The organism is Enterobacter sp. RCC_40 (genome assembly GCF_041360735.1).
Taxonomy (GTDB): domain Bacteria; phylum Pseudomonadota; class Gammaproteobacteria; order Enterobacterales; family Enterobacteriaceae; genus Enterobacter; species Enterobacter ludwigii.
The window spans coordinates 796081-853751 of sequence record NZ_JBFUPR010000002.1; the positions used below are offsets into that span (position 1 = coordinate 796081).

The 57671-nt window shown below is 54.5% G+C and carries 46 protein-coding genes (1 of these 46 running past the window's edge); 29 read left to right on the plus strand and 17 right to left on the minus strand.

Translation table 11 applies throughout. The features are described from left to right. The first annotated feature begins 91 nt into the window (after positions 1–91). The 10 genes from cmk to AB6731_RS11935 all read left to right on the plus strand — a co-directional run bounded on the left by cmk (position 92) and on the right by AB6731_RS11935 (position 11537). Positions 92–775 carry a (d)CMP kinase gene (gene cmk / locus AB6731_RS11890; RefSeq protein ID WP_014169386.1) on the plus strand — a complete coding sequence of 228 codons (684 nt, stop codon included), beginning with the start codon at positions 92–94 and terminating at the stop codon, positions 773–775. A 110-nt stretch (positions 776–885) separates the two neighbouring features. After that, complete coding sequence (gene rpsA, locus AB6731_RS11895) at positions 886–2559, plus strand: 30S ribosomal protein S1 (protein ID WP_014169387.1); 1674 nt, start codon at positions 886–888, stop codon at positions 2557–2559. A gap of 171 nt (positions 2560–2730) precedes the next feature. Further along, on the plus strand, positions 2731–3018 hold the full coding sequence (ihfB, locus tag AB6731_RS11900; RefSeq protein ID WP_008499965.1) for an integration host factor subunit beta: 288 nt from the start codon (positions 2731–2733) through the stop codon (positions 3016–3018). Between the two features lie 215 nt (positions 3019–3233). After that, positions 3234–5498 carry a ComEC family protein gene (locus AB6731_RS11905; protein WP_371006398.1) on the plus strand — a complete coding sequence of 755 codons (2265 nt, stop codon included), beginning with the start codon at positions 3234–3236 and terminating at the stop codon, positions 5496–5498. A 36-nt stretch (positions 5499–5534) separates the two neighbouring features. After that, positions 5535–7283: a lipid A ABC transporter ATP-binding protein/permease MsbA gene (msbA, locus tag AB6731_RS11910; RefSeq protein ID WP_020884816.1), complete on the plus strand. Its 1749-nt coding sequence runs from the start codon at positions 5535–5537 to the stop codon at positions 7281–7283. Beyond that, positions 7280–8257 (plus strand): tetraacyldisaccharide 4'-kinase, encoded by a 978-nt coding sequence (gene lpxK, locus AB6731_RS11915; protein WP_371006399.1) that lies wholly within the window; start codon positions 7280–7282, stop codon positions 8255–8257. Before msbA ends, lpxK begins: the two co-directional genes overlap by 4 nt. Before the next feature lie 44 nt (positions 8258–8301). After that, positions 8302–9531 (plus strand): winged helix-turn-helix domain-containing protein, encoded by a 1230-nt coding sequence (locus AB6731_RS11920; RefSeq protein WP_040017058.1) that lies wholly within the window; start codon positions 8302–8304, stop codon positions 9529–9531. A 45-nt stretch (positions 9532–9576) separates the two neighbouring features. Further along, positions 9577–9759, plus strand: a complete 183-nt coding sequence (ycaR, locus tag AB6731_RS11925; RefSeq protein WP_006174474.1) for a protein YcaR — start codon at positions 9577–9579, stop codon at positions 9757–9759. Then, complete coding sequence (gene kdsB, locus AB6731_RS11930) at positions 9756–10502, plus strand: 3-deoxy-manno-octulosonate cytidylyltransferase (RefSeq protein ID WP_032677803.1); 747 nt, start codon at positions 9756–9758, stop codon at positions 10500–10502. Before ycaR ends, kdsB begins: the two co-directional genes overlap by 4 nt. A gap of 141 nt (positions 10503–10643) precedes the next feature. Beyond that, complete coding sequence (locus AB6731_RS11935) at positions 10644–11537, plus strand: YcbJ family phosphotransferase (protein ID WP_014169395.1); 894 nt, start codon at positions 10644–10646, stop codon at positions 11535–11537. On the opposite strand, the gene elyC is transcribed toward AB6731_RS11935, so the two are convergent. After that, the gene (gene elyC / locus AB6731_RS11940; RefSeq protein ID WP_020884813.1) at positions 11514–12293 is read right to left on the minus strand and encodes an envelope biogenesis factor ElyC; all 780 of its coding nucleotides are present in this window, start codon (positions 12291–12293) and stop codon (positions 11514–11516) included. The two genes, AB6731_RS11935 and elyC, sit on opposite strands and share 24 nt — an antisense overlap. Before the next feature lie 124 nt (positions 12294–12417). On the opposite strand from elyC, the gene cmoM reads away from it, so the two are divergent. The 7 genes from cmoM (at position 12418) to AB6731_RS11975 (ending at position 23055) form a co-directional block, all read left to right on the plus strand. Beyond that, complete coding sequence (gene cmoM / locus AB6731_RS11945) at positions 12418–13197, plus strand: tRNA uridine 5-oxyacetic acid(34) methyltransferase CmoM (protein ID WP_032677804.1); 780 nt, start codon at positions 12418–12420, stop codon at positions 13195–13197. 3 nt (positions 13198–13200) lie between these two features. Next, positions 13201–14523, plus strand: coding sequence for a chromosome partition protein MukF (gene mukF / locus AB6731_RS11950; RefSeq protein WP_371006400.1), 1323 nt, complete (start codon positions 13201–13203; stop codon positions 14521–14523). Then, positions 14504–15208 (plus strand): chromosome partition protein MukE, encoded by a 705-nt coding sequence (gene mukE, locus AB6731_RS11955; RefSeq protein WP_014169400.1) that lies wholly within the window; start codon positions 14504–14506, stop codon positions 15206–15208. Before mukF ends, mukE begins: the two co-directional genes overlap by 20 nt. After that, positions 15208–19659: a chromosome partition protein MukB gene (gene mukB / locus AB6731_RS11960; RefSeq protein WP_014169401.1), complete on the plus strand. Its 4452-nt coding sequence runs from the start codon at positions 15208–15210 to the stop codon at positions 19657–19659. The genes mukE and mukB overlap by 1 nt, the downstream gene beginning before the upstream one ends. Before the next feature lie 176 nt (positions 19660–19835). Continuing rightward, a complete protein-coding gene (ldtD, locus tag AB6731_RS11965; protein WP_014169402.1) occupies positions 19836–21659 on the plus strand; it encodes a L,D-transpeptidase in 1824 nt (607 codons plus the stop codon). A gap of 176 nt (positions 21660–21835) precedes the next feature. Next, a complete protein-coding gene (locus tag AB6731_RS11970; RefSeq protein ID WP_014169403.1) occupies positions 21836–22387 on the plus strand; it encodes a YcbK family protein in 552 nt (183 codons plus the stop codon). A gap of 20 nt (positions 22388–22407) precedes the next feature. Beyond that, a complete protein-coding gene (locus tag AB6731_RS11975) occupies positions 22408–23055 on the plus strand; it encodes an MBL fold metallo-hydrolase (RefSeq protein WP_020884810.1) in 648 nt (215 codons plus the stop codon). 50 nt (positions 23056–23105) lie between these two features. Here the strand turns inward: AB6731_RS11975 and aspC are convergent, their stop codons facing one another. The 4 genes from aspC to pncB all read right to left on the minus strand — a co-directional run bounded on the left by aspC (position 23106) and on the right by pncB (position 28947). Then, the gene (gene aspC, locus AB6731_RS11980; protein ID WP_371006401.1) at positions 23106–24296 is read right to left on the minus strand and encodes an aspartate transaminase; all 1191 of its coding nucleotides are present in this window, start codon (positions 24294–24296) and stop codon (positions 23106–23108) included. 184 nt (positions 24297–24480) lie between these two features. Then, positions 24481–25569, minus strand: a complete 1089-nt coding sequence (locus tag AB6731_RS11985; protein WP_020884808.1) for a porin — start codon at positions 25567–25569, stop codon at positions 24481–24483. 605 nt (positions 25570–26174) lie between these two features. After that, complete coding sequence (asnS, locus tag AB6731_RS11990) at positions 26175–27575, minus strand: asparagine--tRNA ligase (RefSeq protein WP_020884807.1); 1401 nt, start codon at positions 27573–27575, stop codon at positions 26175–26177. 169 nt (positions 27576–27744) lie between these two features. Then, positions 27745–28947, minus strand: coding sequence for a nicotinate phosphoribosyltransferase (gene pncB / locus AB6731_RS11995; protein WP_025204545.1), 1203 nt, complete (start codon positions 28945–28947; stop codon positions 27745–27747). 255 nt (positions 28948–29202) lie between these two features. Here pncB and pepN point away from each other — a divergent pair, with 255 nt between their 5' ends. Next, entirely contained in the window at positions 29203–31815 is a 2613-nt protein-coding gene (gene pepN / locus AB6731_RS12000) for an aminopeptidase N (RefSeq protein WP_014169413.1), read from the plus strand. 43 nt (positions 31816–31858) lie between these two features. Here the strand turns inward: pepN and ssuB are convergent, their stop codons facing one another. From ssuB to ssuE, 5 genes are read right to left on the minus strand one after another with little or no spacing between them, the layout of a single operon-like run. Next, positions 31859–32629, minus strand: a complete 771-nt coding sequence (gene ssuB / locus AB6731_RS12005; protein WP_032681326.1) for an aliphatic sulfonates ABC transporter ATP-binding protein — start codon at positions 32627–32629, stop codon at positions 31859–31861. Between the two features lie 14 nt (positions 32630–32643). After that, complete coding sequence (gene ssuC, locus AB6731_RS12010) at positions 32644–33417, minus strand: aliphatic sulfonate ABC transporter permease SsuC (protein ID WP_371006403.1); 774 nt, start codon at positions 33415–33417, stop codon at positions 32644–32646. A 9-nt stretch (positions 33418–33426) separates the two neighbouring features. Next, positions 33427–34572 (minus strand): FMNH2-dependent alkanesulfonate monooxygenase, encoded by a 1146-nt coding sequence (ssuD, locus tag AB6731_RS12015; RefSeq protein WP_073395861.1) that lies wholly within the window; start codon positions 34570–34572, stop codon positions 33427–33429. After that, entirely contained in the window at positions 34569–35531 is a 963-nt protein-coding gene (locus AB6731_RS12020) for a sulfonate ABC transporter substrate-binding protein (RefSeq protein ID WP_371006404.1), read from the minus strand. Before AB6731_RS12020 ends, ssuD begins: the two co-directional genes overlap by 4 nt. Next, the gene (gene ssuE / locus AB6731_RS12025; RefSeq protein WP_014169418.1) at positions 35524–36099 is read right to left on the minus strand and encodes an NADPH-dependent FMN reductase; all 576 of its coding nucleotides are present in this window, start codon (positions 36097–36099) and stop codon (positions 35524–35526) included. The genes AB6731_RS12020 and ssuE overlap by 8 nt, the downstream gene beginning before the upstream one ends. A 249-nt stretch (positions 36100–36348) precedes the next feature. On the opposite strand from ssuE, the gene pyrD reads away from it, so the two are divergent. Together pyrD and zapC are read left to right on the plus strand one after the other, a co-directional pair. Further along, positions 36349–37359 carry a quinone-dependent dihydroorotate dehydrogenase gene (gene pyrD, locus AB6731_RS12030; protein ID WP_020884800.1) on the plus strand — a complete coding sequence of 337 codons (1011 nt, stop codon included), beginning with the start codon at positions 36349–36351 and terminating at the stop codon, positions 37357–37359. 165 nt (positions 37360–37524) lie between these two features. Further along, entirely contained in the window at positions 37525–38067 is a 543-nt protein-coding gene (gene zapC / locus AB6731_RS12035; protein ID WP_014169420.1) for a cell division protein ZapC, read from the plus strand. Here zapC and AB6731_RS12040 read toward each other — a convergent pair. Continuing rightward, complete coding sequence (locus AB6731_RS12040; protein WP_025204540.1) at positions 38064–39173, minus strand: YcbX family protein; 1110 nt, start codon at positions 39171–39173, stop codon at positions 38064–38066. The two genes, zapC and AB6731_RS12040, sit on opposite strands and share 4 nt — an antisense overlap. A 98-nt stretch (positions 39174–39271) precedes the next feature. On the opposite strand from AB6731_RS12040, the gene rlmKL reads away from it, so the two are divergent. The 6 genes from rlmKL (at position 39272) to rmf (ending at position 47200) form a co-directional block, all read left to right on the plus strand. Continuing rightward, a complete protein-coding gene (rlmKL, locus tag AB6731_RS12045; RefSeq protein ID WP_032677814.1) occupies positions 39272–41380 on the plus strand; it encodes a bifunctional 23S rRNA (guanine(2069)-N(7))-methyltransferase RlmK/23S rRNA (guanine(2445)-N(2))-methyltransferase RlmL in 2109 nt (702 codons plus the stop codon). A gap of 12 nt (positions 41381–41392) precedes the next feature. Continuing rightward, complete coding sequence (locus tag AB6731_RS12050) at positions 41393–43300, plus strand: ABC transporter ATP-binding protein (protein WP_014169423.1); 1908 nt, start codon at positions 41393–41395, stop codon at positions 43298–43300. 13 nt (positions 43301–43313) lie between these two features. After that, positions 43314–44567: a membrane integrity-associated transporter subunit PqiA gene (gene pqiA / locus AB6731_RS12055; RefSeq protein WP_047742497.1), complete on the plus strand. Its 1254-nt coding sequence runs from the start codon at positions 43314–43316 to the stop codon at positions 44565–44567. Positions 44568–44571: 4 nt separating this feature from the next. Further along, complete coding sequence (gene pqiB, locus AB6731_RS12060; protein ID WP_020884796.1) at positions 44572–46212, plus strand: intermembrane transport protein PqiB; 1641 nt, start codon at positions 44572–44574, stop codon at positions 46210–46212. Continuing rightward, on the plus strand, positions 46209–46775 hold the full coding sequence (gene pqiC, locus AB6731_RS12065) for a membrane integrity-associated transporter subunit PqiC (RefSeq protein WP_025204538.1): 567 nt from the start codon (positions 46209–46211) through the stop codon (positions 46773–46775). The genes pqiB and pqiC overlap by 4 nt, the downstream gene beginning before the upstream one ends. Positions 46776–47032: 257 nt before the next feature. Then, positions 47033–47200, plus strand: coding sequence for a ribosome modulation factor (gene rmf, locus AB6731_RS12070; protein WP_013097261.1), 168 nt, complete (start codon positions 47033–47035; stop codon positions 47198–47200). A gap of 72 nt (positions 47201–47272) precedes the next feature. Here rmf and fabA read toward each other — a convergent pair whose 3' ends face one another. Both fabA and AB6731_RS12080 read right to left on the minus strand, forming a co-directional pair. Then, positions 47273–47791, minus strand: a complete 519-nt coding sequence (gene fabA / locus AB6731_RS12075; RefSeq protein ID WP_014169427.1) for a bifunctional 3-hydroxydecanoyl-ACP dehydratase/trans-2-decenoyl-ACP isomerase — start codon at positions 47789–47791, stop codon at positions 47273–47275. 68 nt (positions 47792–47859) lie between these two features. After that, positions 47860–49620, minus strand: coding sequence for a Lon protease family protein (locus AB6731_RS12080; RefSeq protein WP_333177131.1), 1761 nt, complete (start codon positions 49618–49620; stop codon positions 47860–47862). A 186-nt stretch (positions 49621–49806) separates the two neighbouring features. On the opposite strand from AB6731_RS12080, the gene matP reads away from it, so the two are divergent. Beyond that, positions 49807–50259 (plus strand): macrodomain Ter protein MatP, encoded by a 453-nt coding sequence (gene matP, locus AB6731_RS12085; RefSeq protein ID WP_014169429.1) that lies wholly within the window; start codon positions 49807–49809, stop codon positions 50257–50259. Positions 50260–50328: 69 nt separating this feature from the next. Here matP and ompA read toward each other — a convergent pair whose 3' ends face one another. Further along, positions 50329–51384, minus strand: coding sequence for a porin OmpA (gene ompA, locus AB6731_RS12090; RefSeq protein WP_020884794.1), 1056 nt, complete (start codon positions 51382–51384; stop codon positions 50329–50331). Positions 51385–51738: 354 nt separating this feature from the next. Continuing rightward, complete coding sequence (sulA, locus tag AB6731_RS12095) at positions 51739–52248, minus strand: SOS-induced cell division inhibitor SulA (RefSeq protein WP_032677816.1); 510 nt, start codon at positions 52246–52248, stop codon at positions 51739–51741. Between the two features lie 217 nt (positions 52249–52465). On the opposite strand from sulA, the gene AB6731_RS12100 reads away from it, so the two are divergent. Beyond that, the gene (locus AB6731_RS12100) at positions 52466–53092 is read left to right on the plus strand and encodes a TfoX/Sxy family DNA transformation protein (RefSeq protein WP_020884792.1); all 627 of its coding nucleotides are present in this window, start codon (positions 52466–52468) and stop codon (positions 53090–53092) included. Here the strand turns inward: AB6731_RS12100 and yccS are convergent. Next, positions 53049–55211: a YccS family putative transporter gene (gene yccS, locus AB6731_RS12105; RefSeq protein WP_020884791.1), complete on the minus strand. Its 2163-nt coding sequence runs from the start codon at positions 55209–55211 to the stop codon at positions 53049–53051. The two genes, AB6731_RS12100 and yccS, sit on opposite strands and share 44 nt — an antisense overlap. A 19-nt stretch (positions 55212–55230) precedes the next feature. Beyond that, positions 55231–55677, minus strand: coding sequence for a YccF domain-containing protein (locus tag AB6731_RS12110; RefSeq protein WP_371006405.1), 447 nt, complete (start codon positions 55675–55677; stop codon positions 55231–55233). A gap of 122 nt (positions 55678–55799) precedes the next feature. On the opposite strand from AB6731_RS12110, the gene helD reads away from it, so the two are divergent. After that, positions 55800–57671 carry the 5' portion of a DNA helicase IV gene (helD, locus tag AB6731_RS12115; RefSeq protein WP_020884789.1) on the plus strand. 183 nt of this gene lie beyond the right edge of the window, so 1872 of the gene's 2055 nt are visible here — the first part of the coding sequence; its start codon is at positions 55800–55802; the stop codon falls past the right edge of the window.

The window sequence follows — 57671 nt, forward strand, 5'->3', positions numbered from 1 at the left end:
CGTTTTTGCACACAACGTTAACGATTGTGGGCATTGGCGCGTATAATGCGCGGCGTTTACGTTAACGGTATGCCTGTTTAAGGAGATAAAGATGACGGCAATTGCCCCGGTCATAACCATTGATGGCCCAAGCGGTGCAGGAAAGGGCACCTTGTGCAAGGCAATGGCGGAAGCATTGCAATGGCATCTGCTGGACTCTGGTGCTATTTACCGCGTGTTAGCGCTTGCGGCGCTGCATCACCATGTTGATGTGGCCTCCGAAGACGCGCTGGTTCCGCTGGCTACCCATCTTGATGTTCGCTTTATCTCAACCAACGGAAATCTGGAAGTGATTCTCGAAGGTGAAGATGTCAGCGGTGAAATTCGTACTCAGGACGTGGCGAATGCCGCTTCACAGGTTGCCGCTTTCCCGCGCGTGCGTGAAGCACTGCTGCGCCGTCAACGCGCCTTCCGCGAACTGCCTGGCCTGATCGCTGACGGGCGTGACATGGGAACCGTTGTCTTCCCTGATGCGCCAGTGAAAATTTTCCTCGACGCCTCCTCGGAAGAACGGGCTCAACGCCGCATGCTTCAGTTGCAGGAAAAGGGGTTTAGTGTTAACTTTGATCGCCTTTTGTCCGAGATAAAAGAGCGCGATGACCGCGATCGTAACCGCGCCGTCGCCCCACTTGTTCCTGCAGAAGATGCATTAGTTCTGGATTCAACCAGTTTAACTATTGAGCAAGTGATTGAAAAAGCGCTACAATATGCGCGCCAAAAACTGGCACTCGCGTAATTGCGACCGATTTAGCAGTACCCCCGCTGCAATGGATTGACGGCGGGTATGTGAAACAACCCCATCCGGCACGGAGCCAGGTGGACGTTATATTAACCTGAAGATTAAACATGACTGAATCTTTTGCTCAACTATTTGAAGAATCCTTAAAAACAATCGAAACCCGTCCGGGTTCCATCGTTCGTGGTGTTGTTGTTGCTATCGACAAAGACGTAGTACTGGTTGACGCCGGTCTGAAATCTGAGTCCGCCATTCCGGCAGAGCAGTTCAAAAACGCCCAGGGCGAGCTGGAAATCCAGGTTGGTGACGAAGTTGACGTTGCTCTGGATGCAGTAGAAGACGGCTTCGGCGAAACCCTGCTTTCCCGTGAAAAAGCTAAACGTCACGAAGCTTGGATCACGCTGGAAAAAGCTTACGAAGAAGCTGAAACTGTGGTCGGTGTTATCAACGGCAAAGTTAAAGGTGGCTTCACTGTTGAGCTGAATGGTATTCGTGCGTTCCTGCCAGGTTCTCTGGTAGACGTTCGTCCAGTCCGTGACACCCTGCACCTCGAAGGCAAAGAGCTTGAGTTCAAAGTAATCAAGCTGGACCAGAAGCGTAACAACGTTGTTGTATCCCGTCGTGCCGTTATCGAATCCGAAAACAGCGCAGAACGCGATCAGCTGCTGGAAAACCTGCAGGAAGGCATGGAAGTCAAAGGTATCGTTAAGAACCTCACTGACTACGGCGCATTCGTTGACCTGGGCGGCGTTGATGGCCTGCTGCACATCACCGACATGGCGTGGAAACGCGTTAAGCACCCAAGCGAAATCGTGAACGTGGGCGACGAAATCACTGTTAAAGTGCTGAAGTTCGACCGCGAGCGTACTCGTGTATCCCTCGGCCTGAAACAGCTGGGCGAAGATCCATGGGTAGCTATCGCTAAGCGTTACCCAGAAGGTACTAAACTGACTGGTCGCGTTACCAACCTGACTGACTACGGCTGCTTCGTTGAAATCGAAGAAGGCGTTGAAGGCCTGGTGCACGTTTCCGAAATGGACTGGACCAACAAAAACATCCACCCATCCAAAGTTGTTAACGTTGGTGATGTAGTGGAAGTTATGGTTCTGGATATCGACGAAGAACGTCGTCGTATCTCCCTGGGCCTGAAACAGTGCAAAAACAACCCATGGCAGCAGTTCGCGGAAACCCACAACAAGGGTGACCGTGTTGAAGGTAAAATCAAGTCTATCACTGACTTCGGTATCTTCATCGGCCTGGACGGCGGCATCGATGGCCTGGTTCACCTGTCTGACATCTCCTGGAACGTTGCAGGCGAAGAAGCAGTTCGTGAATACAAAAAAGGCGACGAAATCGCTGCAGTTGTTCTGCAGGTTGACGCAGAGCGTGAACGTATCTCCCTGGGCGTTAAACAGCTCGCAGAAGATCCGTTCAACAACTGGGTTGCACTGAACAAGAAAGGCGCAATCGTAAACGGTAAAGTCACTGCAGTTGACGCTAAAGGCGCAACCGTAGAACTGGCTGACGGCGTTGAAGGTTACCTGCGCGCTTCTGAAGCTTCACGTGACCGCGTTGAAGATGCCACTCTGGTTCTGAACGTTGGTGACGACGTTGAAGCTAAGTTCACCGGTGTTGACCGTAAGAACCGTGCAATCAGCCTGTCTGTTCGTGCTAAAGACGAAGCTGATGAGAAAGATGCAATCGCCACTGTTAACAAACAGGAAGATGCAAACTTCTCTAACAACGCAATGGCTGAAGCTTTCAAAGCAGCTAAAGGCGAGTAATATCAGGTTGTCCGCATCATTTTGAGCTGTAACGCATTTACAGCGAGAAGGATGAGGAGCAAACTTGACAGATTAGAGGATTCGTCCTGTAATCAATAACAAAGGGCGGCTACGGCCGCCCTTGTTTAATGAGCTGTTCAGCTAATTGGTTTGAAAGGAACCGGAGGAATCATGACCAAGTCAGAATTGATTGAAAGACTTGCCAGTCAGCAACCGCATATCCCTGCGAAAGCAGTGGAGGATGCCGTAAAAGAGATGCTGGAGCATATGGCCTCCACTCTTGCCCAGGGCGAGCGCATTGAAATCCGCGGTTTCGGTAGTTTTTCTCTGCACTATCGTGCTCCACGTACCGGGCGTAACCCGAAAACTGGCGATAAAGTCGAACTGGAAGGTAAGTACGTTCCACACTTTAAGCCGGGTAAAGAACTGCGCGATCGCGCCAACATTTACGGCAACTGAGTTTAGCCATCAGCGCTAAACTGGGTTCGAAAGAAAGCACCTGCGGGTGCTTTTTTTGTGCCTGTCGCTTTTATTCTGAAGATGCCGCGCAATTTTCCTTTTGTTTTCTGCAAACGGATAAAAATGCTTCAGCGCCCGCTGTAAACCGCGTTTCTTCTGGCTGACGACTCACCCTGCCTGCTTCCATACTGTCACCCTCAAACAGGGAGGTAGTAATGGGCATTCCCGCGATAAGTCTTTGCGCCATTCTGGCGATCGTGCCGTTACTCTGGTTACCCGTCCTGCCTGAACGTCATACCGTGTGGGTAATGATAGCCGGTGGGATAGCGCTGGCCGCCCAGCGACACAACGTCCTGAAGTATATGGGGATCATGGTGTTATTTTGTGTCTGGGGTCTTCTTGCTGCGCAGGAAAGCGTCTGGCCGATGCAACATTTAACGACGGGAGCAGTGCAGGCAGAGATAGAAATCACGGCCACCGATGGTGCAACAATGCATCAGGGCAACATTCTGCGTGTCGATGGTCAACGCTGGTGGGCATCCACGGGCGTGACGCTGTATGGCAATTACCTGCCGCAAAAGGTGTGTGCCGGTCAGCGCTGGGCTATGACGCTCAGGCTCCGGCCTGTGCATGGCGAGCTAAACGACGGGGGATATGATCCCCAGCGAAGCGCCTTTGCCCGACACCAGACGCTCAGCGGACGTTTCACGCAGGCGAAAATCGTCGATGAAAACTGCAGCTTGCGTGCTCAGTACCTGATGTCACTGCAACAGCGGCTTTCTGCTTTTCACTGGGGCGCGGTTATGCTTGGGCTGGGGATGGGAGAACGTCTGGAGGTGCCCCGGGAAATTAAAGATCTGATGCGCGACACCGGCACGCTGCACCTGATGGCAATTTCGGGTCTGCATATTGCGCTGGCCGCATCCATCGTCTGGTTACTTGCGCGTGGGCTTCAGTTCTTGATGCCGGGCCACTGGATCCACTGGCAGATTCCTCTCCTGGCCGGGTTGTTCTTTGCCGCTTTCTACGCCTGGCTTACCGGGCTGCAACCGCCCGCATTGCGAACGGTTATCGCACTTGCCGTGCTGGCGGCATTGCGCATTGGCGCCCGTCAGTGGTCTCCCTGGCAGGTGTGGTGTTGCTGTATCGCGGCAATCCTGATAAGCGATCCCTTAGCCGTGCTTTCTCAAAGTCTGGCCCTTTCAGCTTTTGCCGTCGCCGCGCTGATTTTCTGGTTTCAGTGGCTGCCTCTTCCTCGCGGGCACCGGGTTCGCTGGTTACAGCCTCTGGTGAATCTTCTTTATCTGCAAACCGGCATGTTGCTTCTGCTCATGCCATTACAGGTGCTGATTTTTCATGGGTTTAGCCTCTCTTCCCTGGTGGCTAATCTCTTTGCCGTCCCCCTGGTCACTTTTGTCTGCGTACCGCTGATCCTGGCCGGAATGTTGCTTCATCTGTTGCCGCTGACGGCGCTGGAAAGTGCCCTCTGGTTTGCAGCCGATAAATCCCTGGGGGGGTTGTTCTGGATGCTGATGCGCCTGCCGGATGGCTGGCAGAATGTAGATGAACGATGGCAATACCTGACGTTATTGCCCTGGCTTGCCATTATCGGCTGGCGCTTTCATGCCTGGAAATCCGTTCCTGCAGTTTGTCTGGCAGGGAGTATCTTACTGGCATTTCCGCTTTGGCGAACGGTGAGGAGTGAGGGCTGGACACTGCATATGCTGGATGTGGGGCAGGGACTGGCAATGGTCATTGAACGCCATGGCAAAGCCCTTCTTTATGATACCGGGCTCGCCTGGCCGGGTGGTGATAGCGCCCGGCAGTTAATCATTCCGTGGCTACGCTGGCACCATTTGCAACCAGAAGGCGTCATCCTCAGTCATGAGCATCTCGACCATGCGGGCGGCCTGGCGACGCTGCAAAAAACATGGCCCACGTTATGGATAAGAAGCCCGTTAGGCCGGGTGGAGCATCGGCCTTGTTTTCGCGGGCAGAGATGGATATGGGAGGGGTTAACCTTCACCGTCCACTGGCCACCTGCGGGCTATTCCGAAAGGGGGAACAATCGCTCCTGCGTGGTAAAAATCGACGATGGTGAGCAGAGTGCATTGCTTACGGGGGATATTGAAGCGCCAGCGGAACAGACTATGCTTAGCCATTACTGGCGTCATCTGGCGTCCACTGTGATACAGGTATCCCATCATGGCAGCAATACGTCTTCATCATTGCCACTGGTGCAGCGGGTAGAGGGGAGTATCGCGCTCGATTCTGCGGCCCGCTATAACGCATGGCATTTTCCGTCGGCAAAAGTTATCAGACGTTATCGAAAAGAGGGCTATATCTGGCACGATACCCCCCATTCTGGACAAATATCGGTGACATTCTCGCAACATCGATGGCAAATACAGCGCGTACGTGATGAATATTTACCGCGTTGGTATCATCAGTGGTTTGGCGCGCCCGGAGATAACGGGTAGAATATGCGGCTATTTCAACAGATGCTGGTTTTTTGAATGCATAACGACAAAGATCTCTCCACGTGGCAAACCTTCCGCCGACTCTGGCCGATGATTGCACCTTTTAAAGCAGGCTTGATCGTGGCGGGTGTAGCGTTAGTCCTCAACGCAGCCAGCGATACGTTTATGTTATCGCTTCTCAAACCGTTACTGGATGACGGTTTTGGTAAAACAGATCGCTCAGTGCTGATATGGATGCCACTGGTGGTTATTGGACTGATGATCTTACGCGGTATCACCAGCTACATTTCGAGCTACTGTATCTCCTGGGTTTCCGGGAAAGTCGTTATGACCATGCGCCGTCGGCTGTTTGGCCACATGATGGGCATGCCAGTAGCGTTCTTTGATAAGCAGTCTACCGGTACCTTGCTCTCACGTATTACCTACGACTCCGAGCAGGTGGCATCATCGTCGTCCAACGCGCTGATTACCGTGGTGCGTGAAGGTGCATCGATTATCGGTCTGTTCATCATGATGTTTTATTACAGCTGGCAGCTGTCACTGATCCTTATCGTGCTGGCACCGGTTGTCTCTATTGCTATTCGCGTCGTTTCAAAGCGTTTTCGCAACATCAGTAAGAATATGCAGAACACGATGGGCCAGGTTACGACCAGCGCAGAGCAGATGCTGAAAGGGCATAAAGAAGTGTTGATTTTCGGCGGGCAGGAAGTCGAAACCAAACGCTTTGATAAAGTCAGCAACAAAATGCGTCTGCAGGGGATGAAAATGGTTTCGGCCTCTTCAATTTCTGACCCTATCATTCAGCTGATCGCTTCTCTGGCGCTGGCCTTTGTTCTGTATGCGGCCAGCTTCCCGAGCGTGATGGAGACGCTGACGGCAGGTACCATCACCGTGGTCTTCTCATCGATGATTGCCCTGATGCGTCCGCTGAAATCACTGACGAACGTCAACGCTCAGTTCCAGCGCGGGATGGCTGCCTGCCAGACCCTGTTCAGCATTCTGGATACCGAACAGGAGAAAGATGAAGGTAAACGCGAGATTGAACGCGCCCACGGCGATGTTGAATTCCGCAATGTGACTTTCACCTATCCTGGCCGCGAAACGCCGGCTTTGCGTAATATCAACCTGTCCATTCCCGCGGGTAAAACCGTTGCGCTGGTAGGCCGCTCTGGCTCAGGTAAATCCACCATCGCCAGCCTGATCACCCGTTTCTATGATATCGACGAGGGTGAAATCCTGTTGGATGGCCATGACCTGCGGGAGTATACCCTGCAGTCCCTGCGTAACCAGGTGGCGCTGGTCTCCCAGAATGTGCATCTCTTCAACGATACTGTGGCAAACAACATTGCCTATGCGCGTACAGAAGAGTACAGCCGTGCGGAGATTGAAAAGGCGGCTCGTATGGCCTATGCGATGGACTTTATCAACAAGATGGATAACGGTCTGGATACCATTATCGGTGAGAACGGTGTACTGCTCTCCGGTGGCCAGCGCCAGCGTATCGCCATTGCTCGTGCGCTGTTGCGTGATAGCCCGATTCTGATTCTGGATGAAGCAACCTCTGCGCTGGATACGGAATCTGAACGTGCCATTCAGTCTGCGCTGGATGAGCTGCAAAAGAACCGTACGTCGCTGGTGATTGCGCACCGTCTGTCGACTATCGAGCAGGCTGACGAAATCGTCGTTGTTGAAGATGGCGTGATTGTCGAACGCGGAAGCCACTCTGATTTGCTGGCGCACCGCGGCGTTTACGCCCAACTGCATAAGATGCAATTCGGCGAATGATTGCACGCATCTGGTCCGGTGAATCACCGCTGTGGCTGCTGCTTCTGCCGCTTTCCTGGCTTTATGGCCTGGTGAGCGGCGTCATTCGTCTGCTTTACCGCCTGGGGTTAAAGCAAGCATGGCGCGCGCCGGTGCCGGTTGTCGTGGTGGGTAACCTGACGGCTGGCGGCAACGGTAAAACACCGGTGGTGATCTGGCTGGTGGAGCAACTGCAAAATCGCGGTATACGCCCAGGCGTGGTATCGCGTGGGTATGGCGGAAACGCGGCGCAGTATCCCCTGTTGCTGACGGCGGAAACTACGACCGCTGAAGCGGGTGATGAGCCAGTATTGATTTACCAGCGTACAGGTGCACCTGTTGCGGTTTCCCCGGTACGCAGTGATGCCGTTCAGGCACTTCTTGCCGAACATGCGGTAGACATTATTATTACTGACGATGGTCTGCAGCATTACGCGCTGGCGCGTGATAAAGAGATTGTGGTCATTGACGGGGTTCGCCGGTTCGGTAACGGCTGGTGGCTACCCGCCGGACCAATGCGCGAACGCGCTTCGCGTCTCAGGTCCGTTGATGCGGTGATTGTTAACGGTGGAGAGGCCAAACCGGATGAGATCCCTATGCATCTCAGGCCGGGAATGGCGGTGAATCTGTTGACCGGAGAGCGCCGTGCTGTCTCGTTGTTACCCGCGCTGGTGGCCATGGCGGGTATCGGTCATCCTCCGCGTTTCTTCGCGACGCTGGAACAGTGTGGTGCCCGGCTTGAAAAACGCGTTCCGCTGGCCGATCATCAGGCGCTGGTGCCAGATCAGGTCGCGGCCCTGACAGCGCCGGGGCAGACGCTAATCATGACTGAAAAAGATGCGGTGAAATGCCGTGCCTTTGCGAAGGATAACTGGTGGTATCTGCCGGTTGACGCTGAACTCAGCGGTGAGCAACCGGAACAATTGCTCAAGGAACTGATTGCGTTAGTGCAGTAATGGCTTACGCGGTTCTGGTGGCGCTTTGACTGACAGGAAAACGCATGTCTTTACCGCAACTCTCGCTTTCAGCCGCACGTCATTTGCACCTTGCCGCACAGGGGCTACTCAAAAAGCCCCGCCGCCGCGCGCAGCCCGCCGATATTCTCTCTACCGTTCAGCGCATGTCGCTCCTTCAAATTGACACCATTAATATCGTGGCCCGTAGCCCTTACCTTGTGCTGTTTAGTCGGCTGGGGAATTATCCGCCTCAGTGGCTGGATGACGCGCTCAGTAAGGGGGACTTAATGGAGTACTGGGCGCACGAGGCCTGTTTCCTGCCGCGCAGCGATTTTGCCCTGGTTCGCCATCGCATGCTGGCCCCCGAAAAGATGGGCTGGAAATACCGACAGGAATGGATGCAGGAGCACGCGACTGAAATAGCACAGCTTATCGAGCATATTCAGCAAAACGGCCCTGTACGTTCCGCCGATTTTGAACATCCGAGAAAAGGGACCAGCGGCTGGTGGGAGTGGAAGCCGCACAAACGCCACCTTGAAGGACTGTTTACGTCCGGCAAAGTCATGGTGATTGAACGGCGTAATTTTCAGCGCGTGTATGACCTGACGCACCGCGTGATGCCCCACTGGGACGATGAGCGTGACTTACTCACCCAGGAGGCAGCGGAAGCCATAATGCTGGAAAACAGCGCCCGCAGTCTGGGCATTTTCCGGCCGCAGTGGCTGGCGGATTACTATCGCCTTCGCCAGCCGGCCCTGAAACCGCTGCTGGAAATGTGGCAGCGTGAACATCGTGTTATCCCCGTCACGGTAGAAACCCTCGGGGACATGTGGCTGCATTCGGATCTCCTCCCGCTTTTACCCCAGGCTCTGGAAAGTAAGCTTCAGGCAACCCACAGCGCGGTGTTATCGCCTTTCGATCCGGTCGTGTGGGACAGAAAACGGGCCGAACAGCTGTTTAATTTCAGCTATCGGCTTGAGTGTTACACCCCCGCGCCAAAGCGTCAGTACGGCTACTTTGTGTTGCCTCTGCTGCACAAAGGGCAACTGGTCGGTCGAATGGACGCCAAAATGCACCGCAAAACCGGCACGCTGGAGATTATCGCGCTCTATCTTGAAGAGGGGATCAAGACCACAGCGGCGCTGGAAAAAGGATTAACCTCCGCCATTAGCGAATTCGCACGCTGGCAGGGGGCCCACGACGTGGCGCTGGGTCGGGTGCCTGACGGGTTGTTTAGCACCTGTCGACGTGGCTGGGAAACAGACACTCCCTGAAAAAGGAATGTGTTAAGCTTTAGCGATTACCCATACGGAGGAACTATGGATCACCGTTTACTTGAAATTATTGCCTGCCCGGTGTGCAACGGCAAACTTTACTACAGCCAGGACAAACAAGAGCTGATTTGCAAGCTGGACAGTCTGGCATTCCCGCTGCGCGACGGTATTCCGGTATTGCTGGAAAACGAAGCCCGCTCCCTGGTGGCAGAAGAGAGCAAACCATGAGTTTTGTTGTCATTATTCCTGCGCGTTATGCATCAACCCGTCTGCCGGGTAAACCGCTGGTGGATATCAACGGCAAACCGATGATTGTGCATGTCCTTGAACGTGCGCGTGAGTCCGGTGCTGAGCGCGTTATCGTGGCAACCGATCATCCGGACGTTGCCCGTGCGGTTGAGGCGGCTGGTGGAGAAGTGTGCATGACCCGCGCCGATCACCAGTCCGGCACAGAGCGGCTGGCAGAAGTGGTTGAGAAATGCGGTTTTAATGATGATACGGTCATCGTTAACGTGCAGGGCGACGAGCCGATGATCCCGGCGGTCATTATTCGCCAGGTGGCGGAAAACCTGGCGCAGCGCCAGGTCGGTATGGCTACGCTCGCGGTACCTGTGCTCCACGCTGAAGAGGCGTTTAATCCGAACGCGGTGAAAGTGGTGATGGATGCCGAGGGCTATGCGCTCTACTTCTCTCGCGCCACTATTCCCTGGGATCGTGACCGTTTTGCGGTTTCAAAAGAGACCATTGGTGATTCATTCCTGCGTCATCTGGGGATCTACGGCTACCGCGCTGGCTTTATTCGTCGTTATGTCACCTGGGCACCCAGCCCGCTGGAGCATATCGAAATGCTGGAGCAGCTCCGCGTGCTCTGGTACGGGGAAAAAATCCACGTTGCCGTTGCGCAGGAAGTGCCAGGTACGGGTGTTGACACCCCGGAAGATCTTGAGCGCGTCCGCGCCGAATTGCGTTAATAGCGCCCGCATCCCTCCTTACGGGGGGATGTTCTCTCCCGGTTATTTTCCCTTTCTTTTCCATAATTGATCTCTGTCGGGTGACATCTTCTATCCGCGCGCTCATTATAAAAGCAGTAGTCTTAATGGGGGTAATCTCATATGGAACAGCTGCGTGCTGAACTGAGCCATCTGCTGGGTGAGAAGTTAAGCAGGGTTGAGTGTGTGAACGAAAAAGCAGATACCGCACTCTGGTCGTTATATGACAGCCAGGGAAACCCAATGCCGCTGATGGCCCGAAGTTTTACCTCGCCGGGCGTTGCAAGGCAGCTGGCCTGGAAAATGTCGATGCTTGCGCGACAAGGGACCGTCCGCATGCCGACGGTGTATGGCGTGATGACGCATGAAGAACACCCCGGCCCTGATGTCCTGCTGATTGAGCGGTTACGTGGCGTGCCTGTGGAAGCGCCTGCTCGTTCACCGGAACGCTGGGAACAGCTGAAAGATCAGATTGTCGAGGCGCTGCTGGGCTGGCACAGACAAGACAGCGGTGGGCTCGTCGGGCCGGTAGACAGCACCCAGGAAAACCTGTGGCCACTGTGGTACCGCCAGCGGGTCGAAGTGTTGTGGGGCACCCTTAACCAGTTTAATAACACCGGTTTGACCATGCAGGACAAACGTATTTTGTTCCGCACCCGGGAGTGTTTGCCCGCGCTGTTTGACGGCTTTAACGACAACTGCGTGCTGGTTCACGGCAATTTTACCCTGCGCAGTATGCTGAAAGACCCTCGCAGCGACCAGCTTCTGGCAATGGTAGGGCCGGGGATCATGCTCTGGGCACCGCGCGAGTACGAGTTGTTCAGGCTCAGCGACAGCGGGGCCGCAGAGGGGTTACTCTGGCATTATCTCCAGCGGGCGCCGGTTGCAGAAGCGTTTCTCTGGCGCCGCTGGCTCTATCTGCTCTGGGATGAAGTGGCGCAACTGGTCAATACTGGCCGTTTTAATCGCGCCAACTTCGATCTCGCCACGAAATCACTCCTGCCCTGGCTCGCCTGACGCGCCTTTTAGCCATTGCCAGAGGCGTCCAAGCGTTTCGTAACCGACACGATCGCTGTGCATCAGCCACACCGGGGACGGGATCGCCCGTTCCCACGGGTTAAGCGGCGCGTCGATGGCCATCTGGTTAGCCGGCGCGGGGAGGGGATGCAGGCCAACTCTTTCGAAGAAAATCATCGCCCGCGGCAGGTGCGAGGCGGACGTAACCAGCAGGAACGGGGCATCGCCAATCGCCTGCTTCACGGCGGCAGCTTCTTCTTCAGTGTCTTTTGGGCTGTCCAGCGTGATGATAGCGGAACGCGGTACACCCAGCGATTCAGCCACTCTGGCTCCGGCTTCGGCCGTGCTGACCGGGTTTGTTTTTGCCGCCGCACCGGTAAAGATCATTTTCGATCCCGGATTCGCCAGCCACAGGCGAATGCCTTCGTTCAGTCGAGGCAGGCTGTTGTTAATCAGGTTTGAACTGGGCGCCCAGTTCGGATCCCAGGTGTAACCCCCACCCAGCACCACGATATACTTTACCTCCTGATGACCCTGCCATGTCGGGTACCTGTTTTCGACAGGGCGTAACAGGCTATCCGCGACCGGTTGCAGACTCAGCAGCAGGAGGACCAGCCAGCCGACGGTAATAAGCGTTTTGCCACTCTTCTGAAAGCGACTAAACCACACCAGCGCCAGCCCCAGCGCAATGATGATAAGCAGCAGTGGAAGGGGAAGCATCATCCCCCCAATGTATTTCTTCAGGGTAAAAAGCATCCTTTTTGGTTCCTTTTTTAACCATATAGCAGGTGATTACTCGTGATATTACACCAGAGAGGTTCATTCTCCGCGCGGGTGTGACAAAATAGCGGTTTTGCAGTTAGCGAGTGGAACTCTCCCAATGCGGGATCGCAATTTTGATGACATCGCGGAAAAGTTTTCGCGCAACATTTATGGCACCACGAAAGGGCAGTTGCGTCAGACGATCCTCTGGCAGGATCTGGACAACATCCTGGCCTCGTTTGAGGGGCAAACGTTGCGCGTGCTGGACGCTGGCGGCGGTGAAGGGCAGACGGCTATTAAAATGGCCCAGCGCGGTCATCACGTAACGCTTTGCGATCTTTCTGCTGAGATGATCGCGCGTGCGACGCGTGCCGCAGAAGAGAAAGGTGTGAGCGACAACATGCATTTTATACAATGCGCCGCTCAGGACATCGCACAGCATTTGGAAACCCAGGTTGATCTGATATTGTTTCATGCAGTGCTGGAGTGGGTTGCGGATCCGCAAAGCGTGTTACGCACCCTGTGGTCGATGTTGCGCCCGGGCGGTACGCTGTCACTGATGTTCTACAATGCTAACGGCTTCCTGATGCACAACATGGTTGCGGGTAACTTCGACTATGTTCAGGTCGGGATGCCAAAAAAGAAAAAACGCACGCTTTCCCCTGATTATCCGCGCGATCCGCAGCAGGTGTATGGCTGGCTGGAAGAGATTGGCTGGCAGATAACCGGGAAAACGGGCGTCAGGGTGTTTCATGATTATCTGCGTGAAAAACACAAACAGCGTGACTGTTTTGACACCTTAACAGAATTAGAAACGCGGTATTGCCGTCAGGAACCTTTTGTCAGTCTTGGCCGCTATATTCACGTCACCGCGCACAAGCCGCAGATGCAAGGATAACCTATGAGTGAATTTTCCCAGACAGTCCCCGAACTGGTTGCCTGGGCCAGGAAAAACGATTTCTCCATCTCGCTGCCGGTAGACAGACTCTCTTTCCTGCTGGCGGTTGCCACGCTGAACGGCGAACGGCTGGATGGCGAAATGAGCGAGGGTGAACTGGTGGATGCGTTCCGCCATGTCAGTGATGCGTTTGAGCAAACCAGCGAAACCATTAGCGTGCGTGCCAACAACGCAATCAACGATATGGTGCGTCAACGTCTGCTGAACCGCTTTACCAGCGAGCAGGCGGAAGGAAACGCCATCTATCGTCTGACGCCACTGGGTATCGGCATCACCGATTACTACATCCGCCAGCGTGAATTTTCCACGCTGCGTCTTTCCATGCAGCTCTCGATTGTGGCGGGTGAGCTTAAGCGCGCCGCCGATGCAGCGGATGAAAACGGTGACGAATTCCACTGGCACCGTAACGTCTATGCGCCGCTGAAATATTCGGTGGCAGAGATTTTCGACAGCATCGATCTGACCCAGCGTCTGATGGATGAACAGCAGCAACAGGTAAAAGACGATATCGCGCAGTTGCTGAATAAAGACTGGCGTGCGGCCATCTCCAGCTGTGAAATGTTGCTGTCGGAAACCTCGGGTACGCTGCGTGAACTGCAGGATACGCTGGAAGCCGCAGGGGATAAGCTTCAGGCGAACCTGCTGCGCATCCAGGATGCGACCATGGCCCATGACGATCTGCATTTTATTGACCGTCTGGTGTTCGATCTGCAGAGCAAACTCGATCGTATTATCAGTTGGGGTCAGCAGTCGATTGACCTGTGGATCGGTTATGACCGTCACGTGCATAAATTTATCCGTACCGCGATCGATATGGATAAAAACCGCGTCTTTGCTCAGCGTCTGCGCCAGTCGGTACAGACCTATTTCGATGCGCCATGGGCGCTGACTTACGCCAGTGCCGATCGTCTGCTGGATATGCGCGACGAAGAGATGGCCCTGCGCGATGAAGAAGTGACCGGTGAACTGCCACCGGATCTGGAATATGAAGAGTTCAACGAAATTCGTGAGCAACTTGCGGCGATGATCGAAAAACAGCTCGCTGTCTACAAAACCAGACAAGTGCCGCTGGATCTTGGGCTCGTGGTGCGCGACTATCTGGCGCAATATCCTCGCGCGCGCCACTTCGACATCGCCCGCATCGTGGTAGACCAGGCCGTGCGTCTGGGCGTCGCGCAAGCAGATTTCACCGGGCTGCCGCCGAAGTGGCAGCCGATTAACGATTACGGAGCCAAGGTACAGGCGCATGTCATTGACAAATATTGAACAAGTGATGCCAGTTAAGCTGGCACAGGCGCTGGCGAATCCGTTGTTTCCGGCGCTGGACAGCCAACTGCGTGCCGGTCGTCACATTGGCTTAGACGAGCTGGACAATCACGCCTTTTTGATGGACTTCCAGGAGTACCTGGAGGAGTTTTACGCCCGCTATAACGTGGAGCTTATCCGCGCACCGGAAGGGTTTTTCTACCTGCGTCCACGTTCCACAACCCTGATTCCGCGTTCCGTGCTCTCTGAGCTGGATATGATGGTCGGCAAAATTCTTTGCTACCTCTATCTCAGCCCGGAGCGTCTGGCAAATGAAGGCATCTTCACCCAGCAGGAGCTTTACGACGAGCTGCTGGCGTTGGCGGATGAGAGCAAGCTGCTCAAGCTGGTGAACAACCGCTCCACGGGCTCGGATCTTGACCGCCAGAAATTGCAGGAAAAAGTTCGCTCTTCCCTTAACCGTCTGCGTCGTCTGGGCATGGTCTGGTTTATGGGCCATGACAGCAGCAAATTCCGCATCACGGAATCTGTCTTCCGCTTCGGCGCCGATGTGCGTGCGGGCGACGATGCGCGTGAAGCGCAGCTTCGCATGATCCGCGACGGTGAAGCGATGCCGGTGGAAAACCATTTGCAGCTCGATGATGAGCATGAAGAGAATCTGCCGGATAGCGGGGAGGAAGAGTAATGATTGAACGCGGTAAATTTCGCTCACTAACGCTGATTAACTGGAACGGCTTCTTTGCCCGGACGTTCGATCTGGATGAGCTGGTTACGACGCTCTCCGGTGGTAACGGTGCGGGTAAATCCACCACCATGGCGGCGTTTGTTACGGCACTGATCCCCGATCTGACGCTGCTCCATTTCCGTAACACCACCGAAGCGGGGGCGACCAGCGGCTCTCGCGATAAAGGCCTGCACGGTAAGCTCAAAGCAGGCGTCTGTTATTCGGTTCTGGACGTGATTAACTCCCGACATCAGCGTGTGGTGGTGGGGGTACGTCTGCAGCAGGTCGCAGGCCGTGACCGTAAAGTGGACATTAAACCGTTTGCCATCCAGGGTTTGCCAACCTCCATGCAGCCCACAGCGCTGCTGACGGAAACCCTGAATGAGCGCCAGGCGCGCGTGCTGACGCTGCAGGAGCTGAAAGATAAGCTCGAAACCATCGAAGGCGTGCAGTTCAAGCAGTTCAACTCCATTACGGATTACCACTCCCTGATGTTCGATCTGGGCGTTGTGGCGCGTCGTCTGCGCAGCGCGTCTGACCGTAGCAAATACTACCGTTTGATCGAAGCATCGCTGTACGGTGGTATCTCCAGCGCCATTACCCGCTCCCTGCGCGACTACCTGTTACCGGAAAACAGCGGCGTGCGTAAGGCCTTCCAGGATATGGAAGCTGCGCTGCGTGAAAACCGCATGACGCTCGAAGCCATTCGCGTGACGCAGTCTGACCGTGACCTGTTTAAGCACCTGATTAGCGAGGCCACCAACTACGTGGCGGCGGACTATATGCGTCACGCCAATGAACGTCGTGTCCATCTCGATCAGGCGTTAGAGTACCGCCGCGAGCTGTTTACCTCCCGTAAACAGCTGGTGGCTGAGCAGTATAAGCACGTCGAAATGGCGCGTGAACTGGGCGAGCACAACGGTGCCGAAGGCGATCTGGAAGCCGATTACCAGGCTGCCAGCGATCACCTGAACCTGGTGCAGACCGCCCTGCGTCAGCAGGAGAAGATCGAGCGCTACGAAGCGGATCTCGATGAGCTGCAAATTCGTCTCGAAGAGCAAAATGAAGTGGTGGCGGAAGCTGCCGACATGCAGGAAGAGAACGAAGCACGTGCCGAGGCCGCCGAGCTGGAAGTGGATGAGCTGAAAAATCAGCTGGCCGATTACCAGCAGGCGCTGGACGTGCAGCAGACGCGTGCAATTCAGTATACCCAGGCACTTCAGGCGTTACAGCGTGCAAAAGAGCTGTGTCATCTGCCTGACCTCACCCCGGAAAGCGCTGACCAGTGGCTGGATACCTTCCAGGCCAAAGAGCAGGAAGCGACCGAGAAACTGCTCTCGCTTGAACAGAAGATGAGCGTCGCGCAAACGGCGCACAGTCAGTTTGAGCAAGCGTACCAGCTGGTTGTGGCAATTAACGGCCCGCTTGCGCGTAACGAAGCGTGGGAAGTTGCCCGTGAACTGCTGCGCGACGGTGTGAACCAGCGCCATCTGGCCGAGCAGGTTCAGCCGCTGCGTATGCGCCTGAACGAACTGGAACAGCGTCTTCGCGAACAGCAGGAAGCCGAGCGTATGTTGGCGGAGTTCTGTAAGCGCCAGGGCAAAAATTACGATTTCGACGATCTTGAAGCTCTGCATCAGGAGCTCGAAGCGCGTATTGCTGCGCTTTCCGATTCCGTATCCAACGCCAGTGAACAGCGCATGACGCTGCGCCAGGAGATGGAACAGCTGCAGTCCCGTTCTAAGGTGCTGCTGCAGCGTGCACCAGTCTGGCTGGCTGCCCAAAGCAGCCTGAATCAGCTCAGTGAACAGTGCGGCGAACAGTTTGAGTCCAGCCAGGATGTGACCGAATATCTGCAACAGCTGCTGGAGCGCGAGCGCGAGGCGATTGTTGAGCGCGATGAAGTCGGCGCCCGTAAACGTGAGATCGATGAAGAGATTGAGCGTTTAAGCCAGCCTGGTGGTTCGGAAGACTCACGTCTGAACGCCCTGGCTGAACGTTTTGGCGGCGTGCTGTTGTCCGAAATCTATGACGATGTCGGTCTGGACGATGCGCCGTACTTCTCAGCCCTGTATGGCCCATCACGTAATGCGATTGTGGTCCCGGATCTGTCGCTGATTGCTGACCAGCTGGCAGGACTGGAAGATTGCCCGGAAGACCTCTATTTAATCGAAGGGGACCCGCAGTCGTTCGATGACAGCGTATTCAGCGTCGATGAGCTGGAAAAAGCGGTTGTCGTCAAAATCGCCGATCGTCAGTGGCGTTATTCTCGCTTCCCTGAGCTTCCGCTGTTTGGTCGCGCAGCGCGTGAAAACCGGATTGAAAGTCTGCACGCCGAGCGTGAGACGCTGTCTGAACGTTTTGCGACCCTGTCGTTTGACGTGCAGAAAACCCAGCGTCTTCATCAGGCGTTCAGCCGCTTTATCGGCAGCCATCTGGGCGTGGCGTTTGAAGCTGACCCGGAAGCCGAAATTCGCAAGCTCAACACTCGTCGCGGCGAGCTTGAGCGTGCGATCTCAAACCATGAAAATGACAACCAGCAAAGCCGCGTTCAGTTCGAACAGGCGAAAGAAGGCGTTGCGGCCCTTAACCGCATCCTGCCTCGCCTGAATCTGCTGGCAGATGACACGCTGGCTGACCGCGTGGATGAGATTCAGGAACGTCTGGATGAAGCTCAGGAAGCGGCACGTTTTGTTCAGCAGTACGGTAATCAGCTGGCGAAGCTCGAACCAATGGTCTCCGTGTTGCAGAGCGATCCGGAGCAGTTCGAGCAGTTAAAAGAAGATTACGCCTGGTCGCAGCAGGTGCAGCGCGAAGCGCGCCAGCAGGCGTTTGCCCTGACGGAAGTGGTGCAGCGCCGGGCTCACTTCGGCTACTCCGATTCCGCGGAGATGCTGAGCGGTAACAGCGATCTCAATGAGAAGCTGCGTCAGCGCCTTGAACAGGCTGAAGCGGAACGTACTCGCGCCCGTGATGCGATGCGTAGCCACTCGGCACAGCTGAACCAGTACAATCAGGTCCTGGCCTCGCTGAAAAGCTCCTTCGACACCAAGAAAGAGCTGTTAAACGATCTTCAAAAAGAGTTGCAGGACATTGGCGTCCGTGCTGACAGCGGAGCAGAAGAGCGGGCGCGTATCCGCCGTGATGAACTGCATGCGCAGCTCAGTAATAACCGCGCACGTCGTAATCAGCTGGAAAAAGCGCTGACCTTCTGTGAAGCGGAAATGGATAACCTGACTCGTCGCCTGCGCAAGCTGGAGCGCGATTATCACGAAATGCGTGAGCAGGTCGTGACCGCGAAGGCGGGCTGGTGCGCCGTCATGCGGATGGTGAAAGACAATAACGTTGAACGCCGTCTGCATCGTCGCGAGCTGGCCTATCTCTCTGCGGATGAACTGCGCTCTATGTCGGATAAGGCGCTGGGTGCCTTGCGTCTGGCGGTGGCGGATAACGAACACCTGCGCGATGTGCTGCGTATGTCCGAAGATCCGAAACGCCCTGAGCGTAAGATCCAGTTCTTCGTAGCCGTTTATCAGCACCTGCGTGAGCGTATTCGTCAGGACATCATTCGTACCGACGATCCGGTCGAAGCCATTGAGCAGATGGAAATCGAACTGGGCCGCCTGACGGAAGAGTTGACCTCCCGCGAGCAGAAGCTGGCTATCAGTTCCCGCAGCGTGGCGAATATCATCCGTAAAACCATCCAGCGCGAGCAGAACCGAATTCGCCAGCTGAACCAGGGCTTGCAGAGCGTATCGTTTGGTCAGGTGAACAGCGTGCGTCTGAACGTGAACGTGCGTGAAGCGCACTCGACGCTGCTGGAAGTGTTGTCTGAACAGCATGAACAGCATCAGGATCTGTTCAACAGCAACCGTCTTACCTTCTCCGAAGCGCTGGCGAAACTGTATCAGCGCCTTAATCCGCAGATTGACATGGGGCAACGCACGCCACAAACCATTGGTGAAGAGCTCCTGGATTACCGTAACTACCTGGAAATGGAAGTGGAGGTTAACCGTGGTTCAGACGGCTGGCTCCGTGCGGAGTCCGGTGCACTCTCTACCGGTGAAGCTATCGGTACCGGGATGTCGATTCTGGTGATGGTGGTCCAGAGCTGGGAAGATGAAGCGCGTCGTCTGCGCGGCAAAGATATCTCCCCATGTCGACTGCTGTTCCTGGATGAAGCGGCGCGCCTTGACGCCCGCTCAATTGCCACGCTGTTTGAACTCTGTGAGCGTCTTGATATGCAGCTCATTATCGCAGCGCCGGAGAACATCAGTCCTGAGAAAGGCACCACGTATAAACTGGTGCGTAAGGTATTTCAGAATACCGAACACGTTCACGTGGTCGGGTTACGCGGTTTTGCCCCACAGCCGCCAGAATCCTTACCGGAAACAACGGCAGACGCGTCCTGAGGCGTTTTCTAACCGTGAGCGGCGCACCAGCGCCGCTTTTTTTTCGCTTAACTTGTGTTTAAGGCTGCGTTATCTTTAAACTTCTTTACATAAGGTAAGGCAACAGGTTTGCCGTCACCCTATAATAAAAGAAAGCCCCAACGTGATGGGCATGTCGTGAAAACAGGGGGCAAGGGATGTTGCTAAAGAAAAAATGTGGTCGTCAGCTGTCTGCGCTAAGTTTATGCCTGGCAGTGACGTTTGCTCCACTGTTAACCGCTCAGGCCGACGAGCCTGAAATTGTGCCGACTGACAGCACAGCAACGACTGGCACACAGCCAACGTCGCTGTCTCAACCGCTGGAGCAGTCTCCTGCGACGGCCATCATGGCCGGTATTAAACCGTTGCCAGAAGGCATCGACGCGGAATCGCTTCGCCAGCAGCTGCTGTCTGGGCTGCCAGCAGGCTACACGCCTGTCTATACCAGCCAGCTCACGCTGCTCTATGCGGCGCGTGACATGAAACCCATGTGGGAAAACCGTGATGCCGTGCGCGCCTTCCAGCAACAGCTGGCAGAAGTCGCCATTGCAGGGTTCCAGCCGCAGTTCACAAAATGGGTTGAGCTCTTAACCGATCCTGCTGTCACCGGGCAGGCGCGGGACGTGGTGCTTTCCGATGCCATGATGGGGTATCTCCAGTTTGTGGCCGGTATTCCGGTCAATGGTAACCGTTGGTTGTACAGCGATAAGCCTTACAAGCTGGCGACTCCGGCACTGTCGGTAATTAACCAGTGGCAACTGGCGCTGGATAGTGGCGATCTGCCGCGCTTTATTGCGAGCCTCGCGCCGGCACATCCGCAATACGCGACCATGCATCAGTCGCTTCTGGAACTGGTCGGGGATTCACGTCCATGGCCGCAGATGCGTGGTACCGCGACGCTGCGTCCTGGACAGTGGAGCAGCGATGTGCCTGCCCTGCGCGAGATCCTCAAACGCTCCGGTATTCTGGATAGCGGGCCTAAAATTGCCCTGCCGGGTGACGATGCGCAAAGCGTCGTTGTCAGCCCGTCAGCCCCGGTGAAAGAGAAAAAAGCCGCCGTTCTGAGTGATAAGCCCGCGGCCTACGATCGGGAGCTGGTTGCAGCGGTTAAGCAGTTTCAGGCTGCTCAGGGGCTGGGTGCTGATGGCGTGATTGGCCAGTCAACGCGCGACTGGCTGAACGTCTCACCTGCGCAGCGGGCAGGGGTGCTGGCGCTCAATATCCAGCGTTTACGCTTGCTGCCAGGGACCCTCTCTACCGGCATCATGGTGAATATTCCGGCGTATTCGCTGGTCTATTACCAGAACGGCAGTGAAGTGCTGGCGTCACGCGTGATTGTGGGACGTCCCGATCGCAAAACGCCTATGATGAGCAGTGCACTGAACAACGTGGTGGTTAACCCGCCGTGGAACGTACCGCCGACGCTGGCACGTAAAGACATTCTGCCCAAGGTCTGGAACGATCCGGGTTACCTGGAACGCCATGGCTATACGGTGATGCGCGGCTGGAACAGCAAAGAGGCGATAGACCCCTATATGGTCGACTGGTCAACCATTACCGCGTCTAATCTGCCATTCCGGTTCCAGCAGGCACCCGGTGCACATAACTCGCTCGGACGCTACAAGTTCAATATGCCGAGTTCAGATGCTATCTATCTGCACGATACGCCGAACCACAATCTGTTCCAGAAAGATACCCGCGCGCTGAGCTCAGGCTGTGTGCGTGTCAATAAAGCCTCGGAGCTGGCTAATATGCTGTTGCAGGATGCAGGCTGGAACGATACGCGCATCTCTGACGCCCTGAAGCAGGGGGATACGCGTTACGTTAATATTCGCCATAATATTCCGGTCAATCTTTATTATCTGACGGCGTTTGTGGGTGAGGACGGGCGGACGCAGTATCGTACAGATATTTACAATTATGATCTCACGGCGCGATCCGGCGCACAAATTTTGCCAAAAGCTGAACAATTAATCAGGTAAATGAAGCAGTTCGGGAAAATAGGTTGTCGTAAGTAATGGTGAATACGGGGCTATATGGCTGGAGGCCGCGTATTTACTGGGGTGGGGTGCCTTGACGTAGTCGGCTTTGCCAGTTAAGGTGCCCTTCGTGCGCTAAGCATATTTACGATAAACATTGACCTGTAGACCTGATTATCATGGACAAATTTGACGCTAATCGCCGCAAACTGCTGGCGTTAGGTGGGGTTGCGCTCGGCGCAGCGGCCATCTTGCCGACGCCAGCATTTGCCACCCTCTCGACACCTCGTCCGCGAGTTTTAACGCTCAACAATCTCCACACCGGTGAGTCGTTAAAAGCGGAGTTCTTCGATGGCAGAGGCTATATTCAGGATGAATTAGCAAGACTTAACCATTTTTTCCGTGATTTCCGCGCGAATAAAATAAAAGCCATCGACCCAGGACTGTTTGATCAGTTATTCCGCCTTCAGGGCCTGCTGGGTACCAGCAAGCCAGTGCAACTTATTTCTGGTTATCGCTCTGTTGATACCAATAATGAACTGCGCGCCCACAGCCGTGGGGTAGCGAAAAAAAGCTATCACACGAAGGGACAGGCAATGGATTTCCATATTGAAGGCGTTTCGTTAGCCAATATTCGCAAAGCTGCGTTATCTATGCGCGCAGGTGGTGTAGGATATTACCCAAGTAGCAACTTTGTGCATATTGATACCGGTCCGGTCCGGCACTGGTAATAACGAAACACAGGAGCAGTATGAACTATCGTATTATTCCGGTTACTGCATTCTCCCAGAATTGTTCATTAATCTGGTGTGAGCAAACCAAACTGGCCGCGCTTGTCGATCCCGGCGGTGACGCTGAGAAAATCAAGCAGGAAGTCGCGGATAGCGGTGTCACGCTGATGCAGATTTTACTGACGCATGGTCATCTTGATCATGTTGGTGCGGCGGCGGAGCTGGCACAGCACTTCGGTGTGCCTGTGATCGGTCCGGAAAAAGAAGATGAGTTCTGGCTGCAGGGTTTACCAGCCCAGAGCCGCATGTTTGGCCTTGATGAGTGTCTGCCCCTGACGCCCGATCGCTGGCTAAATGAAGGAGAGCGCGTTAACGTAGGGAATGTGACTTTACAGGTGTTGCATTGTCCTGGGCATACGCCAGGCCATATTGTCTTCTTTGATGACCAGTCCCGTCTGCTGATTTCCGGCGATGTGATTTTCAAAGGTGGCGTAGGACGCAGCGATTTTCCACGTGGCGACCACGGACAGCTGATTCAGTCGATTAAACAGAAGTTGTTGCCGCTGGGCGATGATGTGACGTTTATCCCTGGACACGGTCCGATGTCGACGCTGGGTTATGAACGACTCCATAACCCGTTCCTTCAGGACGAAATGCCTGTCTGGTAACCAGAATAAAAAAAAGCCTGCATTACGCAGGCTTTTTTTATGGGTGCAATTTACAGCACGGCGACGATGGCTTCGCACAGCGGCGCCATATTGTCTGGGGTCATGCCTGCAACGTTGACGCGGCCAGACGCCACGGCGTAGACGCCAAACTCTTCACGCAGACGCAGAACCTGTTCTTTGGTCAGACCGCTGAAAGAGAACATACCGTTCTGCTTAATAATAAAGCTGAAGTCACGGTCAGCGCCTTTCTCCGCAAGGGTGTTCACAAACAGCAGACGCATGCGCTGAATACGCTGACGCATATCGTTCAGCTCTTGTTCCCAGATAGCGCGCAGTGCATCGTTGCTCAGGATAGTCGCAACGACAGAGGCACCGTGTGCAGGCGGGTTAGAGTAATTAGCGCGGATCACGGATTTCATCTGGCTGAATGCACGATCAACGGTTTCAGTGTTCGCCGCAACCAGCGTACAGGCACCGACACGCTCATTGTACAGACCGAAGTTCTTGGAGTAAGAGCTTGCCACGATCAGTTCCTGATGCACGGCAGCAAAAGCGCGCAGGCCTTCCGCATCTTCTTCCAGACCACGGGCGAAGCCCTGGTATGCAAAGTCAAACAGCGGCAGCCAGCCTTTTTCTACGGAGAGCTTCGCCAGCTGTTCCCACTGTTCCAGCGTTGGATCAATACCGGTTGGGTTGTGGCAGCAGCCGTGGAACAGCACCACATCACCCTCCTGAGCCTCGTTCAGGCTGGCCAGCAGACCGTCGAAGTCCAGAGAGTGGTTAGCCGCATCGTAGTAAGCATATTCGCGTACTTCCAGGCCTGCAGAGTTGAATACGCTCTTGTGGTTTGGCCAGCTTGGGTTGCTCACCCAGACACGCTTAACAGAGGTGTTTTTCGCAAGGAAATCCGCCGCGACGCGCAGCGCGCCGGTACCGCCAGGGGTCTGTGCTGTACGCGCACGCTTGTCGCTCACAATTGCACTGCCTTTGCCGAACAGCAGTTCCTGAGTGCAACGACCAAATTCAGGGATACCATCAATACCGAGGTAATTTTTGGTGGTTTCATTTTCCAGCAGATACTGCTCAGCTTTTTTAACGCTGGTCAGCACCGGGGTTTTGCCGGTTTCATCTTTATATACACCAATACCCAGGTTGATTTTACCAGGGCGGTCGTCGGCACGAAACAGATCGGCCAGGCCCAGAATAGGGTCGGCAGGAGCGGCGGTAATGTTCTCAAACATGACGAAGTTCCATTGTGATTACAGAAGTGAAATCCGCTATCAGGTTAACGGTAGATTTACAAAATGCCAACCGTTTGCGACAAAAAGCGTGCGGCTTTTCAAAAGTCGCCATTTTTTGCTATCAGACATAAAAAAACAGGGCCGAAGCCCTGTTCATTAAGCATATAACAAAGTGGTGTACTGATTAGAACTGGTAGGTCACAGCCATTGCAACCTGGTCGTCTTTACCGTTCACGATACCTACGCTACGAGAGTAGTCGGTGTCGTCGATCAGGTTCAGCTGGTAATCAACATAGATGTTGAAGTTTTTGTTGAAGTAGTAAGTTGCACCCAGTTCAACGAATTTCTGCAGGTCAGCATCGCCGCCAGCGAAGGTGCCACGTTGTGCAAGGTTTTTACCTTTAGACTGCACGTATGACACGGATGGGCGCAGACCGAAGTCGAACTGGTACTGAGCGATAACTTCGAAGTTCTGCGTTTTGTTTGCGAAAGAACCGTCGTCTTCACGGGTCATGTTACGCGTTTCAGCATAGGTGGTTGCCAGGTAGATGTTGTTCGCATCGTATTTAGCACCAACAGCCCATGCTTCCGCTTTCTCGCCTTTGCCGTCTGCGGATTGCCCGTCAGTACGGTCAGAGTTGCTGTATGCGCCGATCAGGCCGAAACCTTCACCGAACTCATAACCTACAGAGGTACCGAAACCGTCACCGTTAGCGGTTCTCACGTCAGTACGCTCGTTTTTGCCCTGATACTGCAGGCCCAGGCTCAGACCGTCAACCAGACCGAAGAAGTCTGAGTTGCGGTAAGTCAGGAGACCAGAGTTACGGCCAGTCATGAAGTTGTCAGAGTAGTTTGCCCAGGTCATACCTGAGAAAGATGGCGCCATATCGGTGTAAGATTCTACGTCGTATACGATACCGTAGTTACGGCCGTAGTCGATGGAACCTGCATCACCCGCTTTCAGACCGGCGAACGCCAGACGGGTACGCTGAGTCTGGTTGCTTTCTGCCTGGCTTGCCAGAGCACGGTATTCCCACTGACCGAAACCAGTCAGTTGGTCGTTAATTTGAGTCTCGCCTTTGAAACCGATCTGAGCATAGGTAGCGTCGTTGCTGTCAGTGTTGTCACCAGAGGTAACGAAGTCGTGCTCACCAACCACTTTCCCGTACAGATCCAGTTTGTTGCCGCTTTTGTTATAGATTTCTGCAGCGTTAGCTGCACCGGCTACCAGCAGGGCAGGGATTACCACTGCCAGAATATTGCGCTTCATCATTATTTATTACCCTCATTGGTTTTTTTATGACACTCGCCACTGCCGCCAATAAATTCTGTCAATAAATATTTCCGGAACTATTGATGAGAGTTAGGTGTCTTTATGTATCTGACAGGCATCTTTCCATTCATAGAACCGTTTCGCTAGCCTGAAAGTGCTACAATTCTCAAGATTAAGTTACAAAAAGAAATCATGTGTAACCAAATGTGTATTTTTAGGAACTTTGTGAACCACCTCAAATTTCAGCGTCCACTGGCGAATTAAACGGCAGATACTTTGATATCTATATGAAAAGCTTATAATTAATTTAGATAAAGGCAATTCCTATAAACAGAAGCCAAACGGCTCATTTTTTCTTATGACCCGAAAAAGACTTCTGGATGGCTGTAAAACTGGTTGAATTTTGTGCTATTGCTTCAGATTGCAATAAGCGCAATAAGAATAGGGTTTATTTTTTGTGCGTAGATGTTTCGTGGAAACAAAACGTAACAGGTAGTGGTTGTAACGGGGTTGTGGTTTAAAAATGCTGACTTTGCGCTGACGAAAACTGACAATGCAGAATAAAATAATGGCCAGCAATTGCTGGCCATTTGTTATTCAGTCGATTAGAAACTGGCGTTACGCGGTGTGCGTGGGAATGGAATAACGTCACGGACGTTCTGAACACCGGTGACATAGGCGATCAGACGCTCAAAGCCCAGACCAAAACCGGCATGCGGGACGGTACCGTAACGGCGTAAATCGCGATACCAGCTGTAATCCGCAGGATTAAGGCCCATCTCTTCCATGCGTGCGTCCAGTACGTCAAGACGCTCTTCACGCTGAGAACCACCGATGATTTCACCAATGCCCGGTGCCAGGACGTCCATCGCCGCAACGGTTTTACCGTCTTCGTTAAGGCGCATATAGAAGGCCTTAATGTCTTTCGGGTAGTTTTTCACCACAACCGGTGCTTTGAAGTGCTTCTCGGCCAGGTAACGCTCGTGCTCAGACGCCAGGTCAACGCCCCAGTAAACCGGGTTCTCAAACTTCTCACCGCATTTCTCGAGGATGGCCACCGCGTCGGTGTAGTCCACCTGCGCGAAATCTGCTGAGACGAAACGCTCCAGACGTGCGACTGCATCGCTGTCGACACGCTCTGCGAAGAATTTCATGTCGTCAGGACGCTCTTCCAGCACCGCTTTGAAGACATATTTCAGCATCGCTTCTGCCAGACCCGCGACATCATCCAGATCTGCGAACGCCACTTCAGGCTCCAGCATCCAGAATTCCGCCAGGTGACGGCTGGTGTTGGAGTTTTCTGCACGGAAGGTAGGACCAAAGGTGTAGATTTTGGACAGCGCGCAGGCGTAAGTTTCACCGTTGAGCTGACCAGAAACCGTCAGGAAGGCCTCTTTACCGAAGAAGTCTTTGTCATAGTCCACTTTACCTTCTGACGTACGCGGCAGGTTTTCCATGTCCAGCGTAGAGACGCGGAACATTTCACCCGCGCCTTCCGTATCGGACGCGGTGATCAGTGGGGTAGACACCCAGAAATAACCCTGCTCGTCGAAGAAACGATGCAGCGCCTGCGCCAGCGTATGACGCACGCGGGCAACCGCACCAATCAGGTTGGTGCGTGGACGCAGGTGCGCCACTTCACGCAGGTATTCGATGCTGTGACGTTTTGCCGCCATTGGGTAGGTGTCGGGATCTTCAACCCAGCCAGTGACTTCAATGGCTGAGGCCTGAATTTCGAAACTCTGACCCTGACCAGGTGATGCCACAACAACACCGGTTACGATAACGGAACAACCCGTTGTCAGGCGCAGAACGTCATCATTGTAATTGGGCAGAGAATTATTAATGACGGCCTGTACAGGATCAAAGCAGGAACCGTCATAGACGGCAAGGAAGGAGATGCCAGCTTTAGAATCTCGGCGAGTACGCACCCATCCGCGCACGGTGACTTCTTGGTCAACGGCGACACGGCCCTGGAGTACGTCGGCTACAGGCACAACGCTCATAATATTCTCTCTGTTAATAGTCGGAAAAAATAAACACTTGTCCACCCTTACTGGGGGGGATATCTATGTTACCTGGCATCCGCCATCAGACAAGCAGATTTCGCAGTCAAAAGAGAAGAATTAAGAAATAAATTGAGGAGAGGGGAGCCTGAAAGGCTCCCGAAAGCAGTTAACTGGCTTTTTTGATCTGCGGCAGATCGAATGCTTTGCGTAATGCGCGCACAAAGGCTTTGTCATGGCAGATGGTTTTACCGGGGCTATCGGAGAGCTTCGCTACCGGCTTACCGTTACATTCCACCAGTTTTATCACGATGTTCAGAGGTTTTACCTGAGGGATGTCGCAGGTCAGGCGGGTGCCAATCCCAAAGCTCAGGTTAATTCTGGAGGTGAAATGACGATAGAGATCGACCGCTTTCGCCAGATCGAGGTTATCAGAGAAGACCAGCACCTTGCTCATCGGGTCAATGCCCAGTTTTTCGTAATGGGCAATGGCCTTTTCACCCCATTCAACCGGATCCCCGGAATCATGGCGTAATCCCTGATACCGTTCGGCAAATTCAGGGCCAAAATCACGCAGGAACGCGTCCATCGTAATACAGTCGGTAAGCGCGATGCCCAGTTGATTGGGATACTCTTCCAGCCACGCGGCCAGTGCGGCACGCTGGCTGTTTGCCAGGTCCGGGCTTATCTGCTGATGCGCCTGGAACCACTCATGCGCCTGGGTGCCCATCGGGGTCAGATCCAGACGACGTGCCAGATCGTAGTTGCTGGTGCCCACGAACCACGGCTCCTGCTGCAGACGCTTCACAATAGCCTGCTGCACTTCGCGAGAGAAACGGCGACGCGTGCCAAAATCCATCAGGCGGAAGCGGGACATATCGAGCCCTTCGGTCAGCGTTGAGAATGCGGCCAGTTTATTTTCCAGCGACGCGACCGCCTGCTCAACGCCGGTTTCCGGCGAACGGTAGCGGTGGGCCAGTTCACTGATCACCGCGAGAAGCGGAACTTCCCACATGATCACTTCACGCCACGGTCCTTCAAGACGAATATCCAGCTTGCCGTTATCATTGACCACGGTCACCTGCTCCGGCTTATAGCGGAAGTCGCGCAGCCAGTTCAGGTAGTCAGCTTTAAAGAAGGGCAGGCCAGAGAGCCACTGATATTCGTCGTCCTGCAGCGTCAGATGCTGCATAGCATCGACCTGTTCACGAATGGAGTCTGCGTAGATACCGAGCAAGTCGTCACCACGGCAGCGGAATTCCGCCGCGACATGGACGTCATAGTAATGGTGGAAAACGGCTTGCTGCATATGCAGTTTATACGCGTCGGTATCCAGCAATGTATGCAGAACAGGAGAAGCGAATTGAGTCATAGGTGCGCAGTAGCATCCTCTCACAGGAGCGTTTAGTACAATAAACAACTCCGGAGTATACCTTGTTTAGTGATTTATTGAACCCCGATCACAACATAAGCGCTCTTTATGGTCGAGGGCATTTTGTGCCCCGTGTTATACAAATGTAGCGAAAAAGGTGTTTGTACCTGAAAAGATGAACATTCTGCATAGCGCGTTTTACACAACAGGAATAGACTGGATTCGTTATTCGACAAACGATGCATAAGGTTTTCTATGACACAACAGCCACAAGCCAAATACCGCCACGACTACCGTGCGCCGGATTACCTGATTAGCGATATCGATCTGACTTTTGACCTGGATGCCACTAAAACCGTTGTCACGGCGGTAAGCCAGCTCACGCGCCAGAGCGCGACGGCTGTGCCGCTGCGTCTGGATGGTGAAGACCTGACGCTGGTCTCCGTGCAGATCAATGATCAAGCATGGTCTGACTATAAAATAGAAGGCAACCAGCTGGTTATCGACAACCTGCCGGAACGCTTTACGCTGCGCATCGTGAATGAAATCAGCCCGGCTGCCAACACGGCGCTGGAAGGGCTTTACCAGTCTGGCGTGGCCCTGTGCACCCAGTGTGAGGCCGAAGGTTTCCGCCACATTACCTGGTATCTTGACCGCCCGGACGTGCTGGCACGATTTACAACGAAAATCATCGCCGATAAAACCCTCTATCCGTTCCTGCTTTCCAACGGCAACCGCGTAGGTGAAGGCGAGCTGGAAAACGGTCGCCACTGGGTACAGTGGCAGGATCCGTTCCCGAAACCGTGCTACCTGTTTGCGCTGGTGGCGGGTGATTTCGACGTGCTGCGTGATACGTTCAAAACCCGTTCAGGCCGCGACGTCGCGCTGGAGTTGTTCGTCGACCGCGGCAACCTGGACCGCGCGCCATGGGCGATGACCTCGCTTATCAACTCCATGAAGTGGGATGAAGAGCGCTTTGGCCTCGAGTATGACCTCGACATCTATATGATCGTTGCTGTCGACTTCTTCAACATGGGCGCGATGGAGAATAAAGGTCTTAACGTCTTTAACTCCAAATACGTGCTGGCACGTACCGATACCGCGACCGATAAAGATTACCTGGATATTGAACGCGTCATCGGACACGAGTATTTCCATAACTGGACCGGAAACCGCGTCACCTGCCGTGACTGGTTCCAGCTGAGCCTGAAAGAGGGCCTGACCGTCTTCCGTGACCAAGAGTTCAGTTCCGATCTGGGTTCCCGTGCGGTGAACCGCATTAACAACGTGCGCACCATGCGTGGCCTGCAGTTTGCGGAAGATGCCAGCCCAATGGCACACCCTATCCGTCCCGATAAAGTCATTGAGATGAATAACTTCTACACCCTGACGGTGTACGAAAAAGGGGCGGAAATTATCCGCATGATCCATACCCTGCTGGGTGAAGAGAACTTCCAGAAAGGGATGCAGCTCTACTTCGAGCGTCATGACGGCAGCGCAGCCACCTGCGACGATTTTGTGCAGGCGATGGAGGATGCGTCTAATGTCGATCTTTCCCATTTCCGCCGCTGGTACAGCCAGGCCGGGACGCCGATTGTCACCGTCAAAGACGACTACAATCCGGAAACCGAGCAGTACACCCTGACCATCAGCCAGCGCACGCCGCCAACAGCAGAGCAGGAAGAAAAACACCCGCTGCACATTCCGTTCAGTATTGAACTGTATGACAACGAGGGTAACGTGATCCCGCTGCAGAAGGGCGGCCATCCGGTCCACCACGTTCTGAACGTGACCCAGGCGGAACAGACCTTTATCTTTGATAACGTCTATTTCCAGCCGGTTCCCGCGCTGCTGTGTGAATTCTCTGCGCCCGTGAAACTGGAATATAAGTGGAGCGACCAGCAACTGACGTTCCTGATGCGCCATGCGCGCAATGACTTCTCACGCTGGGATGCGGCGCAAAGCCTGCTGGCGACCTACATCAAGCTGAACGTTAATCGTCATCAGCAGGGCCAGCCGCTGTCGCTGCCGGTTCACGTTGCGGATGCATTCCGCGCAGTCCTGCTGGATGAGAAGATTGACCCGGCGTTGGCGGCTGAAATTCTGACGTTGCCATCCGCAGGCGAAATCGCCGAACTGTTCGACATCATCGATCCGATTGCCATTGTGGCGGTGCGTGAAGCGCTGACCCGTACGCTGGCGAACGAGCTTGCAGACGAATTCCTCGCAATCTACAACGCTAATAAGCTTGACGCTTATCGTGTGGAACATGCTGACATCGGTAAACGTTCCCTGCGTAACACCTGCCTGCGTTATCTGGCCTTCGGTGAGCGCGAGCTGGCAAACACGCTGGTGAGCAAGCAGTATCACGAAGCAGACAACATGACCGACGCGCTGGCAGCCCTGGCTGCAAGTGTTGCCGCCGAACTGCCATGCCGTGATGCGCTGATGCAGGAGTACGATGACAAGTGGCATCAGGATGGTCTGGTCATGGACAAGTGGTTCATCCTGCAGGCCACCAGCCCGGCGGCCGATGCCCTCAGCAATGTACGCAGTCTGCTGAAGCATCGCTCCTTCACCATGAGCAACCCAAACCGCGTGCGTTCCCTGATTGGCGCGTTTGCCAGCAGCAACCCGGCGGCGTTCCATGCGGAAGATGGCAGCGGTTATCAGTTTATGGTGGAAATGTTGACCGAGCTGAACAGCCGTAACCCACAGGTGGCGTCACGCCTGATTGAGCCGCTGATCCGTCTGAAACGCTATGATGCACAGCGCCAGGCGAAAATGCGTGCTGCGCTTGAGCAGCTGAAAGGGCTGGAAAACCTGTCTGGCGATCTGTACGAGAAGATCGCTAAGGCACTGGCCTGATCGAAAGACCCATCCTCCCTCTCCCGGTGGGAGAGGGAGGATGTCAGCCGTGAGCCGTCATTAACGCTCGCTCGCTGACCCCGCGCTTCATCACCCGATTCAGCACTTCCGCCTCCAGCTCTGCCAGTCTTGCCGACCCTACGCGGCGCGGACGCGCAATATCGACCGTGACATCAAGACCGATTTTCCCTTCTTCTATTAGCAGCACGCGGTCTGCCATCGCGACGGCTTCGCTCACGTCGTGCGTCACCAGAAGTACCGTAAAGCCATGCTTTTGCCAGAGCGCGGCAATCAGGTCCTGCATTTCGATTCGCGTCAGGGCGTCGAGCGCGCCGAGTGGCTCATCCAACAGCAGCAAGCCCGGACGATGTATCAGCGCTCGCGCCAGCGCCACGCGTTGCTTCTGCCCGCCGGAGAGCGCAGCAGGCCATTCATCCGCACGGTTTTCCAGCCCTACGGCGGCCAACGCCTGGCGGGCTTCATCCCGCCAGTTGCCGTTGAGGCCCAGTCCGACATTATCAATCACCGTTTTCCAGGGCAGCAGGCGCGCGTCCTGAAACATCATGCGGGTATCATCCTGAATAGTGGCCAGCGGTGTCGCGCCTGCCAGAATTTCGCCGCCGTTGGGGGATTCTAGCCCGGCTAAAAGGCGTAACAGCGTACTCTTGCCGCCGCCACTGCGGCCCACAATGGCGACAAATTGTCCGGCAGGAATATGCAGATCCAGCGCGTTGAGAATCGTGTTTTCGCCATAGCGCTTCGTGACACCGTTAAGGAGCAGCGGTGTACCCTGAGTCAGTCGGGCAGTATTCATGCTTTAGCCTCCTGTCAAATATAGGCTGGATTCCAGCGCAGCCAGCTGCGTTCCAGCCACTGGGCGCTGACGTCGGCAAGTTTGCCGAGCAGGGCATAGAGGATAATGGCCACCACCACCACGTCCGTTTGCAGGAATTCGCGGGCGTTCATCGCCAGATAGCCAATCCCTGAGTTTGCAGAGATGGTCTCTGCCACAATCAGCGTCAGCCACATCAGGCCGAGCGCAAAGCGCACGCCGACCATTATGGAGGGCAGGGCGCCCGGCAGGATCACATGCATAAAGAGGGCAAAACCGGACAGGCCGTAACTGCGTGCCATTTCGACCAGTCCGCGATCGATGTTGCGGATCCCATGCCAGGTATTAATGTAAATCGGGAACAGCGTACCCAGCGCGACGAGAAAAATTTTGGCGCTCTCATCAATACCAAACCATAAAATGACCAGCGGAATCAGCGCCAGATGCGGCACGTTACGCAGCATCTGAATGGAGGTATCGAGCAGCCGCTCGCCCCAGCGAGAAAGCCCGCTGATCAGACCCAGTACCAGGCCGATGCTTCCGCCAATCGAAAAACCAATTACCGCACGCCATGAGCTGATGGCCAAATGCTGCCAGAGTTCGCCGCTGACGCTCAGCGACCAGAATGCCTCTATTACGCCCTCCGGAGAGGGCAGGATACGGCTCGACAGCCAGCCGGCAGAGGACGCGAGTTGCCAGACAAGCACAATGCCAACGGGTAAAAACCATGGGGCGGCACGTAGCAACCATTTTTGTGAGGGGGCAGTCATGGCAACTCCTTAACTTTGTGCGGCTCTTCGCGGGATAAACTCGTTAGCCACGGCTTCGCCCTGAAGCTGGAGCTGGCGGGGCTGCGGTACGTCCGGGATGGTGACATCAAGATGCGGGAATAACAGCTCGCCCACTTTGTAGGCCTCTTCCAGGTGCGGATAACCGGAGAGGATAAAACTGTCGATACCCAGGTCCGCGTATTCATTGATCCGCGCAGCCACCGTTGGACCGTCGCCGACCAGCGCGGTACCCGCACCGCCGCGCACCAGGCCGACGCCCGCCCACAGGTTCGGGCTGATCTCCAGATTCTCGCGCTTACCGTTGTGCAATGACGCCATTCTGTGCTGGCCGACGGAGTCGGTTTTCGCAAACGCCGCCTGAGCTTTAGCGATAGTCTCATCATCCAGATGCGCGATCAGCCGGTCGGCCGCCTGCCAGGCTTCTTCATTGGTTTCACGCACAATCACATGCAGGCGAATACCAAAGCGCACCTTGCGACCATGCGCTGCCGCTTTAGCGCGCACCTGGGCAATTTTCTCTTTGACCAGCTCGGGCGGCTCACCCCAGGTGAGGTAGAGATCAACCTGTTCTGCCGCCAGATCCTGCGCCACATCTGATGAGCCGCCGAAGTAAAGAGGAGGGCGCGGCTGCTGCACCGGCGGGAAGTAGAGCCTGGCGTCGCGAACGTGAATATGTTTACCTTCGAAGGTGACGGTTTCCCCCTCCAGCAGACGTCGCCAGACGCGGGTGAACTCGGCGGACGCTTCATAGCGTTCGGTGTGATCGAGGAACACGCCGTCACCCGCCAGCTCCTGCGGATCGCTTCCGGTGACCAGGTTAAACAGGGCCCGGCCGTTAGAGAGCCTGTCGAGCGTTGCCGCCTGGCGCGCCGCGACGGTCGGGGAGACCACGCTCGGACGCAGTGCCACGAGGAACTTCAGGCGTTGGGTCACGGGGATCATCGATGCGGCTACCAGCCACGCATCCTCGCACGAGCGTCCTGTGGGGATCAGTACGCCGGTAAAACCGATTCGGTCGGCTGCCTGCGCAATCTGCTGCAGATAGCCGTGGTCAACCGGGCGTGAACCCTCTTCTGTGCCAAGATAGTGTCCATCACCGTGGGTGGGTAAAAACCAGAAAAGATTCAGACTCATGATTTGGTTCCTTCTTTGCCTGCGGGTTGCCAGATGCGTTCGCGAATATTCACCTGTTTTGGAACAAGGCGATTTTGATAGAAGAGATCTGCGGTTTGCTGCTGCAGCGCAGCGACGTGTGCGTCCACCGGGGTAATGGTGGTCTGTGGACGGTGATCGAGATAGCTCGCGATCACCGGCTCAGGTAAGCCCATGGTTTTCGCCAGCAGGGTAATGCTTTCCTGACGTTGGCTTTGCGTTAGCGCATCCGCCTGAGTAAAGGTGTTGAGGACATCCTGAATAAAAGCGCCATTCTTTTCCGCATACGGGCGCGCGGCGAGGTAGAACGAGCCGGTTTGTTTCAGCGTGGTGCCATCTTTTAATACCCGCACGCCACCCTGCAGTAAAGCTGCGGAGTAGTAGGGATCCCAGATAGCCCATGCGTCGACATTGCCCTGCTGGAAAGCGGCTCGAGCATCAGCCGGCGTCAAATAAACGGGTTGAATGTCGGTGAATTTAAGCCCGACCTCCTGCAGGGCCCGCAGCAGCAGGTTATGTGAGCTTGAGCCTTTCTGGAATGCAACCTTGTGGCCTTTGAGATCGGCGACCGTCTTAATGGTGCTATTTTCAGGGACCAGAATGACCTCAGCCTTCGGCTTGGCCGGCTCAACGCCGACATAAACCAGGTCGGCCCCCACCGCCTGCGCGAATATTGGCGGAATATCCCCGGTGCTGCCGAGGTCGATGCTTCCGACATTCAGGGCTTCCAGCATTTGCGGGCCAGCAGGGAACTCAATCCAGGAGAATGTGGTCTTCGGGAAGCGTTTTTCCAGAAGCTGATGGCTTTTAGCCAGCACCATACTGACGCTGCCTTTCTGATAGCCGATGCGTAAATGTTCAGGCGCCGTCTCTGCCGCGTGGGCCAGCGAGGTGAGCGCTAACAGCCCGGCCAGTCCGAGACGGGTTAATCTTTTAAACATGGGCGACTCCCTGTGAATGGTTAAACGCCGGGGCGTGGATATCTCTGCGGTGCAGGGCATGCCAGAAGGTTTCAAGGGCGCTGTCGAGACGGGTTTGCAGATTCGGCGTGAAGTGAGGTTTGTGTTGATAATCGATAACCTGCGAGTCGTCGGCAAAGACGCCGTGGAGGATCTCCTGCGCTTTTAGCGCATTGAGTACCGGCTTGAGGGCATAATCCACCGCCAGTAAATGGGCCACCGTGCCGCCCGTTGCCAGTGGCAGGACTACTTTGCCGTCCAGCGCACGTTCAGGCAGCAGATCGAGCAGGGTTTTCAGGGCCCCGGAAAACGAAGCTTTATAGATAGGCGTCGCCACGATTAAGCCATCAGCCCCTTTAAGCTGTTCAGTCAGCGTTTGCAGCGCCGGACTGTCAAAACGGGCGTAGAGCAGATCCTCGGGGTCGAAGTTATGCAGATTCCAGTGGCATACTTCCACATCCAGAGCATTGAGCTTTTCACGGGCATATTCCAGCAGTGCGCTGGAGCGAGAGGGGAATCGTGGACTTCCGGCCAGGGTTATGACGCGCATGCATGCTCCTTATAACTAATTGTTTGCTTTTATCTAACATTCATAACAATTTTCAGGAGTGTGACACTGCCCGGTTATTCCACTAAATGATTTATCTGCAATTTAAATGCGAAAAAGCGCATAAGAACGGGGCTGCGAGGTAAACGATTGCGTCTAACGGTGTTTTTTTTGCCACAGGTCAATTCCCTTTCCGGGCCGGATCGCACATAATCCCCTCCCGGTTTGCACACCGGGAATCCAGGAGAGTTCATGTACTACCCCTTCGTTCGTAAAGCCCTTTTCCAGCTCGATCCTGAGCGCGCTCATGAATTTACATTCCAGCAGTTACGTCGTATTACCGGAACGCCGCTGGCCGCACTGGTGCGTCAAAACGTGCCGGAAAAACCTGTGCAATGCATGGGCCTGACCTTTAAAAATCCGCTGGGTCTCGCGGCGGGTCTGGATAAAAATGGTGAGTGCATTGATGCCCTGGGCGCGATGGGCTTTGGCTCCATCGAAATCGGTACCGTCACGCCGCGTCCGCAGCCAGGTAATGATAAGCCGCGTCTGTTCCGCCTGGTCGAAGCCGAAGGGCTGATCAACCGCATGGGCTTTAATAACCTCGGCGTTGATCACCTTGTTGAGAACGTAAAAAAAGCCCATTTTGATGGTGTATTGGGCATCAATATTGGCAAAAATAAAGACACGCCGGTAGAGCAGGGTAAAGATGACTATCTGATTTGTATGGAAAAAGTCTATGCCTACGCGGGGTATATTGCGGTGAATATTTCCTCACCAAATACCCCAGGTCTGCGCTCTTTACAATATGGCGAAGCACTGGACGATCTTCTGAGTGCCATTAAAAATAAACAAAATGAGCTCCAGGCGATCCACCATAAATATGTTCCGGTCGCGGTTAAGATCGCACCGGATCTTTCTGCTGAAGAATTGATCCAGGTTGCCGACAGTTTAGTTCGCCATAATATTGACGGGGTGATTGCGACCAATACCACACTCGATCGCTCGCTCGTTCAGGGAATGAAAAACTGTGACGAAGCGGGTGGGTTAAGTGGACGTCCGGTACAATTAAAAAGCACAGAAATTATTCGTGCCCTGTCAGCAGAATTAAAAGGACGACTGCCGATTATTGGCGTCGGTGGTATCGACTCCGTGATTGCGGCTCGCGAGAAGATGGCGGCGGGTGCCTCACTGGTGCAAATCTATTCCGGTTTTATTTTTAAAGGACCGCAGCTGATTAAAGAAATCGTTACTCATATCTAATCTTTTCTCTTTATCAGACAACCAGGGCTTTATTTCCAGCCCTGGTTGTTTTATATTCCGTCATTGTTGCTTATTTAGTCATTATAGTCTTTTATTAATGGTGTTATAAACGAAGCGGCGAACAGGACATTTTTAGTACAGGAAGTTTGGGGACGGGAGAGAAACATGCGAATTAAACCTGACGATAACTGGCGCTGGTATTTTTGTGACGAGCATGACCGCATGATGCTCGATTTAGCCAATGGTATGTTGTTTCGTTCCCGTTTTGCTCGCCGAATGTTAACCCCGGACGCCTTCTCCCCGTCAGGCTTTTGTGTTGACGACGCTGCGCTTTATTTCTCCTTTGAAGAAAAATGCCGCGACCTGGTGCTTTCTAAAGAGCAGCGCGCCGAACTGGTATTAAACGCGTTAGTGGCCATTCGATTCCTGAAACCGCAAATGCCGAAAAGCTGGCATTTTTTACCGCACAGCATGAACTGGTCCCCCGCCACCGGCGATGCGGCGAGCGTAAACCTGAGCGATACCGCTGAAGAGGTGAGCCTGCTGGTGGTTGAGCCTGGCGAAAATGCCGCGCTCTGTCTGCTGGCCCAGCCCGGTGTGACCATTGCCGGGCGGACGATGCAACTGGGGGATGCCATTAAGGTAATGAATGACAGGCTGAAACCGCAGCAACGCGTAGACGCTTTCAGCCTCGAGCAGGCCGTTTAAGCTTCCAGCTGTACCGACGTTTTCGGAATACAGCTGCAGCACAGAATTGTACCATCATCGCCAATCGCGGATTTTTTCAGCGCGCTGACTTCCCCTTCGACCAGCTTGATTCGACAGCACCCACAGATGCCTGCCCGGCAGGAGTAAGGTACGCGGATCCCCGCTTGTTCCAGCTGTTCAAGTAAAACCTGCTGATTGTTGCCGCGGATAACGGTGCCCTGCCAGTGAATGTCTACGGGCGAGCTGGCCGGCGTCTCAACGTCGACGAACTCTTCTTCCTGACCTGCGCCATACACTCTTGCGGGTCCACGGGCGAGAATTTCGACTTCGTCGCCCACGCGGATGACGCCGCTTGAGCGCGGAATGAGGTTCTGGCCGAAATCCACATCGCCATTGTCCTGCGCTGTGCGGAATGACTGCAGCGTTTTTAACGGCTCGCCGGAAGGGTGTTTCTGGCCTTTTTCGGGACTGACGGTGGTAAAGATACAGCGGCTGCAGGGCTTCACGACATCAAATACCACGCTGCCGATACGGATCACTTTCCAGGTATCCTCTTCCCAGGCGTCAGCGCCTGTAACAACCAGGTTGGGACGAAACTGCTCCATCTGAACGCTGGCTTTACAGCGACGCTGCAGGTCGCGCAGGGAGGCGTCGTTAGTCAACAGGAAGGGGAAGCCGTCCGCGAATGAGAGCGGGACCGCCTCGTGGCGCTTAACGCGCCGCGTCAGCGCCGGGCCGACCCAGCGCAGCTGCACATCCCGGGAGAAGAAGCCGCTCAGCCAGCGGTTAATGTCATCCGGGGCGATGCGCGCGGTAAAATGATTGCCCCACACTTCCGTTGGCGCTTCGACAGGCGCAAAATCAGCAAAGCGGATCACCACGCTGGAGCCATCCGGCGCGGTGAGATGCAAACCGTCATAAAGCGGGGAAGGGGTAAAGCGAACCATTTGTGGGAACTGGCGTGCGGTAATGAACGTACCGTCAGGTTCGGTGACCATAAAGATACGATCGAAGGCAAATCCGCTCATGTCGGCCAGCGCGTGTGAAACGCCGATCCCGCGCATGGATTTCACCGGATGAATAAAAAGCCTGGATAACGTCGCCACTGCACAGCCCCTCGAATGAAAATAAGCCTTCAACTTTATGACATACACGCCATATTAGCTATAATGCGCGACAATTTTCTAAGAGTAAAAGTGACGATATGAATTCTCTGTTTGCCAGTACGGCCCGTGGGCTGGAAGAGCTGTTAAAAACTGAACTGGAAACCCTGGGTGCGCAAGAGTGCCAGGTGGTTCAGGGTGGTGTCCATTTTGAGGGCGACACACGGCTTATTTACCAGAGCCTGATGTGGAGCCGTCTGGCATCACGCATCATGCTGCCGATGAAAGAGTGCAAGGTTTACAGCGACCTTGACCTCTATACCGGCGTACAGATGATCGACTGGACAGAGATCTTCTCCCCGAATGCCACCTTTGCCGTGCACTTTAATGGCGTGAACGATGAGATCCGCAACAGCCAGTACGGTGCCCTGCGCGTTAAAGACGCCATTGTGGACTGCTTCACGCGTAAAAATAAGGAACGCCCAAACGTCGATCGTGAAAATCCCGATCTGCGGATCAACGTCTGGCTCAACGGCGACACCGCCAGTATCTCTCTGGATCTGAGCGGCGCGGGTCTGCACCTGCGTGGTTATCGCGATCGTACCGGTATGGCGCCCATCAAAGAGACTCTCGCCGCCGCCATCGTGATGCGTTCCGGCTGGCAGCCAGGCACACCGCTGCTCGACCCGATGTGTGGCTCCGGTACGCTGCTGATTGAGGCCGCTATGCTGGCCACCGACCGCGCACCGGGCCTGCACCGCGGCCATTGGGGCTTCGGCGGCTGGGCGCAGCACGATGAGGCGCTGTGGAAAGAGGTCAAAGACGAAGCGCAGACCCGTGCACGTAAAGGTCTGGCGGAGTACACCTCCCATTTCTACGGCTCTGACAGCGACTCACGCGTCATTGAGCGTGCGCGCAGCAACGCCCGCCGTGCCGGTATCGGCGAGCTGGTCACCTTCGAAGTGAAAGACGTGGCGAACCTGACCAATCCGCTGCCAAAAGGCCCATACGGTACCGTTATCAGCAACCCGCCTTACGGCGAGCGTCTTGATAGCGAACCGGCGCTGATTGCCCTGCACAGCCTGCTGGGCCGTAATATGAAAAATGACTTTGGCGGCTGGAACCTGTCGCTGTTTAGCGCCTCGCCAGAACTGCTGAGCTGTCTGCAACTGCGTGCCGAACGCCAGTTTAAGGCGAAAAACGGTCCGCTGGACTGCGTGCAGAAAAACTACCATCTGGCCGAGAAAGCGGCGGACAGTAAACCATCGGGTGTGGCGGAAGATTACGCTAACCGCCTGCGTAAGAATCTGAAGAAATTCGAAAAATGGGCGAAACAGGAAGGTATCGAATGTTATCGCCTGTATGATGCCGATCTGCCGGAGTACAACGTGGCGGTTGACCGTTACGCTGACTGGGTTGTGGTGCAGGAATATGCGCCGCCAAAAACGATTGATGCACAAAAAGCGCGTCAGCGTATGCTGGACGTGATTGCGGCAACAATTTCGGTGCTGGGCATTGCGCCTAACAAACTGGTGCTGAAAACCCGCGAGCGTCAGAAAGGGAAAAATCAGTATCAGAAAATGGGTGAGAAGGGTGACTTTATCGAGGTGGGCGAATACAACGCGCGCCTGTGGGTTAACCTGACCGATTATCTGGATACCGGTCTGTTCCTTGACCACCGTATCGCCCGCCGCATGCTGGGCCAGATGAGCAAGGGTAAAGACTTCCTGAACCTGTTCTCCTATACCGGCAGCGCCAGCGTGCATGCTGGCCTTGGCGGCGCGCGCAGTACCACCACGGTGGATATGTCCCGTACTTACCTGGAATGGGCAGAACGTAACCTGCGCCTGAACGGTCTCACCGGGCGTCAGCATCGTCTGATGCAGGCTGACGTGCTGGGCTGGCTACGCGAAACGGACGAACAATTTGATCTGATCTTCATCGATCCCCCAACGTTCTCTAACTCCAAGCGTATGGAAGATAGCTTTGACGTTCAACGCGATCACCTGCGCCTGATGACCGACCTGAAACGCCTGCTGCGTAAGGGCGGTACCATTATGTTCTCGAATAACAAACGCGGCTTCCGCATGGATCATGAGGGGCTGGCTGCTCTGGGACTGAAAGCACAAGAAATTAGCCAAAAAACGCTGTCCCAGGACTTTGCCCGTAATCGTCAGATCCATAACTGCTGGTTGATCTCCGCGGTCTGAAAGGAATAATACATGTCTTTAATTAGTATGCACGGCGCGTGGCTCTCTTTCAGCGACTCGCCGCTTCTCGACAATGCAGAACTGCACATCGAGGACAACGAGCGCGTCTGTCTGGTCGGCCGTAACGGCGCGGGTAAATCCACGCTGATGAAAATCCTCAACCGCGAACAGGGCCTGGACGACGGGCGTATTGTTTACGAGCAGGATCTTATCGTCTCTCGCCTGCAGCAGGATCCGCCGCGTCACGTGACCGGCAGCGTTTACGATTTTGTTGCCGAAGGTATCTCTGAGCAGGCCGAATACCTGAAGCGTTATCACGAGATTTCTCACCTGGTGATGACCGACCCGAGCGACAAGAATCTTAACGAACTGGCGAAAGTGCAGGAGATGCTCGATCACCACGGCCTGTGGCAGCTCGAAAACCGCATCAATGAAGTGCTGGCGCAGCTCGGACTGGAACCGGACATGGAGCTGTCGGCGCTTTCTGGCGGCTGGCTGCGTAAGGCTGCGCTTGGCCGCGCGCTGGTCAGCGGGCCGAAAGTGCTGCTGCTGGATGAACCGACGAACCACCTGGATATCGAAGCGATAGACTGGCTGGAAGGGTTCCTCAAAACCTTCAACGGGACCATTATCTTCATCTCCCACGACCGTTCGTTTATCCGCAATATGGCCACGCGTATTGTCGATCTCGATCGCGGCAAGCTGGTGACCTACCCTGGCGATTACGATACCTATCTGCTGGAGAAAGAAGAAAACCTGCGTGTGGAAGAGTTGCAGAACGCTGAATTCGACCGCAAGCTGGCGCAGGAAGAGGTCTGGATCCGTCAGGGCATCAAAGCTCGTCGTACCCGTAATGAAGGCCGCGTTCGCGCGCTGAAAGCGATGCGTCGTGAACGCAGCGAGCGCCGCGAAGTGATGGGCAGCGCCAGAATGCAGGTTGAAGAGGCCTCCCGTTCCGGCAAAATTGTCTTCGAAATGGAAAATGTCAACTATCAGGTTGATGGCAAAGTGCTGGTGAAAGACTTCTCCGCACAGGTTCAGCGTGGGGATAAAATCGCGCTGATCGGGCCGAATGGCTGCGGTAAAACCACGCTGTTGAAGCTGATGCTGGATCAGCTGAAGCCTGACAGCGGCCGCATTCACTGCGGGACTAAGCTCGAAGTGGCTTACTTCGACCAGCACCGTGCGGAGCTGGATCCGGACAGAACGGTGATGGATAACCTGGCGGAAGGTAAACAAGAGGTGATGGTTAACGGTAAGCCGCGCCATGTGCTGGGCTACCTGCAGGACTTCCTGTTCCATCCGAAACGCGCGCTGACGCCGGTACGCGCGTTGTCAGGCGGTGAGCGAAATCGTCTGCTGCTGGCACGTCTGTTCCTGAAGCCAAGTAACCTGCTGATCCTCGATGAACCAACAAACGACCTGGACGTGGAAACGCTCGAACTGCTGGAAGAGCTGATCGACGGCTATCAGGGAACCGTGATGCTGGTAAGCCACGACCGTCAGTTCGTCGATAACACCGTGACCGAGTGCTGGATCTTCGAAGGTGAAGGGCGAATCGGACAGTATGTGGGCGGCTATCACGATGCGAAAGGACAGCAGTCGCAGTCTCAGGCGCTAAAACAGGCTAAATCCAGAACCAGTTCCGAACCTGCTGTAACAAAAGCAGAAACTGTCAAGAAAACCTCGGTTAAACTAAGCTATAACCTGCAGCGCGAACTGGAAGGACTCCCTCAGCGTCTTGAAGAGCTGGAAGCCGCACTTGAAGATCTGCAGGCGCAGGTCGCTGATGCGTCATTCTTTACCCAATCGCATGACTATACTCAAAAAGTACTGGCAGAACTGTCCGCGGCTGAAAAAGCCCTGGAAGAAGCATTTGAGCGCTGGGAGTACCTTGAGTCTCTGAAGAACGGCGCATAAACAGGGATACAATATGTGTGACCAGCACCATGCCGACAGGCATATATTATGCTCTCAATGCGATATGCTCGTGGCGTTGCCAGAGCTTGGTCACGGACATAAAGCCCTGTGTCCCCGTTGCGGTACGACGTTGACAACCGAGTGGGACGCACCAAGGCAGCGTCCCACTGCTTATGCGCTGGCGGCGTTGTTCATGCTGCTGCTTTCCAATCTCTTCCCCTTCATTTATATGAAGGTGGGAGGGATGACCAGCCAGGTCGATTTGCTTGAAATTCCGGGGGTTATGTTCTCGGAAGACTATGCCAGCCTCGGCACCTTTTTCCTCCTGTTCGTACAGATCGTCCCGGCTTTTTGTCTGGTCGTCATTCTGTTGCTGGTGAACCGCGTCGCGATGCCCCTCGCACTTAAAATCTGGCTCGCGCGTATCCTGTTCCAGTTAAAAAGCTGGGGCATGGCCGAAATCTTTCTGGCAGGTATCCTGGTCAGTTTCGTCAAACTGATGGCGTATGGCGATGTGGGTATCGGCAGCAGCTTTGTACCCTGGTGTCTGTATTGCGTGCTGCAACTGCGCGCCTTCCAGTGTGTGGACAGACGTTGGGCGTGGGACGATATCGCGCCGGCACCGAGGCTGGTGCAGACGGTAAAGGTGGGGGTGCCAGGCATCCGCCAGGGGCTTCGTTCTTGCCCATGCTGCACCGCTGTGCTGCCAGCCGAACTGGATGTGTGCCCGCGTTGCGAAACAAAAGGATATGTGCGACGTAAAAATAGCCTGCAGTGGACAATGGCGCTGCTGGTGACTTCCATCATGTTGTACCTGCCGGCCAATATCCTGCCGATTATGATCACCGATTTGCTCGGTGACAAAATGCCCTCGACAATCCTTGCCGGGGTAATACTGCTGTGGGGTGAAGGCTCCTATCCCGTTGCGGGGGTGATCTTTATTGCCAGTATTATGGTACCCACGTTAAAAATGATCGCTATTGCCTGGCTCTGCTGGGATGCGAAAGGCCATGGCAAACGCGACAGCGAACGCATGCACCTGATTTATGAAGTCGTCGAGTTTGTTGGACGCTGGTCAATGATTGATGTGTTTGTTATTGCCGTTCTCTCTGCACTGGTGCGGATGGGCGGATTGATGAGTATTTATCCCGCGATGGGGGCATTAATGTTTGCGCTGGTCGTTATTATGACCATGTTCGCGGCCATGACCTTCGACCCTCGTTTATCGTGGGATCGTGAGCCTGAATCAAGCCATGAGGAACAGTAAGAGCATGGAAAATAAGAGTGGAGAGGCGAAAGTGCAGAAGGTCAAAAACTGGTCGCCGGTGTGGATTTTCCCCATCGTGACCGCGCTGATCGGTGCATGGATCCTGTTTTATCATTACAGCCATCAGGGACCGGAAGTGACGCTCATCACCACCAATGCCGAGGGGATTGAGGGCGGTAAAACGACCATCAAAAGCCGCAGCGTCGATGTGGGCGTGGTTGAAAGCGCAACCCTGACCGACGATTTAACCCATGTGGAAATCAAGGCACGCCTGAACGCGGGCATGGAAAAACTGCTGCACGGTGATTCAGCTTTCTGGGTGGTCAAGCCGCAGGTAGGACGTGAAGGGATCAGCGGCTTAGGTACGCTGCTCTCCGGTGCCTACATTGAACTGCAGCCGGGTAAAAAAGGAAGCCAGCCGGCGCAATACCAACTGCTTGACTCACCACCGCTTGCGCCGCCAGATGCGAAAGGCATCCGCGTGATCCTGGACAGTAAAAAAGCGGGCCAGTTAACGGCGGGCGATCCCGTGCTGTTCCGCGGTTATCGCGTGGGATCGGTTGAAACAAGTACCTTTGATCCGCAAAAGCGCACCATCAGCTATCAACTGTTCATCAACGCGCCAAACGATCGGCTGGTCACCAGCAACGTCCGTTTCTGGAAGGACAGCGGGATCGCGGTTGATCTAACGTCAGCGGGAATGCGCGTGGAGATGGGCTCCCTGACCACGCTGTTTGGTGGCGGTGTAAGCTTTGATGTGCCGGAAGGGCAAGATTTGGGGCAGCCGGTTGCAGAGAAAACGGCGTTCAGGCTCTTTGACGATCAACGCAGCATTCAGGATGCACTCTATACCGATCACATCGACTTCCTGATGTTCTTTAAAGATTCTGTCCGTGGCCTTCAGCCGGGCGCCCCTGTTGAATTCCGCGGCATTCGCCTGGGTACGGTGGGGCAAGTTCCGTTCTTTGTACCGGGTCTGCAGCAGGTACTGGATGACGATTACCGCATTCCGGTGCTGATTCGCATTGAGCCGGAACGTCTGCTCAACCAGATTGGCGAGAATCAGGATATTGGTACGCATATTACCGAACTGATGAACCGGGGTCTGCGTGGGTCGCTGAAGACGGGCAACCTGGTGACCGGTGCGCTGTATGTGGATATGGACTTCTATCCAAAAGCCCCGCCGATTACCGGTATCCGGGAGTTCGGTGGTTATAAGATCATCCCGACGGTGAGCAGCGGCCTGGCACAGATCCAGCAGCGTCTGATGGAGACACTGGATAAGATTAACAATCTGCCACTGAATCCGATGATTGAAGCCGCGACCAGTTCGCTCAGCGAAAGTCAGGCAACGATGCGTCGCCTGCAAACCACGCTGGATAACATCAACAAGATCACCGCAAGCCAGAGTATGCAGCAGTTGCCGCAGGATATGCAGAAAACGCTGCGTGAGCTTAACCGCAGTATGCAGGGCTTCCAGCCTGGCTCGGCGGCGTACAACAAGATGGTGGCAGATATGCAACGTCTTGATCAGGTCTTGCGTGAACTGCAGCCGGTTCTGAAAACGCTCAATGAGAAGAGCAACGCGCTGGTGTTCGAAGCGAAAGATAAAAAGGATCCTGAGCCTAAGAGGGCAAAAGAATGAATAAATGGCTATTAATGGTTGGCGCTCTGCTGTTAACGGCGTGCAGTTCAGGCGTGGAGAACAAGAGCTACTATCAGTTGCCTCTTGCAGCGCAAAACGGGGTACAAAGTACCGCCAGTCAGGGAAACCGTCTGCTGTGGGTTGAGCAGGTTGCCGTGCCGGATTATCTGGCAGGCAACGGCGTGGTCTACCAGACCAGCGACGTAAAATACGTGATTGCGACAAACAACCTGTGGGCCAGCCCGCTGGATCAGCAGCTGCGCAACACGCTGGTGGCCAATTTGGGCAGCCAGCTTCCGGGTTGGGTTGTCGCGTCGCAGCCGCTGGGTAACGACCAGGATACGCTGAACGTCACGGTTACGGGTTTCCATGGCCGTTATGACGGTGCGGTGGTGATTAGCGGAGAGTGGTTGCTGAACCATCAGGGCCAGATGATTAAGCGTCCTTTCCATCTTGAGCTGAAGCAGCAGAAAGATGGCTACGATGAAATGGTGAAAGTGCTGGCCCAGGGGTGGGCGCAAGAGTCGGCCAGCATCGCCAGGGAGATTTCCCGGCTGCCATAAGTAAAATTCATCGGTAAAAACCGCAGTCGGCCTGTTGCTGATTGCGGTTTTTTTTTCAGTTTCACTTCAGACCGTTACTTGTGCCGGGTCACAATTTTTGTACAAATGATCTTCCAGGTAGCTCACAAATATGACACCCGTATGAATTTTGAACATTGACGCTGCGACTAATTCGGGGTATTCGTTATCTGTGCCTGCGCAAGTTTGTGCTGACACTGTTTTCTTTCCACCAGACAAAAGAATGAGGGAAACGAGGCATGAAGAGACAGAAACGAGATCGCCTGGAACGGGCTCATCAACGTGGTTATCAGGCCGGCATCGCTGGACGATCTAAAGAAATGTGTCCTTATCAGACGATAAATCAAAGGTCACAATGGCTTGGAGGCTGGCGAGAAGCCATCGGCGACAGGGCACTCATAGCCTGATAACGTCTCTTTCAAAAAAAGAAACCTCCGCACTGCGGAGGTTTCGCCTTTATGGGGTCGCTCAACGCGAAATCAGAACGCGGAAGTGTCCTGGAACAGACCCACTTTCAGGTCGTTTGCGGTATAAATCTGACGACCATCTACCAGCACTTCGCCATCTGCCAGGCCCATAATCAGGCGGCGGTTAACGATGCGTTTGAAGTGAATACGATAGGTCACTTTCTTCGCAGTAGGCAGAACCTGTCCGGTGAATTTCACTTCGCCCACACCCAGCGCACGGCCTTTACCTTCACCACCCAGCCAGCCCAGATAGAAGCCAACCAGCTGCCACATTGCATCCAGACCCAGACAGCCAGGCATTACCGGATCGCCAATAAAGTGGCAACCGAAGAACCACAGGTCCGGGTTGATATCGAGTTCTGCTTCTACGTAACCCTTATCGAAGTTGCCGCCGGTTTCGGTCATTTTCACGACACGGTCCATCATCAGCATGTTCGGGGCCGGTAACTGTGGGCCGTTAGCGCCAAACAGTTCACCGCGACCAGAGGCAAGAAGGTCTTCTTTTGTATAGGATTCGCGTTTATCTACCATGTTCTCAGTAAGCCTTATTTTAGTGAAGGACGCAGGATAGCTAACACGTGTACGCTGAACAAGTCCGATCAGTTTGAACTAAACCAGCCTAACCAGCGTAACGGCCAGGGATAACGATGACGAGCATCCTGCTGCGTCGCCTGAGCAATGCGCTCCTGGATAGTCTGCATCAGGGTTGTTTGCCCTTCGCCGTCCCATACCAGGTTTGTCAGTAAGGGTAGTGCATCATCAATGCCTTCGATGGCCCAGATGGTGAATTGTTCCTGTTCCACGGCATCCAGAATGTCCTGGCTGAGGCTCAAATGGCGCGCGTTAGGGGCAGGAATAATCACCCCCTGTTTGCCGTTTAACCCACGCTGCTGACAAATCGAGAAGAAGCCTTCAATCTTTTCGTTCAGACCACCCACTGGCTGCGCACGACCAAACTGATCGACCGAGCCGGTGATCGCGATGTTCTGATTAACAGGCACTTCTGCCAGGGCGCTGATTAAGGCGCACAGCTCCGCCATAGAGGCGCTATCACCATCGACTTCACTGTATGATTGTTCAAACGTCAGCGAGGCGGAGAAGGGGATTTGCTGCTCAAGCTGCAGCTCTGACATCAGGAACGCCTGCATGATCATCATGCCTTTAGCGTGAATGTTGCCGCCCAACTCGGCTTTGCGTTCGATATCAGTGAACTCACCGTCACCGACATGCACAACGCAGCTGATGCGGGAAGGCTCTCCGAAAGCGCGCGGGTGGCCGGGGAATTCAATCACCGACAGGGCATTGATCTGCCCGATACGTTCGCCTTCGGTCTCAACCAGAATTTGTTCCAGCAGAATTTCATCCTGCATACGGTCAGCAAGATAGCCTTCACGCCACTCACGCTGCGCCAGCATCTGGGTCAGCTGCTCACCGGTGAATGCACCGTTACCGCTGACGACACCCACTTCACGCAGTTGCTTGCCGATCCAGAGCGGGCAGAGCGGCAGCGTCTCCTGGTCACCGGTGTAGCGAACCGCTTCGCGGATCAAACCAGGCCAGGCGTCGGCGGCCGGCGTTGGCAGTGCGAAACGTTCCGCAACGCCCAACACCCACTGGCACCACTGTGCCATATCATCGGCATCGGTAATCTGGATGTTATCTTCGTATTCGCTGTAGACCGCCTGCTCAGCCAGTTCGGGCTCCATCTCCTGGAAGTCAGCCAGCGATTCACGATCACCCGTCAGCACCACGGTCAGCGACAGCGGCATTGAAGGAACTGAGACGGGCAGGGGACGAGACTCGTCGTAGCCAACCCAGTCAAAACGCTGCTGACTAACCACCGTTTTCAGGCGCATCCACAGCAGAGGTTGTGAGAGGAGGGTGCGCAACGAGATGATCAGTACGCCGCCATTCGCGCGGTGCACCAGCCCAGGTTGCAGCGAGAGCTCACCGTTAAACTGGCGCAGACAACCAAAGAGTTGTTCAGCCTCGACCCAGTTAGCGGTAATCACTTCACCCCTGGCAGCAAAGCGGTCGTCGGGCTGCTCTGCCGGTTCGAATGTGACATCATGTCCCGCGATACGATATTGGCCGCCAAAGACGGCGTTCGCTTGCGGTCGCAACTGGCGCATGGCATCACCCAGAAGCGTCAGATATTCCGCTTCTTCCGGGGCCTTGAGCATCATGAAGGGTGATGTTGCCCAGGGGCTTAACACCTGCTCCAGCGCATAATGCAAACGGGGTTGCGTATCACTAAGGATGAATTCGTGTTCTTTTGCGAGATCGGGTCGTGCAAACAGTTCCTGATAGCTCTCGGTATCCGGAACGAGGTCACGCCATGCAAGTTTCGTAATGGTCAAAGTTGATGTTTTTTAGTTAGATGTAAAAGCGTGGAGTATACCGTAAGCGGGGGGCTCTACCCAAGCAGGATTGGGCATTTCGGCAGGGTGATTGGCTGCATTCACTCACAGGATATGATTTCTTTTCAGCAGATTGCCAAAAAACTGATATTCTGAACAGAGTTACGTGGTAACACTGAGATCGCAATGAAATATCAACAACTGGAAAATCTCGAAAGCGGCTGGAAATGGAAGTACCTGGTCAAAAAGCACCGTGAAGGGGAGCTGATCACCTGCTACATCGAAGCCAGCGCAGCGCAAGAAGCCGTGGATATTTTGCTGACCCTCGAAAATGAACCGGTACAGGTTAACGGCTGGATTGAGAAACACATTAATCCTGCGTTGTTAAACCGGATGAAGCAAACTATTCGTGCGCGTCGCAAGCGGCATTTTAATGCGGAGCACCAGCACACTCGCAAAAAATCCATCGACCTGGAGTTTATGGTCTGGCAACGTCTGGCAGGGCTTGCGCAACGGCGTGGGAAAACGCTGTCAGAAACGATAGTGCAGTTGATTGAAGATGCCGAGCATAAAGAGAAGTACGCCAACCAGATGTCGACGCTGAAGAATGATCTTCAGGCTCTGTTGGGTAAGAAATAGATTTTTGTTTTCTTCAGATTCAGATAATAAAAAACCCCGCAATGCGGGGTTTTTTTATAAGACGATAACTTATGCCGCTGGCTGAGTTACAACGTCTTTGATACCTTTAACTTCGATCTCTACGCGACGATCTGGAGCCAGGCAGTCGATCAGTGCAGCGCGAGCTTTAACGTTGTCACAGGTGTTGCCAGTAACTGGGTTAGCTTCGCCCATACCACGTGGGGAGATCTTGTTAGCTGGGATACCTTTAGAGATCAGGTAATCAACAACAGACTGAGCACGTTTCTCAGACAGTTTCTGGTTGTAAGCGTCAGAACCGATACGGTCGGTGAAGCCCAGAACCACTACAGAACCGTCTTTAGGATCCAGGTTGCTCAGCTGGGTGTACAGCTGATCCAGTGCCTGCTGACCTTCTGGTTTCAGGGTAGCTTTGTTGAAGTTGAACAGAACGTCAGACTTCAGAGTGAAGTGCTTGGTCTGTACTTCTGGAGCTGGAGCCGGCGCTGGAGCAACGATTGGCGCTGCATCTTCCTGCTGGCCGAAACGGTAGGAAACACCTACGCTCAGCATGCCGTTGTCCGGACGAACACCAACGGTGTTGCCGTCGCCGATGTTGTTAACCCACTGGTATTCCAGACGGGTAGCGATATCACGGGTCATAGCCCACTCAACGCCACCAGCGAATACTGGGGAAACACCGGTGTCATGGTCGTCGCCAGCGATGCTGTTGCTGGAGTCAGCGCGCCATACCATGCCGCCCAGACGAGTGTACACGTCCAGATCGTCAGTTACTGGGTAACCCAGTTTAGCGGTCAGCTGTACGCCCTGAGCTTTAAAAGCGCCGTTTACGTTGTCGCCTTTGTATGGCATACGACCTAACCAGTCGTAACCCATTTCAAAACCAACATACGGGTTAACCTGATAGCCACCGAACGCACCTGCACCAAGCTGGCTCTCGTGAGTAGGGCCATCGTTGTTCAGGCTGCTGTTGTACCAGCCGGTGTCATGGAACTGAGACCAGCCCAGTTTACCACCTGCATACCAGGTATTATCTTTCGGAGCGGCCTGCGCTACGGTAGCGAAGCCAGCCAGTGCCACTGCAATCGCGATAGCTGTCTTTTTCATTTTTTGCGCCTCGTTATCATCCAAAATTCGCCATGAAGGTCTCAATAGAGATTCACGGTTAAATCCTTCACCGGGGGGCGTGGTCAAATATAAATCTACCGATATCTTCGGCTTAGGCCGAGCACCCCTGGCGATGTAAAGTCTACAACGTAGCTGAAAACTTACAAGTGTGAAGTCCGTCAGGCATATGAAAAAAAAAGTTCCGTATACCGATTATTTAACATTTTTCGAACGAGTTTTGTGCAATAAAATTAAGGAGAACCGCACCAGACAAGCCTTGCCGCAGTTTTGACGCTTGGAACTAAAATCGCATCTTGTGGTCAAAAAAAATTCCAGGAATAATCTTAATTTGCCTCAATGATACAAATTTGAGTGAATTTTTAGGCCAGAAAGTTGTCCTCTGCGATAAGAATCTGGTCGAACCGGACGCATGATCAACCCGATCGCACTACCTTCTTCAGCCGCTTCCGTCAGCCGAAAATGTTCCTCATCGGTCAATTCGTCTGATAACCATCCAATCACCACGCTGTAATTCCCCGTACGTAACGCCCGGATCATCGATTCCACGGTATCGCAGGGAGAGAGTTGGTTAATTTGCATGACCTTTGTCAGCGGCAGGCCCGCGGACTGCACCCATTCACGGCTCAGTTTTTGTTGAGGCGTCAGCCAAAGCTGCCAGCGCGACTGCTGACCAAGCTGTTGTAATAACGGCAATAGCAGAAGTTGAGTGAGCAGGGGCTGGTCTTCACGATAAACCACTTCACTGATAAGCCCTGTCGAAACACGCCCGGTGGAATTCTGCGTGACATTGCCAGCGGAAGAAGAGAGAGAGGTTGAGCGATTTGCATAGCCTGAAGTGTACATATTCATTCCAGCCCTGTAGTTACTGTATGGATATACAGTAACTCCTGTATGCATAAAGATCAACCTCATTTTCGGAAAGCGACTCGCAAATTTCATTCATTATTGATGCGCCTGGAAAAATCATCTTGCTCAACGACGATAAGTTGCCTATTTTCCTGCTAACGGATCCGCTAGTAAGAAATTTCGTTGTTACTTTATGATTTTGAAGGGAAATATCATGAAAAAGATATCTTATGAACGGATTTATAAATCCCAGGAATACCTTTCACCCTTAGGTGAAATCCACCATCGTGCGCTGTTCGGTGGGTATACCCTGGCCGTAGATGATGCCGTCTTCGCTATGGTCTCCGACGGGGAGCTGTATCTCCGGGCCTGTGAGGAAAGTGCAAAATACTGTGTAAAAAATGCCTCATCATTCTTAACCCTGATGAAACGGGGTCGCCCGGTGCTGCTCAATTATTATCGTGTCGATGACGGACTGTGGCAGGACAGAGAACGGCTGCTTCAGCTCTCCTCGTTCGCGCTCAATGCGGCACGAAAAGAGCGTTCGCAGCGTGATCGGCGAAACCGCCTCAAGGACTTGCCCAATCTCACCTTTCAGCTTGAAGTGCTGCTCTTTGAAGCCGGAATCACTGATGAAGAGACGCTGCGGGAGCTGGGGGCCCGTGCGAGCTGGCTGAAGATGCGGGCGAAGAATAAAGCGCTCAGCATTAAAGTGCTCTTCGCACTGGAAGGGGCCATCGCCGGACTTCATGAAGCGGCACTCCCGGCGGGAATTCGCCGGGAGTTAACGGAGTGGTTTAATGCGCTGCCTGAGCCACAGGAGAATCACTCCTCCAGGTAGCGATCTGCAATTGCAGTCGGCAAATTTCTGGCAGCAGAGCGATAAGGAGGCCAATCTGCTGAAGAACCAGCGGTGCTTTGCTGTCGCTTCCCGGGTCAATATGCGTAATACGCTGAGCCAGTTCATCCAGCGCGTGTTGAACGCGAGGCTCATCGGCTGGTCGGTGATGAAGCGCGTCATCGACATAGCATACGGCGTCATCCAGCAGGGCGAGGATGGCCGGGTGAGTCAATTTCTCACGGTGCGCACCCAGCGTCGAAATATAGCTGGTGAAGGTATGGTTCAGGCAGAGCAGGCGGAAAGCCGTTTCCCGAATTTCTGCCGTGGCGCGAGGCTCCGTGGACATGTTAGAGACCACCGAAGCCAGTTCAGCATCACAGTTATGCGCATCGCGACGCGCGATACGATAAGCCAGACGGTTATCGCGACCCTGATGATACTGCTCAAGGATGGCATCAAGGTATCGACAGTTCGCATTCATCGCCCTGTCTACCACACGCGGTAAATTACGGAACCGCCAGTCCGGCCAGATAAAACTGACCGCCGCCCAGGCGATTGCGCAGCCAATCAGCGTATCTATCACGCGGGGCAGGGCCACTTCAAATCCTTCACCCAGCAGGTTAAAGCAGAGTAGCACCAGCAGCGTGATGAACATTGTGGCATGCGCATACTGCACATTACGAAAGGCGAAGAACAACACACCGGTGATCACGATCAGGATCAGCTGGCCTTCGACAGAGGGCACGAAATAGAGCACCGGCAGCCCAATAGCGACGCCCACCAGCGTACCAATAATACGTAGCGCAAGGCGGTGGCGGGTGGCGTTATAGTTTGGCTGGCAAACAAACAGGCTGGTCAGCAGGATCCAGTAACCGTGATGTAACCCGGTTATCTGAATGATGGCATAACCCACGCACAGCACCAGTGACATCCTCACCGCATGGCGAAACAGTGCCGATTCCGGCGTAAAGTTGCGGCTCAGTCGCAGCCACATATCGCTGAAGCTATGCACGCTGTCATCAGCAAGCTGATTCTCCACATCTTTATCGGGGAGCGCCATCGCCTGCTCGGATTCAATGGTAGCCAGTTGAGCATCTATCGCCCGCAGGTTATTAAGCAAAAATCCCAATGCTTTAATATGTTCCGGCGATGTTCCACTGGCCTGAACGCGATCGAGCGCCGCATCAAGATGGCTAAATACGCGTTCGAAGCGCGGGTCATGTTGATAGGGCGTACGCAGCAAAATGGAGCGTGCCAGCTGCTGGCACGCCTGAGACTGCATCGACAGCAGGCGCTGGAAGCGGAACATCACGTCGCTGTAGCGGAACTTCTCACGCAGGGCAGCATACTGAACGTGCGAGGAGCTGGCACGCTCATGAATATCCTGCGCCGCGAAATAGTAGTGCAAGGTTCTTCGCGTTCCGCGCTGACCGCGATCGCCCCGCAGACGGGTAAGCAGTGAGGCTTTCGTCTGGTTAAGCGTGGCGACCAGTTGACCGTTGGCCAGAGCCAAATCGTAGAGCGGAGACTGGCTCTCCTCCTCGATATCCGGATCGAAGAGCCGGGATTTTAGCTCAAGGTAGTGGGCCAGTTGCTCAAAGCTGCGGGCAAGGTTGTCCTGAAGAGGGCGAACCGGAAAAATAAGATGCCCGGTTAACGTCAGCAGGTTATACCAGATGGCCCCCAGCAACAGCAGTATGGGTTGCTGGTACCATTGATCGTAAAGGGAAACACCCAGCATGGTGTAAATGGCGATCAGCAGGGCACCAAAGGCGATAGTGGCATAGCGCTGCCCAAGGCCGCCAAGCAAAATAAACCCGCTGGTAGAGAGCGTAAGGCCAATGGCAAACAGCCAGGGCCAGGGGAAGAGCAGCTCCACGGAGGCTGACGCGATAAAAAAACAGACCAGCGTAATCACAAGATTACGCAGGCGCCCGGCAAGGCGATCGTCCAGATCCGCCAGCGCCCCCGCAACCACTCCCAGCGTGAGCGGGATGGTGAGTTTTACGTCATTCAGCCACCACGGCAGGGCAACCGTGCCGCAAAGGGCGATAAATATTCTGACGTTATAAAGCCAGATGCTGTTCCAGGTATAACGGCGAAGCAGTGGGCTTAGCATAAGCACGGCCAGTCCTTATTTACTGAAAACGACGACGCGCGTTTGCTTCACGTGCCGCCTGTGCCACTTCTACCGGAACGACCCTGCGCCCGACTGGCCAAAGCGCGATGGCGGCAATCTTAAAGTTCGCGATCCCTACCGGAATACCAATAATGGATATGCACTGGGCAATACCGGCAAAGATATGCATCACACACAGCCACCAGCCGAAGAAAACCAGCCACAGAATATTGAGGACCGTGCCTCCCGTGTTCAGCAGTGCGTTTTTGCCCTCCGGGTTCAGTTCGTCAACGTGGACGGCTTCATTCCCGTACGGGATGAAAGAGAGTTTGGTGATTTCCCAGCAGGAGCGGGTCAGGGGGAGCGTAAAAATAAGGACGATGCTCACCAGCGTGGCAAAAAGCCAGGCAAGAGTGGTGGCAAAACCGCCTAACACAAAATTCAAAACATTCAGAACAGTACGCATAAACCCTCAGTTCCTTTCGATATGATTAACGCCCAGTGATTGTAACGTTTTTTAGGCTGGAGCACCTTAAAACTGGCAGTTAAACTGTCAGGTAAATTATCTCTTCGTGGATTCGGCTGGACATGGAACTGAAAGCAACATCATTAGGCAAACGCCTGGCGCAACACCCCTACGACAGGGTTGTCCTCCTTAATGCCGGAGTGAAAGTCTCCGGAGAACGCCACGAATACCTTATTCCGTTTAATCAACTGCTGGCTATCCACTGTAAACGCGGGTTGGTCTGGGGCGAACTGGAGTTTGTCCTGCCTGACGATAAAGTCGTGCGCCTTCACGGTACCGAGTGGGCTGAGACCCAGCGCTTCCATCATCACCTGAATATGCTCTGGCAGCAGTGGAGCCAGGATATGAGCGTGATTGCCGCTCAGGTACTGCAGCAGGTACTGAACGATATTGCACAAAGTAACGAGCAACAAACGTGGCTCACCCGCCAGCAGACGGCCGGGTTGCAGCAAAAGATCAGGCAGGCGCTGGCGGCACTGCCGTTATCCGTGACGCGTCTTGACGAGTTCGACAATTGCCGTGACGCCTGGCGTCAATGTCAGGCCTGGCTTGGCGATACAGACAAGAGCCGGCTGGCGCACAACCAGGCGTGGACAGATGCCATGCTGACCCGTTATGCCGACTTTTTCAGCACGGTTGAATCTTCACCGCTTAACCCTGCACAGGCGCGCGCCGTGGTTAATGGCGAACACTCCCTGCTGGTGCTGGCGGGTGCCGGAAGCGGCAAAACGTCGGTGCTGGTGGCCCGTGCGGGTTGGCTACTGACAACGGGTGAGGCTGTTGCCGACCAGATACTGTTGCTGGCGTTTGGCCGTAAGGCGGCCGAGGAGATGGACGAACGCATACAGGAACGCCTGCATACCCGGGATATTACCGCCAGAACCTTCCATGCCCTGGCGCTGCATATTATTCAGCAGGGCAGTAAAAAAGTGCCTGCCATCAGCAAGCTGGAAAACGACACGCAGGCGCGTCAGGCGCTGTTCATCAAGACGTGGCGTCAGCAGTGCAGTGAGAAAAAGGCGCAGGCTAAAGGGTGGCGTCAGTGGCTGGAAGAAGAACTCAACTGGGACGTACCGGAAGGCAATTTCTGGCAGGATGAAAAACTGGCTCGTCGCCTGGGCTCTCGCCTCGACCGCTGGGTTAGCCTGATGCGGATGCACGGCGGATCGCAGGCCGAGATGATTGAAAGCGCGCCGGAGACGATCCGCGCCCTGTTTTCGAAGCGGGTTAAGCTGATGGCCCCGATGCTGAAAGCCTGGAAAACCGCGCTGAAAGAGGAAAATGCCGTCGATTTCTCCGGTTTGATCCATCAGGCCATTATCATTCTTGAGAAGGGCCGTTTTGTCAGCCCGTGGAAGCATATCCTGGTGGATGAATTCCAGGATATCTCGCCGCAACGTGCCGCGCTGCTCTCGGCGTTAAGGGCGCAAAATAAACATACCTCGCTGTTTGCGGTGGGCGATGACTGGCAGGCTATCTATCGCTTCAGCGGGGCACAGCTCTCCCTGACGACTGCATTCCATCACTATTTTGGCGAAGGCGATCGCAGCGATCTGGATACCACCTACCGCTTTAATTCCCGGATTGGTGAAGTTGCTAACCGCTTTATCCAGCAGAACCCGCATCAGCTGGCAAAACCGCTAAATAGCCTCCGGGCCGGGGACAAAAAAGCCGTTACCCTGCTGGCGGACGATCAGTTGGAGCCGCTGCTGGACAAACTGAGCGGCTATGCGAAGCCGGATGAACGTATTCTGGTGCTGGCACGCTATCACCATCTTAAGCCTGCGGCGCTGGAAAAAGCCGCGACCCGCTGGCCGAAGCTGCAGCTCGATTTTATGACCATCCACGCCAGCAAAGGACAGCAGGCCGACTATGTGATAGTGATGGGGCTTAAAGAGGGGAGCGATGGTTTCCCGGCTCCGGCACGAGAGTCG

Bases quoted from the DNA above. Each gene is read 5' to 3' on its own strand.
- cmk (WP_014169386.1), top strand. From the start codon at position 92: ATGACGGCAATTGCCCCGGTCATAACCATTGATGGCCCAAGCGGTGCA.
- rpsA (WP_014169387.1), top strand. From the start codon at position 886: ATGACTGAATCTTTTGCTCAACTATTTGAAGAATCCTTAAAAACAATC.
- ihfB (WP_008499965.1), top strand. From the start codon at position 2,731: ATGACCAAGTCAGAATTGATTGAAAGACTTGCCAGTCAGCAACCGCAT.
- AB6731_RS11905 (WP_371006398.1), top strand. From the start codon at position 3,234: ATGGGCATTCCCGCGATAAGTCTTTGCGCCATTCTGGCGATCGTGCCG.
- msbA (WP_020884816.1), top strand. From the start codon at position 5,535: ATGCATAACGACAAAGATCTCTCCACGTGGCAAACCTTCCGCCGACTC.
- lpxK (WP_371006399.1), top strand. From the start codon at position 7,280: ATGATTGCACGCATCTGGTCCGGTGAATCACCGCTGTGGCTGCTGCTT.
- AB6731_RS11920 (WP_040017058.1), top strand. From the start codon at position 8,302: ATGTCTTTACCGCAACTCTCGCTTTCAGCCGCACGTCATTTGCACCTT.
- ycaR (WP_006174474.1), top strand. From the start codon at position 9,577: ATGGATCACCGTTTACTTGAAATTATTGCCTGCCCGGTGTGCAACGGC.
- kdsB (WP_032677803.1), top strand. From the start codon at position 9,756: ATGAGTTTTGTTGTCATTATTCCTGCGCGTTATGCATCAACCCGTCTG.
- AB6731_RS11935 (WP_014169395.1), top strand. From the start codon at position 10,644: ATGGAACAGCTGCGTGCTGAACTGAGCCATCTGCTGGGTGAGAAGTTA.
- elyC (WP_020884813.1), bottom strand. From the start codon at position 12,293: ATGCTTTTTACCCTGAAGAAATACATTGGGGGGATGATGCTTCCCCTT.
- cmoM (WP_032677804.1), top strand. From the start codon at position 12,418: ATGCGGGATCGCAATTTTGATGACATCGCGGAAAAGTTTTCGCGCAAC.
- mukF (WP_371006400.1), top strand. From the start codon at position 13,201: ATGAGTGAATTTTCCCAGACAGTCCCCGAACTGGTTGCCTGGGCCAGG.
- mukE (WP_014169400.1), top strand. From the start codon at position 14,504: ATGTCATTGACAAATATTGAACAAGTGATGCCAGTTAAGCTGGCACAG.
- mukB (WP_014169401.1), top strand. From the start codon at position 15,208: ATGATTGAACGCGGTAAATTTCGCTCACTAACGCTGATTAACTGGAAC.
- ldtD (WP_014169402.1), top strand. From the start codon at position 19,836: ATGTTGCTAAAGAAAAAATGTGGTCGTCAGCTGTCTGCGCTAAGTTTA.
- AB6731_RS11970 (WP_014169403.1), top strand. From the start codon at position 21,836: ATGGACAAATTTGACGCTAATCGCCGCAAACTGCTGGCGTTAGGTGGG.
- AB6731_RS11975 (WP_020884810.1), top strand. From the start codon at position 22,408: ATGAACTATCGTATTATTCCGGTTACTGCATTCTCCCAGAATTGTTCA.
- aspC (WP_371006401.1), bottom strand. From the start codon at position 24,296: ATGTTTGAGAACATTACCGCCGCTCCTGCCGACCCTATTCTGGGCCTG.
- AB6731_RS11985 (WP_020884808.1), bottom strand. From the start codon at position 25,569: ATGATGAAGCGCAATATTCTGGCAGTGGTAATCCCTGCCCTGCTGGTA.
- asnS (WP_020884807.1), bottom strand. From the start codon at position 27,575: ATGAGCGTTGTGCCTGTAGCCGACGTACTCCAGGGCCGTGTCGCCGTT.
- pncB (WP_025204545.1), bottom strand. From the start codon at position 28,947: ATGACTCAATTCGCTTCTCCTGTTCTGCATACATTGCTGGATACCGAC.
- pepN (WP_014169413.1), top strand. From the start codon at position 29,203: ATGACACAACAGCCACAAGCCAAATACCGCCACGACTACCGTGCGCCG.
- ssuB (WP_032681326.1), bottom strand. From the start codon at position 32,629: ATGAATACTGCCCGACTGACTCAGGGTACACCGCTGCTCCTTAACGGT.
- ssuC (WP_371006403.1), bottom strand. From the start codon at position 33,417: ATGACTGCCCCCTCACAAAAATGGTTGCTACGTGCCGCCCCATGGTTT.
- ssuD (WP_073395861.1), bottom strand. From the start codon at position 34,572: ATGAGTCTGAATCTTTTCTGGTTTTTACCCACCCACGGTGATGGACAC.
- AB6731_RS12020 (WP_371006404.1), bottom strand. From the start codon at position 35,531: ATGTTTAAAAGATTAACCCGTCTCGGACTGGCCGGGCTGTTAGCGCTC.
- ssuE (WP_014169418.1), bottom strand. From the start codon at position 36,099: ATGCGCGTCATAACCCTGGCCGGAAGTCCACGATTCCCCTCTCGCTCC.
- pyrD (WP_020884800.1), top strand. From the start codon at position 36,349: ATGTACTACCCCTTCGTTCGTAAAGCCCTTTTCCAGCTCGATCCTGAG.
- zapC (WP_014169420.1), top strand. From the start codon at position 37,525: ATGCGAATTAAACCTGACGATAACTGGCGCTGGTATTTTTGTGACGAG.
- rlmKL (WP_032677814.1), top strand. From the start codon at position 39,272: ATGAATTCTCTGTTTGCCAGTACGGCCCGTGGGCTGGAAGAGCTGTTA.
- AB6731_RS12050 (WP_014169423.1), top strand. From the start codon at position 41,393: ATGTCTTTAATTAGTATGCACGGCGCGTGGCTCTCTTTCAGCGACTCG.
- pqiA (WP_047742497.1), top strand. From the start codon at position 43,314: ATGTGTGACCAGCACCATGCCGACAGGCATATATTATGCTCTCAATGC.
- pqiB (WP_020884796.1), top strand. From the start codon at position 44,572: ATGGAAAATAAGAGTGGAGAGGCGAAAGTGCAGAAGGTCAAAAACTGG.
- pqiC (WP_025204538.1), top strand. From the start codon at position 46,209: ATGAATAAATGGCTATTAATGGTTGGCGCTCTGCTGTTAACGGCGTGC.
- rmf (WP_013097261.1), top strand. From the start codon at position 47,033: ATGAAGAGACAGAAACGAGATCGCCTGGAACGGGCTCATCAACGTGGT.
- fabA (WP_014169427.1), bottom strand. From the start codon at position 47,791: ATGGTAGATAAACGCGAATCCTATACAAAAGAAGACCTTCTTGCCTCT.
- matP (WP_014169429.1), top strand. From the start codon at position 49,807: ATGAAATATCAACAACTGGAAAATCTCGAAAGCGGCTGGAAATGGAAG.
- ompA (WP_020884794.1), bottom strand. From the start codon at position 51,384: ATGAAAAAGACAGCTATCGCGATTGCAGTGGCACTGGCTGGCTTCGCT.
- sulA (WP_032677816.1), bottom strand. From the start codon at position 52,248: ATGTACACTTCAGGCTATGCAAATCGCTCAACCTCTCTCTCTTCTTCC.
- AB6731_RS12100 (WP_020884792.1), top strand. From the start codon at position 52,466: ATGAAAAAGATATCTTATGAACGGATTTATAAATCCCAGGAATACCTT.
- yccS (WP_020884791.1), bottom strand. From the start codon at position 55,211: ATGCTAAGCCCACTGCTTCGCCGTTATACCTGGAACAGCATCTGGCTT.
- AB6731_RS12110 (WP_371006405.1), bottom strand. From the start codon at position 55,677: ATGCGTACTGTTCTGAATGTTTTGAATTTTGTGTTAGGCGGTTTTGCC.